Source organism: Ideonella lacteola, assembly GCF_038066555.1.
GTDB classification, from domain to species: Bacteria; Pseudomonadota; Gammaproteobacteria; order Burkholderiales; family Burkholderiaceae_C; genus Ideonella; species Ideonella lacteola.
Map to the genome: position 1 here is coordinate 55141 of NZ_JBBUTG010000010.1, position 54248 is coordinate 109388.

A 54248-nucleotide genomic window follows, 5' to 3' on the forward strand; every position below is an offset into this window, starting at 1 on the left:
ATTCGGTCTGGCCCGTAACAAGATCCGCGAACTCGCCTTCAAGGGCGACATTCCTGGCGTGATCAAGGCCAGCTGGTAATCAAGGCGACAAGGAGAAAACACCATGAGCATGAGTGATCCTATCGCCGACATGCTGACCCGCATCCGCAACGCTCAGGCCGTTGAGAAGGCGACCGTGGCGATGCCCGCGTCGAAGCTCAAGGTCGCGATCGCGCAGGTGCTGAAGGACGAGGGTTACATCGATACCTTCGCGGTCAAGAATGAAGGCGGCAAGAGCGAGCTGGAAATCGGCTTGAAGTACTACGCGGGTCGTCCGGTGATCGAGCGCATCGAGCGCGTCAGCCGCCCTGGCCTGCGCATCTACCGCGGCCGTGACGCCATTCCTCAGGTCATGAACGGCCTGGGTGTGGCCATCGTCACCACGCCGAAGGGCGTGATGACCGACCGCAAGGCGCGTGCCGCCGGCGTCGGTGGCGAAGTGCTGTGCTACGTCGCTTAAAGGAAGGAATCGAGCAATGTCCCGCGTTGGAAAAATGCCGATCGCCGTCCCGCAGGGCGTGGACGTGAAGATCACCGCCGACCAGATCACGGTCAAGGGCGCCAACGGAACGCTGGTGCGTCCCGTGAATGCCCTGGTGACGGTCAAGAACGAAGCTGGTTCGCTCCAGTTCGCGCCGGCCAACGACTCCGCTGAGGCGAACGCCATGAGCGGCACGATGCGCGCCCTGGTGGCGAACATGGTCAACGGCGTGTCGAAGGGCTTCGAGAAGAAGCTGACGTTGGTGGGTGTGGGCTTCCGGGCCCAGGCTCAGGGCCAGAAGCTGAATCTGCAGATCGGCTTCTCGCACCCGGTCGTCAAAGACATGCCCACAGGCATCACGGTGACGACGGCCACCCCGACGGAAATTCTGATCAAGGGTGCCGACCGCCAGGTCGTCGGCCAGATCGCCGCTGAAGTCCGCGCCATTCGGCCGCCTGAGCCTTACAAGGGCAAGGGCATCCGCTACGCCGACGAGCGCGTGGTCCTCAAAGAGACCAAGAAGAAGTAAGGAGCGACACCATGCTGAACAAGAAAGAACAGCGTCTGCGTCGCTCGCGTCAAACGCGCGAGCGTATTGCAAAGCAAGGCGTCGCTCGTCTGACGGTCTTCCGTTCGAACCTGCACATCTACGCCAGCGTCATTTCGGAAGACGGAGCGCGCGTTGTCGCGACTGCTTCAACCGCCGAGAAAGATCTTCGTACCGAGCTGTCGGGCAAGGGTGGCAACGCTGCCGCCGCGGCCCTGGTCGGCAAGCGGATCGCCGAGAAGGCGAAAGCCGCTGGCGTCGAGAAGGTGGCTTTCGACCGCGCTGGTTTCGCCTACCACGGCCGAGTGAAGGCGCTGGCCGAAGCCGCGCGCGAAGCCGGCCTCCAGTTCTGACCCGAAGCGGCGAAGGAATCACAACATGGCAAAGTTTCAACCCCGCGTTCAGGACGAAGGCCGGGACGATGGCCTGAAGGAAAAGATGATCGCGGTCAACCGCGTCACCAAGGTCGTCAAGGGTGGTCGCACGCTGAGTTTCGCGGCGCTGACGGTTGTCGGCGACGGCGATGGCCGCATCGGGATGGGCAAGGGCAAGGCCAAGGAAGTGCCGGTGTCGGTGCAGAAGGCCATGGAATCGGCTCGCCGTAACATGGTCAAGGTCAACTTGAAGAACGGCACCATTCACCATGTGGTGGAAGGCGAACACGGCGCGGCGAAGGTGCTGATGGCCCCGGCTCCTGCCGGTACCGGCATCATCGCAGGCGGCCCGATGCGCGCCGTTTTCGAAGTGATGGGCGTGACCGACATCGTGGCCAAGAGCCACGGTTCGACCAACCCGTACAACATGGTTCGTGCCACGCTGGACGCGCTCAAGCGCTCAACCACGCCGGCCGAGGTCGCCGCCAAGCGCGGCAAGACGGTTGAAGAAATCTTCAACTGATCGGCCGCAACAGGAGTATTCCGATGACGACCGAAGCCAAGAAGACCTTGCGGGTCAAGCTGGTTCGCAGCCCGATCGGCTGCAAAGTGTCGCACCGCGACACGGTGCGTGGCCTGGGCCTGCGCAAGTTGAACAGCGAGCGCGTGCTGGAAGACACCCCTGCGGTGCGCGGCATGATCAACAAGATTGCCTACCTGGTGCAGGTGCTTTAAGCGCCGACCGACGAGGAACAGCAACATGCAACTCAATTCGATCAAGCCGGCGGGCGGCGCGAAGCACGCCAAGCGGCGTGTGGGCCGTGGCATCGGCTCCGGCCTGGGCAAGACTTGCGGCCGCGGCCACAAGGGCCAGAAGTCTCGCGCTGGCGGCTTCCACAAGGTAGGTTTCGAGGGCGGCCAAATGCCGCTGCATCGTCGCCTGCCCAAGCGCGGCTTCAAGTCTGCGCTGTTGAAGTTCAATGCCGAAGTGACCCTGAACGAACTGCAATCGTTGGGCGCCGATGAAGTTGACCTGCTGACCCTGAAGCAGGCTGGCCTGGTCGGCGACCTGGTGAAGAACGTCAAGGTGATCAAGTCCGGTGAGTTGACCAAGAAGGTTGTGCTCAAGGGCATTGGAGCCACCGCGGGCGCGAAGGCTGCCATCGAAGCCGCTGGCGGCTCGTTGGCCTGACCGTCGACTGACGCGTAAAGACTCGAAGGACACCCACCCTCGTGGCAACCTCCCCGAATCAGCTGGCCAAGACAGGCAAGTTCGGCGACCTCCGTCGCCGTCTGATCTTCTTGGTGCTGGCGCTCGTGGTCTATCGCATCGGTGCACACATTCCTGTGCCGGGCATCAACCCGCAGCAGCTGCAGGCTTTGTTTCAAGGCCAGCAGGGTGGCATCCTGAACCTGTTCAACATGTTCTCGGGTGGTGCCCTGTCGCGGTTCACGGTGTTCGCGCTGGGGATCATGCCGTACATCTCGGCGTCGATCATCATGCAGCTCATGAGCTACGTGGTGCCGACCCTTGAAGCGCTGAAGAAGGAAGGCGAGTCGGGCCGTCGCAAGATCACCCAGTACACGCGCTACGGCACATTGCTGCTGGCGATCTTTCAGTCGCTGGGCATTGCCTTGGCGTTGGAAGGTTCCGCTGGGTTGGTGTTGTCTCCGGGCTTCGGCTTCCGCATGACGACGGTGGTCAGCCTGGTGGCCGGCACGATGTTCTTGATGTGGCTGGGCGAACAGATCACGGAGCGGGGACTGGGTAACGGCATCTCCATCCTGATCTTCGGTGGCATTGCGGCTGGCTTGCCCAATGCGATCGGTGGGCTATTCGAGCTGGTTCGCACCGGTGCCATGGGCTACTTTGCCTGCCTGTTCATCCTGGCCATCGTCGTGGGTGTGACGTTTGCGGTGGTGTTCGTTGAGCGTGGACAGCGGAAGATTTTGGTCAACTATGCCAAGCGGCAAGTCGGCAACAAGGTCTACCAAGGGCAATCGTCGCATTTGCCGTTGAAGCTGAACATGTCGGGCGTGATTCCGCCGATCTTCGCGTCGTCGATCATTCTGTTGCCCGCGACCATCGTCGGATGGTTCGCTACCGGCGAAGGAATGCGCTGGCTGAAGGACATTTCGTCGGCCTTGTCGCCCGGTCAACCGATCTACGTGCTGCTGTATTCGGCCATGATCGTGTTCTTCTGCTTCTTCTACACCGCACTCGTCTTCAACAGCCGTGAAACGGCGGACAACCTGAAGAAGAGCGGCGCGTTCATCCCGGGCATTCGGCCGGGGGAGCAGACTGCGAAGCATATCGACAAGATCCTGTCGCGGCTGACGCTGGCGGGTGCTGTCTACATCACGCTGGTTTGCCTGCTGCCCGAATTCCTACAGCTGAAGTACAACGTGCCGTTCTATTTCGGTGGTACGTCGCTGTTGATTCTCGTGGTGGTGACGATGGATTTTTGGGCTCAGGTGCAGTCGTACGTGATGAGCCAGCAGTACGAGTCACTGCTGAAGAAAGCGAATTTCAAGGCCAGCTGACCAGACTCGGGGCAGCTGCCACAGACAACCCCCATGGCGAAAGACGACGTCATCCAGATGCAGGGCGAGATTCTCGAGAACCTGCCCAACGCCACCTTCCGTGTGAAGTTGGAGAACGGGCATGTGGTACTCGGGCACATCTCGGGCAAGATGCGCATGCACTACATCCGCATCCTTCCCGGCGACCGGGTGACTGTCGAATTGACCCCGTACGATTTGAGTCGCGCTCGGATCGTTTTCCGCGCAAAGTGAACGTCCCAGAGCGTTTGGACCCCTCCAGGAGAAGACCATGAAAGTCTCGGCCTCGGTCAAGAAGATGTGCCGCAATTGCAAGATCATCCGCCGTAACGGCGTGGTTCGCGTGATCTGCACCGACCCCCGCCACAAGCAGCGGCAGGGTTGAGTCTCTACGGCTGACAGCGAATCCAAGGAAGCAACATGGCACGTATTGCTGGTATCAACATTCCGCCGCACAAGCACGCGGAAATTGGCCTGACGCACATCTACGGCATTGGCCGCACGACAGCTCAGAAGATCTGCGATTCGGTGGGGATCTCCTACTCGAAGAAGATCAAGGACTTGACCGATTCTGATCTGGAAAAGATCCGGGAAGAAGTAGGCAAGCTGACGATCGAGGGTGACCTGCGTCGCGAGATCTCGATCAACATCAAGCGCTTGATGGACTTGGGCTGCTACCGCGGCTTCCGTCATCGCCGTGGCCTGCCGATGCGCGGCCAGCGCACTCGCACCAACGCCCGCACCCGCAAGGGTCCGCGCAAGGGTGCTGCTGCGCTGAAGAAGTAAGCGTCGTCGCCACGGACTAGGAAAGAGAACACAACATGGCCAAAGCACCTGCCAACACCGCCGCGCGGCGTGTGAGCAAGAAGATCCGCAAGAACGTCGCGGATGGCATTGCCCACGTGCATGCCTCGTTCAACAACACGATCATCACGATCACCGACCGCCAAGGCGGTGCGTTGTCGTGGGCGTCTTCGGGCGGTCAGGGCTTCAAGGGCTCGCGCAAGTCGACACCGTTCGCTGCGCAGGTCGCGGCTGAAGTCGCCGGCCGCGCCGCGCAAGAGCAGGGCATCAAGAACCTGGACGTTCGCATCAAGGGCCCGGGCCCTGGCCGCGAGTCGTCGGTTCGTGCATTGGCATCGTTGGGCATCCGTATCAATTCGATTTCGGACATCACCCCGATCCCGCACAACGGCTGCCGCCCCCAAAAGCGCCGCCGCATCTGAGTTGTGGCGGGCGTGACGACGCCCGACGCAGTGCCTTTGTGCAGGGCTGTGACAGTCCTGCTACAATCGAGAGTTTCCCGAATGCCGACCGCAGAGAGATCTGCGGTCGGCTTCCTTACTCAGAAGCCCACCGTCTGAGCGCTTAAGTCAATTCTCGCCAGACTCGCGCACCGGCGCGGTCCGCCCCCATGTGGCGGCCTTGCCAATGGGTGCGTCAGCAACACACCTAAGAAAAGGAAGCAACGTGGCACGTTACCTTGGACCCAAGGCCAAGCTGGCCCGCCGTGAAGGCACCGACCTGTTCCTGAAGAGCGCCCGCCGCGCGATCAGCGACAAGGCGAAGTTTGACTCCAAGCCTGGTCAGCATGGCCGGACTTCGGGTTCGCGTACGTCCGACTTCGGTCTGCAATTGCGTGAGAAGCAAAAGGTCAAGCGGATGTATGGCGTGCTGGAGCGTCAGTTCCGCCGCTATTTCGCGGAGGCCGATCGCCGCAAGGGCAATACCGGCGCGAACCTGCTGTTCTTGCTGGAGTCGCGTCTGGACAACGTCGTGTATCGCATGGGGTTTGGTTCGACCCGCGCCGAAGCGCGCCAGCTGGTGTCGCACAAGGCGCTCACCGTGAATGGTGAAGTCGTCAACATCCCGTCGTACCAGGTGAAAGCCGGTGACGTGATCGCGATCCGCGAAAAGGCGAAGAAGCAGCTGCGCGTGACCGAGTCGCTGAAGCTGGCCGAGTCGATCGGCTTGCCGGCCTGGGTGCAGGTCGATGCGACCAAGCTCGAAGGCGTGTTCAAGAAGGTCCCGGACCGCGACGAGTTCGGCGCCGAGATCAACGAATCGCTGATCGTCGAGTTGTATTCGCGTTGATGTGGTCTCTGGCGCATGCGCGCTTTGGCGCGCATGGGGCCCACCCCGCTGTGGCAAGCCGGTCCTGCAGTGGGTTTTACGTGCTCCGGTGTGGTCCGCCAGCCTTATCGGTGTAACGAGCCGAGGGTATTGAGAGGAACAGGACTTACATGCAAACCAATCTGCTGAAACCCAAAGCCATCGTTGCGGAGCCGCTGGGCGGCCACCGCGCCAAGGTCACGCTCGAACCGTTCGAGCGTGGTTATGGTCATACGCTCGGCAATGCGCTGCGTCGCGTGCTGCTGTCGTCGATGGTGGGTTACGCGCCGACGGAGGTCACGATCGCCGGCGTGCTGCATGAGTACTCGACAGTCGACGGCGTGGCCGAAGACGTTGTGCACATCATGCTGAATCTGAAGGGCGTGGTTTTCCGCCTTCATAACCGCGATGAAGTGACGCTGGTGTTGCGCAAGGAAGGCGAAGGCCCGGTGACGGCCGCCGACATCCAGACGCCCCACGATGTCGAGATCGTGAATCCCGAGCACGTCATTGCCAATCTCGCGCAAGGCGGCAAGCTCGACATGCAGATCAAGGTCGAAAAGGGCCGTGGCTATGTGCCCGGCAATCTGCGGCGCTACGGCGACGAGCCGACCAAGTCAATCGGTCGCATCGTTCTGGATGCGTCGTTCTCGCCGGTCAAGCGGGTGAGCTACGCGGTCGAAAACGCCCGTGTGGAACAGCGCACCGACCTCGACAAGCTGGTCATGGAGATCGAAACCAATGGTGCGATCTCTCCCGAAGAGGCGATCCGTGCTTCGGCCAAGATTCTGGTTGAACAGTTGGCCGTCTTCGCGCAGTTGGATGTCGGCGACATTGCCACGTTCGATCAGCCGCCGAAGAGCTCTGCGGTGTTCGATCCGATCCTGCTCCGTCCTGTGGACGAGTTGGAGCTGACGGTACGTTCGGCGAACTGCCTGAAGGCCGAGAACATCTACTACATCGGTGATCTGATCCAGCGCACCGAAACCGAGCTGCTGAAGACGCCTAACCTGGGCCGCAAGTCGCTGAACGAAATCAAGGAAGTCCTTGCTTCGCGTGGCTTGACGCTGGGCGCTCGTCTCGAAAACTGGCCGCCTCAAGGCCTGGACAAGCGTTGAAGTTGACTGGTGGCGCCGACGGCGCCGCCTTGAAGAGCTGGCTGCCCGCTCGGGCGGCCCTGTGCACCCCCCAGTACCTGATACGGCTGGGGGTTTGATAAAGAAAGGAAAGCACCATGCGCCACCGTAATGGCCTTCGCAAACTGAACCGCACCAGCGAACATCGCGCCGCGATGCTCCGCAACATGTCGGTTTCGCTGCTTCAGCACGAAGCGATCAAGACCACCTTGCCCAAGGCCAAGGAACTGCGCCGCGTCGTCGAGCCGCTGATCACGCTGGCCAAGGTTGACTCTGTCGCCAACCGTCGCCTGGCTTTTGCGCGTCTGCGTGATCGCGATGTGGTCACCAAGCTGTTCAACGACCTGGGCAAGCGCTACAACACCCGTCCGGGTGGCTACACCCGGATTCTGAAGATGGGCTTCCGTGTCGGCGATAACGCACCGATGGCTTTCGTCGAGCTGGTGGATCGCCCTGAAGTGGCGACCGAAGCCGCTGAAGGCGCTGCCGAATAAGTCAAGAATCCTCGTCGAGAGGATCTCGCTGCAAAAGGGCCGGCTATGCTGGCCCTTTTTGCATCTGCCAGGCCCACCAGGCCTTGGCTGCGGGCGCCCTGGAACCTGTGGGAGCCTGATGTCTCAAAGATCGCCATGAACCGACAGCAGACTTGGCTCCAGCGCCTGACTGGCCTTGGGGTCGTGATCCTTCTGGCCGCAGGTGCGCTGCTGGCCCCGACCTTCGCACGGGCGGCTGATGACTTCCTGGAGCCGGAACAGGCCTTTCCACTTGATGCGGCGGCAGGCGCGGCGAAGGAAGTCGTTCTCACGTTCAGAACGGTTCCCGGCTACTACCTGTACCGCGACAAATTCCATTTCAAGGCGGAGGGCGCCCAACTGGGCGAACCCGCGTTGCCGCCTGGCCAGGTGAAGTTCGACGAGAACTTCCAGAAGAACGTCGAGACCTATCACGGCACGCTGGAAGTGCGGCTGCCGGTCGACAAGGCCGACGGCACCTTCGTGCTGGACGTGGTGTCGCAGGGGTGCGCCGATGCAGGACTGTGCTATCCGCCACTGACCCGCCAGGTTCAGGTGTCGTTGGCGGCCATGGGTGGCGACGGCAGCGTCAAACTGCTCGGTGGTCCTGAGGCCAGTGAAACCAAGTCAGCGGCGGGTGGAGGGGGGCTGCTGAAGGGGCTCAACGCCACCTCCGCCGCCGATGCGCAGGCAGCGACAGCCTCCGGGGGCGTCGAAGGCGACAACGACCGTGTCCGCCAAGTGCTGCAGAGCGGATCGTGGTGGGCGGCGGTGGGGGCGTTCTGGCTGATGGGGCTGCTGCTCGCCTTCACGCCCTGCGTGTTGCCCATGTTGCCGATCCTGTCTTCGATTCTGACCGGCGGCGCTGAGGTGTCCAGACAGCGCGGGTTTGTGCTGGCGGCGTCCTATTCGCTGGGCATGGCGATGGTCTATACCGCCTTGGGTGTGGCCGCGGGCCTGGCGGGCGAAGGCCTGGCGGCGGCTCTCCAGAAGCCGCTCGTCTTGGCTGCATTCGCGCTGATGCTGGTGGTGTTCTCCTTGTCGATGTTCGACGTCTACGAACTGCGATTGCCCGCCGCATTGGCGACGCGCCTCGATGGCGCGTCGCGCCGATTGCCGGGCGGCCAGCTGGCGGGGGTCTTTCTGATGGGAGGCTTGTCGGCGCTGATCGTGAGCCCGTGCGTCACCGCGCCTTTGGCCGGCGCGCTGCTGTTCCTCAGCCAGACGAGGGACGTGGTGCTGTCGGCGAGCGCGCTGTTCGCTCTCGCGATCGGCATGAGCACGCCGTTGCTCCTGTTGGGCGCCTCAGCCGGAGCGTGGTTGCCCAAGTCCGGCAGTTGGATGAACGTCGTGAAGCGCTTCTTCGGCCTGGTGCTGATTGCGGTGGCGCTGTGGGTGGTTCAACCCGTACTTCCGCCTGCGCTCGCCTTGGCGTTGTGGGGAGGGTTGCTGCTGGTCAGCGGATTCATGTTGCGGCCTTTCGATGCCAGCCCCCACAGCGCCTCGCCGCGTGTCTGGTTCCAGCGCGCCGGCGGCGTGGCGGCGCTGGCCTGGGGGGTGATGATGCTGGGAGGCGCCGCTTCAGGCGGACGTGACCCTCTCCAGCCTTTGCTCCACCTGAATGGCGCCCCAGCGGGTGCTGGCCTGGCGAGTGCCGCCGAGGGGCTGACCTTCGTGAAGGTCAAGAACGTCGCCGAGCTGGATCGACACATCCAGCAAGCTGGCCGCCCGGTGATGCTGGACTTCTACGCTGACTGGTGCGTGTCGTGCAAGGAGATGGAGCGCTTCACCTTCAGCGATCCGATGATCCAGGCCCGGTTGTCGAAGGCATTGCTGCTGAAGGCCGATGTCACCGCCAACAGCGAAGACGATCGCGCCTTGCTCAAGCGGTTCCAACTGTTCGGCCCACCGGGCACCATCTTCTTCGACGCCAGTGGACGGGAATCCGCTGGCGTGCGCGTTGTCGGCTTCCAAAACGCAGAGCGCTTTGCAAAAACTCTCGCAGCCGCTGGCCTCTAACGAAAAAGCGTGCTATAGTCCGTCTTTCTGTCGCGGGGTGGAGCAGTCTGGTAGCTCGTTGGGCTCATAACCCAAAGGTCGCAGGTTCAAATCCTGCCCCCGCAACCAAGTTTGACAGCCGCACCAACGGTTGACCGCAAGCCCTCCCTACTCCGATGTAGCGAGGGCTTGTTTGTTTTCCGGGTCGAGCGCCCGGCCCCTAATTGCCCGCGCAGCGCCGCCGCCTCGCGGGTTTGTCCCAGGGCGTCGGAGGGGCACCAAGCCTTGATTCGGCCCGCTGACGCCACAACTACAATGCCGCGCCCGCCCAAGGCGGACGTCTACGAAGAAGGATCCTCCGTGTTCATTTCCTCTGCCTACGCTCAGAGCACCACTGCAGCACCGACGGGCGCCGGTGGCGTCATCCAGTTCATTCCGATCATCCTGCTCTTTGCGGCGATGTACTTCATCATGATCCGGCCCCAGATGAAGCGGCAGAAGGAGCTGCGGGCCATGATCGACGCCCTGGCCAAGGGCGACGAGGTGGTCGTCGGCGGCGGCATCATCGGCAAGGTCGCCAAGCTCGGCGACAGCGTCTTGCACATCGAGGTCGCCAAAGACGTGGAGATCCAGGTTCAGCGCACGGCCGTGGTTCAAGTGCTGCCCAAAGGCACCTACAAATAAATTGGTCGTCAGGGCGGTGAACGCCGCCTGAGACCGGCCCGGCGGCCATGGCCCCGGCGCTTCACGGCACGAAAGTCCGTCATGAATCGATACCCTCTCTGGAAGTACCTGCTGTTGGCCTTTGCGCTGGTGGTGGGTCTGGTCTACACCCTGCCCAACTTCTTCGGCGAAGCGCCGGCGGTGCAAGTCTCCAGTGCCAAGCCGACGCTCAAGATCGATTCGTCGATGGTCGGGCGTGTCGAGCAGGCGCTGAAGGCGGCTGGCATCCAGGCCGACTTCGTCCAGTTCGAGGGCAATTCGGTCAAGGCTCGGCTACCCGACACCGACACGCAGATCAAGGCCAAGGACGCGATCAGCAAGGCGCTGAACGTCGACCCCAACGACTCGGGGTACATCGTGGCACTGAACCTGGTGTCCCGGTCACCGCAGTGGCTGAAGAGCCTGCACGCGTTGCCGATGTACCTGGGCCTGGACCTGCGTGGTGGCGTGCACTTCTTGATGCAGGTCGACATGAAGGCCGCGCTCACGAAGAAGGCGGAATCGCTCACCGGCGACATCCGCACCTCGCTGCGCGACAAGAACATCCGCCACGCGGGCATCACGCGTGACGGCAATTCCGTGGAAGTGCGCTTCCGCGACGCAGAAACCCGCACCGCCGCACTCAAACTGTTGACCGACACCCAGGGCGATGTCACCTGGGCCCAGGGCTCGGCGGCCAACGGCGACCTCCTGCTGACCGGCACGCTGAAGCCCGAGTCGATGCGCAAGGTGCAGGAAGCAGCCTTGAAGCAGAACATCACCACGCTGCACAATCGGGTCAACGAACTTGGCGTGGCCGAGCCGGTGATCCAGCAGCAGGGGCTGGACCGCGTGGTCGTGCAGCTGCCCGGGGTGCAGGACACCGCCAAGGCGAAGGACATCATCGGTCGCACTGCGACGCTGGAGGTGCGCATGGTGGACGACTCCGCCGAGGCGGCCGCAGCGGCTGCTGGCGGCGCGGTGCCGTTCGGAACCGAGCGGTACGTGGAGCGTGGCGGTGGCCCCTTGATCGTCAAGCGCCAAGTGGTGCTGACGGGTGAGAACCTGACCGACGCTCAGCCTGGCTTTGACGACCACCAACAGCCCGCGGTTCACCTCACGCTTGACGCCAAGGGCGCACGCATCTTCCGCGATGTGACCCGCGAGAACGTGAACAAGCGAATGGCGATCTTGTTGTTCGAAAAGGGCAAGGGAGAGGTGGTGACGGCACCGGTGATCCGCGCCGAGATTGGGGGCGGCCGTGTCCAGATCTCTGGCCGGATGACCACCCAGGAAGCCAATGACACGGCGCTGCTGCTGCGCGCTGGATCGTTGGCTGCGCCGATGGAGATCATTGAAGAGCGCACCATCGGTCCCAGCCAGGGCGCCGACAACATCGCCAAAGGCTTTGCCAGCGTCACCTATGGCTTCGCCGCCATCGCGGCCTTCATGTGCATGTACTACATGCTGTTCGGCGTGTTCTCGACCCTGGCCCTCGCATTCAACCTGCTGATGCTGATTGCCGTGCTGTCGCTGATGCAAGCGACGCTGTCACTGCCCGGCATCGCGGCCATCGCACTCACGCTGGGCATGGCCATCGACTCGAACGTGCTGATCAACGAACGGGTGCGCGAAGAGCTGCGCGGCGGGGCGTCGCCTCAGGCGGCCATTTCCGCCGGCTACGAGCGTGCCTGGGCGACCATCCTCGACTCCAACATCACCACCTTGATCGCGGGCCTCGCGCTGCTGGCGTTCGGCTCCGGCCCAATCCGCGGCTTTGCCGTGGTCCACTGCCTGGGCATCCTCACCTCGATGTTCTCGGCGGTCATGTTCTCTCGCGGCCTGGTGAACCTCTGGTACGGCCGGCAGAAAAAGTTGAAGTCGGTGTCGATCGGTCAGGTATGGCGTCCGGACGGCGGCACACCCCCTGTGGCCGGTCCCCAAGCCTGACCCCGTCTGAGCCGACTCACTGACAAAGGCCCATCATGGAATTTTTCCGTATCCGGCGCGACATCCCGTTCATGCGGCATGCGCTGGTGTTCAACATCATCTCGGCCGTCACCTTTTTTGCGGCGGTCTTCTTCCTTGCCACCCGCGGCTTGCACTTCTCTATCGAATTCACCGGCGGCACGGTGCTGGAGGTCGAGTACGCACAGACCGCGGATCTGGCCAAGACCCGTGGTGTCGTCGATGCCATGGGCTTCGGCGAAGTGCAGGTGCAAAACTTCGGCACCTCCCACGATGTGATGATCCGCCTGCCAGCACGACGCGGCGAAAAGCAGGCCGAGCAATCGAAGGTGGCCGAGCAGGTCTTCGTCGCGCTCTGCCAGGCCGAGAAGGGCACGGTCACCAAGCGGGAATACACCTCAGACAAGGGTGAGCAGATCAGCCGCTCGGCCTGTGATGTCAACGGCACCGAGCCGTTGAAGCTTTCCCGCACCGAGTTCGTCGGCCCGTCCGTCGGAGAGGAGCTCGCCGCAGATGGCGCGAAGGCACTGGCCTTCGTGGTCATCGGCATCATGATCTACCTGGCCTTCCGCTTCGAGTGGAAGTTCTCGGTGGCGGCCATCGTCGCCAACCTGCACGACGTGGTCATCATCCTGGGCTTCTTCGCTTTCTTCCAGTGGGAGTTCTCGCTGTCGGTGCTGGCGGCGGTTCTGGCGGTGCTGGGCTACTCGGTCAACGAATCGGTGGTGATCTTCGACCGGATCCGCGAAGCGTTCCGCAAGTACCGGAAGATGAGCACCCACGAGGTGATCGACCACGCCATCACCTCGACGATGAGCCGCACGATCATCACGCACGGTTCGACGCAGATGATGGTGCTGTCGATGCTGCTCTTCGGCGGCCCGACGCTGCACTACTTTGCGGTCGCGTTGACGATCGGCATCCTGTTCGGCATCTATTCGTCGGTTTTCGTCGCGGCGGCCATCGCCATGTGGCTGGGCGTCACCCGGGAAGACCTGATCAAGGCGGGCCCCGTCAAAGAAGGCGGCGACCCGAACGATCCCAACGCCGGAGCGGTGGTGTAGAGTCGGGCGCCTAAACTCTGCCCGCTTCTCCGACCCACATGCCAGCATCCTCGGCCCAGACGAGCCTGCTCGATCAAGCGCGACTGTTCTACGCTGAACGTTTGGTCAAGGAGTTCCAAGCCTGGGCGGATGCCGCCTTGGCTGGTGCCCAGGTCCTGAACGAAAAACCTGCCGAGCGTACCGTTGCGCAGCAGCGCCGGGACATGCTGCAGGACGTGATGCGCCACGGCGCCAAGTGGCCCGGCCAGTTGGCCGCCCGCATCCGGCAGCACGTGTCCACCGCCGCGGCGGTCACTACGGCGGCGCCACCGCCGCCCGCGTCCCTCGCTGGCCTCGACCTGAAACTGGTCGACGACGACACCATCCAGCACGAGATCCTGGTGTCTCGCCTCGCGCAGGGTGTCATGGACAAGGGCGTCTGGGAATACAACGACCTGCGCGCGCGACTGCTCGCGCTGGCCCGCCAGCCCGAACTCAACGACAACGACCTGTTCCGCACTTCGGTACTGGCGCAGCTGGTGATCGAGGCCTGGACCGATTCGGGGCTGGCGCTGGAGACCTGGCGAGGCCTGGAAGAGTTTTTGGTCAAGGCGTGCGCCAAGCCCATCGAAGGTGTCTGGAAAGAGGTCAACAAGTGGCTGGTTGAGCACGGCGTGATGCCCGAAGTCGACCTGCGCGGCGCCATTCGGAAGTCTGACGGCACGTCAACGTCGCCGGGGCGGCTGGACGAAGTGCCGCCAACGCGCGGCAGCGCCGCCAGCACCCGCTTCGCCGACACGGCCAATTCGCCGCCTTCCATGCCCATGCCTGCTGCCACAGGCCGATCCAGCGCTTACGGGCCCACCAGCTTCAGTGGTGGCGGAATGGTGCGCGGGGCTCAAGGTGGGGGCACGCCGACGGGCCTGGGCGGGGCGGCCGGCGCTGGCGGCCCGGGCGGCAGCGACCCCTTCGGCAGCGGGCCCAGGCCGCCGCAGAGCATCCTGCACGGCCACAGCATCGAAGACGAAACCCGCATGATGACCCGGCAGGCCGCCGCGGGCGGATCGGCGCGGGCCGACATCGTGCTGGAACACTTTTCCGAGGTGATGGAGCGTCACCTGCCTGGATTCCGTGACACCGGCAATGCCCGGCCCGCTTCGGCCAAGCTGTCCGACGCCATGAACCAGGCCCAGCAGCGGCTGGTCCAGCAGGCGGGCGGGCCGGCGGGAGACGGTGCGGTGGCCGCCGGCGGGCCGACGCCCGAGGTGCTGCTGCAGGAGCTGCGAGAGCGGCAGGTCGCGCTCAAGGCGGCCGCCAGCACCCCGGCCGAACGAGCGACCGTCGAACTGGTGGCGCTGCTGTTCCAGTCGATCTTGACGGAAGAGCGGATTCCGGCCCAGTTGCGGGTGTGGTTCGCGCGGCTGCAGATGCCCACGCTGCGCGTGGCAATCGCGGAGCCCGACTTTTTTTCGACGGCAGACCACCCGGCGCGGCGCCTGATCGACCGCATGGGCGCCTGTGTCATGGGCTTCGAGGGCGGCGGCGCCGAGGTGTTGGGAACGCCACTCGAGGCCGAGATCAAGCGGGTCGTTCAGGTTGTCGAGGCCTTCCCGGACACCGGGCGGCGCGTGTTTCAGACGGTGCTCAACGAGTTCGAGAAGTTCCTTGAAGGGTATTTTCGCGAACAGAACGAGAAGAGCCGGGCCGGCATCTCGCTGGCACAGCAGGTGGAACAGCGCGAAACGCTGGCGATTCAGTACACGATCGAGCTGCGCAAGCTGCTGGGTGACGTGCCCGTCCACGACGGCATTCGCGAGTTCATGTTCCATGTCTGGGCCGATGTGTTGGCCACCGCGGCAGTGCGGCACGGCCCACAGAGTGCAGAGGTCAAGACGGTACGCGCTGCCGCCAGTGAACTGCTGTGGACGGCCAGCGCCAAGACCACCCGTGAAGACCGAGCCGAAGTCATTCGGCGCCTGCCGCCCTTGTTGACCACCTTGCGCCAGGGCATGGCGTCGGTCGGCCTGGCGGCAGAAAAGCAGGACAACGCCATCAAATCACTGAATCTGGCGTTGACGGCGGCCTTCAGCGCGCGTGCGCAGTTGATCAGCCCGCAGCAATTGGAAGAGTTGAAAGAGCGCCTTGAAATGATCGAGGAGCTCTTGCCCGACGAAGACGTCGAGATCGACGAAAGCTGGGTGCTCGACAGCAGCAGCCATCAGCAAGAGGGGCTCGAGATCGTGGCAGACGGGGGCTCGATGCCTGGCCCGGCCATGCTTCAGTGGGCAGCCGAACTTCAGTTGGGGGCGGCCTTCATGCTTGAGTACCGGGGCCGTCATCAGTCGGTGCGGCTCGTGTGGCAGGGCATGAATCGACAGCTGTCGCTGTTCTCGGCCCCCGATGGGCGTTGCGTGCTGTTCCAGAAGGCGCGATTGGCCGCCTTCCTGCAAGCAGGTTTGCTGGTGCCGCTGCAGGATGAGTCGTTGACGGTGGCCGCAACCCGCACCGCCATCGAGAAGATCAAGGCCGATCCCGCACGTCTGCTGGGCTGACCGCGGGGGGCGGCCCGAGACTCCACGACTCTATCTGGCCGTCGCGACGCCAACGAAAAACGGCAGCGAGTGGCTGCCGTTTTCTTCTTGGGCCGGTGGCTGGTCAGTGAATCAGTCGGTCTTCCGGGGCCACGAAGAGCTCGTCGAGAATCAGCGCATCGGGCTCTTCGCCCAAGCTCCAGAAGACCATCAACACGATGATCTTCAGGTCATCCAAGCTCAAAGGGCCCGAGCCCACCGCGGTGGCACGGTCGATCACCATCTCGCGCAGCGGTGGCGTGAGCACACCTGCTGCTTCCAGGAAGCTGATGAAGCCAATCGACTCGTCACCGAGCAGCTCCTGTTCTTCCTTCAGGAACACCCGAACGCCCACCGCGGACTGAGCCAGCGGCGGCGGCAATGTGGGGTCTTGCGCGCTGAGTTCACCCGTGCGCAGCGCCAATCCGTCGAGCCAGTGCAAGGCCTCCTGGATCTCGTCCGATTCGAAACCCACGGCCGAAAGCTTGCGACTCAATTGCGCATGATCCGGGCAGGCGTCGGGCCGCCAGTAGTTTTCGTACAGGTAGACCAGGACGTCGAACATGGATTGACTATAACCGAGTGACTCGGCGGCCGTCGGCGGCATTTGGCGGGACTCCCCCGGGGTCATCGGGCGGTTGTCCAGAGGGGAGGCGACGCGGACCTTGGCGGGCGCCCTGGGGCTCAACTTTCGGCGCGCCGCTGGAACAACCCGCCGGGCAGCCGCACCAAACGGCCGTCGAGTTCCAGCTCCAGCAGGCGTGCTTGAAGCTCGGGCGTGGGCCAGCCGAGGCGCGCCGACAAGGCATCCAGCGTCACGGGGTCATGGCCCAGTGCCGACATCAGCGGGTCGCCATCCCCCTTCCATGCCTCACCGGCGTCACCCAGAGAGGAGGGCTTCAGCGCCGCGCCGGCGGCGGGCAGCCGAAGCTCGAGCAGGATGTCGTCCGCTGTCTCGACCAGTTTGGCGCCATCCTTGATCAGCCGGTGGCAACCCCGCGCCTGCGGGCTGTGAATCGAGCCAGGAATGGCAAACACTTCGCGCCCGCATTCCACCGCCAACCGTGCGGTGATCAGCGATCCGGATTGCACCGCGGCCTCCACGACCAACGTGCCCAGCGTCATGCCCGCAATGATGCGGTTTCGACGCGGGAAATGGCTCTTCAGAGGCAAGGTGCCGAGTGCGAACTCACTCAGCATCAGTCCCGTCCCCGCGGCGATGCGATGTGCCAACGTGTGATGGCTCCGCGGGTAGACCCGGTCCAGCCCGGTGCCCACCACGGCGATCGTGCCGCCACCGGATCCGGTGGCGCCCTCCAGTGCGCCTTCGTGGGCCGCTCCGTCTATCCCTTGCGCGAGCCCCGAGACCACCACGATGCCGGATGCGCTCAGGTGCCGGGCGAAAGCGCGTGCGTTGTCCAGGCCGCCTGGGGTGGCGTGCCGGCTCCCCACGATCGCCAGTGACGGGCGAGCCAGAAGCTCCGGCCGTCCATGTGCGTACACCAACAGCGGCGGATCGGCGGTCTCGAGCAGCGCCGGCGGGTAGGCGGCGTCGCCCACGGTGATGACATGCCGAAGGGCGCGGTCGGCCGAGAGCCAGGCCGATGTGGTCTCGGCCACGGCGTCATGGTCAATTCGTGGCTGTTGAAGTGCCGCCGCAGCTTCTGCGCCGCCGACCTCGCGCCAGCCGCCTGGCCCAGCAGCCAACGCGCGTTCGGGGGAGCCGTAGGCCGCGAGCAGACGTCGAGCGGCGCTGGGTGACAGCCCGGGCGAATGAACCAAGCGCAGCCATGCCCGCAACTCATCGGCGGACAGGGCTTCAGGGGTCGGCATCGTCGTGCGCCCCGGCACATCGGGCCGAAGCGCCGAAAAAGATCAGGGCTGGGTGAACAGATCGCCCGCGCCGACAGGATCCTTCACGTTCAGGATCAGTGCGTACGAGACTTTCTCGAACACACGGAACACGAACAGCATCCCGTGACGCTCATCTGGCAGGCGGATGACTTCGCGCTTGCCTTCGGTGTTGTCGACGCGCGAGGTGCCGGCGCGCCACAACGCCAGAACATGGCCGCGCTCAATGCCGTCGCGCGCCCCCTTGTTCAGCGACACGATCTGGTTCTGGCCCGCGTTCAAGCCATCGCCGTAGACCGCAATGATCCGGCCGGACATCGCCGCGCCGGGTGCATGCGGCGCAAATGCCTCGACATCACGGGCGGGCGTGGGGGACAGACGGTCGCCGACGGCGGCCTCTTCGCGCAAGCTCGTGATCGTGATCGTGGAAGGAACGATTTCGTTCGTGCCGTCCGGCAGCGTGCGCGTCTCACCAGCGCGGGTGAACTCGGCGGCGCCGACAAAGCGGGCCTCGAAGCCGAGCACCTCGCCGGAGGTCGGGTCGACCAGGGGCTTGGGCTCGCGGAACAGCTGCCAATTGCGTGCCGCCGACAAATCGCCGCGGACATAGGCGTTCTCGCCCTTCGAGACGATCACCCGGCCTTCTTGGGTGGCGACGACGCGCGGCGCAGTGGCCAGCGTATTGCTGTCCAGGACCACCGCGTCGTTCAGGAACGGGCCGATCAGGTGCATCGGGACGGACGCGATGGCGTCATCCGGCAGCGGTTCTGCACGAACGCGGGGCGACAGCTTGTCATCGCCAATCGGCTTGGCGGTGCGCAGCCGCGCCCGGTCGCCGGATTTGTCCAGGTAGAGGATCTGCCCCGGGTAGATCAGGTGAGGGTTGCGGATGTCCTCCATGTTCATGCCCCACAGCTCGGGCCAACGCCACGGGCTCTTGAGGAACAACTTGGAGATATCCCACAGGGTGTCACCGCGCTTGACGGTGTAGCTGTCCGGCGCATTCGGCGACAACTCAGACAGCGGGACGCCGTTCTGGGCGACCTGCTGGGCCGTGGACCGTTGGCCCGGCGTGATGGGGTAGTTGGTGGCCCAGGCCGACGCCGCAGCGCCCAACCCCAAGGACACGGCCACGAACCACGTGGAAGTCGGCACAAGGGGCAGACGCGCGAAACGGCTCATGAATGGACTCTCCCGGGCAACGAGCCGGACATCAAAGGCGGTGCAACAATTCCGGTTGTTCTCACAACGGTGGCCAAACCCTCGCGGGTTGGGCTGAAGACCGTCGTCCAGCCGAAACCAAAAGCTAATAAAGCTCCGCAAATTCTGCCCCTAAAGCCTTGATATCGCAAACAAACCGGCCGGCACGGTGCAACCCTTTGTCACCGCCGCGGGCCACAAACGTTGCGTGTCGTTGACAACCTGGGGCAAGCCCCAAGGCCTCTGCAGCCCACCGAACCCATGGCTCTGCTTCCCATCCTGCGTTACCCCGACCCCCGCTTGCACACCGTGGCCGAACCGGTCGCCCAAGTCGATGACAAAGTGCGCGAACTCGTCGACAACATGTTCGAGACCATGTACGAAGCCGAGGGCGTGGGCCTGGCTGCGACCCAGGTCGACGTCCACCAGCGGGTGATCGTGATGGACACCTCCGAGCAGCGCGACCAGCCGCGCGTGCTGATCAACCCCGAATTGATCCGGGTGAGCGACGAAATGATGGTGGGCGACGAGGGCTGCCTGTCGGTGCCTACCGTCTACGACGCCGTTCCTCGGCATGCGCGGGTCACCGTGCGGGCCTTGGGCCGCGACGGTCAGCCGTATGAGTTTGATGCCGAAGGGTTGACGGCGGTCTGCGTTCAGCACGAAATGGATCATCTGCTGGGCAAGGTGTTCGTCGAATACCTGAGCCCGCTCAAGCGCGAGCGCATCAAGACCAAGATGCTGAAGAAGACCCGCGACCAGCAAAAACGCCGATGAGCGGAGCCCATCCGCTGCGCGTCGCCTTCGCCGGCACGCCCGAGTTCGCCGCCGCCGCCTTGGCGGCCATCCACGCCGCGGGGCACCACGTGTCGTTGGTGCTCACTCAGCCGGATCGGCCGGCCGGCCGGGGCATGAAACTCACGCCGTCACCGGTGAAGCAACTGGCACTCCAGATCGGGGCGCCTGTCGCGCAGCCGCAGGGGCTGAAGCTCGATGGCAAATACTCCGACGATGCCCAGGCCGCCCGCGAGGCGCTGCTGCAAGCCGCACCGGATGTCATGGTGGTCGCGGCATACGGGCTGATACTGCCGCAGTGGGTGCTCACGTTGCCCCGCCTGGGCTGCCTCAACATCCACGGTTCGCTGCTGCCTCGCTGGCGCGGCGCCGCGCCCATCCACCGGGCCATCGAGGCGGGCGATGCCGAGACCGGCATCACCATCATGCAGATGGACGAGGGCTTGGACACGGGCGACATGCTGCTGATCGAGCGCGAACCAGTTCGTCCCGATGACACCACCGGCGCGCTGCACGATCGGCTGGCCGCGCTGGGCGCGCGTCTCGTGGTGCAAGCCCTCGCCGATGCGTCGGCCGGACGACTGGTCGCCACGCAGCAGCCGGAGCAGGGCGTCACCTACGCCCACAAGATCGTCAAGAGCGAAGCCGCGATCGACTGGACGCAGCCGGCTGATGCCATCGAGCGCCGCGTCCGCGCGTTCGACCCCTTTCCCGGTGCCACGTTCGAATGTGGTGGCGAGACCGTCAAGCTCTGGCAGGCAAGGGTGAGGCCCGACGTGCAGGGCCCGCCCGGCCGAGTGCTTCAGGCCGATGGCGCGCATCTGGTGGTGGCTTGCGGTGAGGGGGCGCTGGAGTTGCTTCAGCTGCAGCGGCCCGGGGGCAAGCGGATGGCCGCCCAGTCCTTCCTTCAAGGTCGACCGGGCTTGGCGGGGCTCGACCTCGGCCATTGAACTCCGGCGCGCGGACCGCATCTATCGCGTGTCGCCACAGCATGCGCCCACCCTGCCGGGCGCAAGGATGTCACTGACATGTTCAATCTGCTGAAGACCGCCGTTCTGATGGCGGCGATCACCGCCCTGTTCATGACCATCGGTCGCCTGCTCGGCGGCCAGGCCGGCATGTGGCTGGCCCTGGTCGTGGCGCTGGGGATGAACTTCTTCAGCTACTGGTTCTCGGACAAGCTGGTCCTGCGCATGTACAACGCGCAGGAAGTCGACGCCCAGTCCGCGCCCCAGTTCTACCGCATGGTGCAGGAGCTGGCCCAGCGCGCGCAGCTGCCCATGCCGCGCGTCTACCTGATTCAAGAAGATGCGCCGAACGCGTTCGCGACCGGCCGCAACCCGAACCACGCCGCCGTCGCCGCTACCACAGGCATTCTGCGCACGCTTTCCGAGCGCGAGCTGCGCGGCGTGATGGCGCACGAGCTGGCGCACGTGAAGCACAGGGACATCCTGATCTCCACCATCAGCGCGACGATGGCCGGCGCGATCTCGATGCTGGCCAATTTCGCCATGCTCTTCAGCGGCCGCGACAGCGAAGGCCGCTCGGTGAACCCCATCGTCGGGCTGCTCGTCATGATCCTGGCGCCGATCGCGGCCAGCCTGATCCAGATGGCGATCAGCCGCGCTCGAGAGTTCGAGGCCGACCGCGGGGGTGCCGAGATTTCGGGCGACCCGCAGGCCCTGGCGTCAGCGCTGCAGAAGGTCCATCGCATGGCCCAGGGCATGCCGCTGGAGACCGCCGAGCGACACCCTGAAACGGCCCAGATGATGATCATGAATCCGCTGTCCGGCGGCGGCATCGCGGGCCTGTTCTCGACCCACCCGAGCACCGAAGAGCGGGTCGAGCGCCTGCTGGAGATGGCGCGTTCCGGGATGACCGCGCGCTGATCTGGTGGCGGCACGGTCGAGTGCCTCAAGTTGCGGCGGCCCGGGCCGATAAACCCGGCAGTCCCTTGCCCAACGACTGCACCGACCCATGCGCTGCGCACTGCTTGCCCTCGTCACCCCACTCTGCATGGGGTTGGCCGGCTGCGACCTGCTCGGCATCGAGGGCGCCACCGTGGTGGCTGAGCGCAAGGCGGCTGAGGGCAAAGCCATCGGCGCCGCCTGCCGCCATGCGGGCCGGGCGATCGAAGACTGCTACGTCCTGAACAAGAAAGCCGAGAAGGCCTCCATTTACGCCGGCTGGCGCGAGATGGACGACTACATGCGCGAGAACAAGCTCGAGCCGGTGCCGCCGCAGATCAAGGCGGAGACGCCCAAGTCCAAATCGGGCGGAGACGGCGAGGAAGAGGCAGAACCGTCGGCCAAGGTCGCGGATGCCGAGGCCAAACCCAAAGACGGCAAAGAAGGCAAAGACGGCAAGGGCAAGAAGGTGGCTTCGGCCCATTGAGCTTTCACGGCGCAGCCGATCAAGCCGCACTGCGCGTGTGCAAGCGCGCACAAGCCGAGGGCATCCACGCACGGCCGCGGCCATGCGCGTGCGTGTAAACCCTAGAGCACAATGTTCGGATGCCCGATGCTGCCCCGGCCACGACGGCCGCCCCCTCACACGCCCGCGTGTGGCAACACCCTGAATTCCGACGCGGTGCCCGCGAAATGACCGGCATTGCACTGGGCCTGGCGGCCTGGGGCCTGGTGACTGGTGTGGCGATGGTGAAGAGCGGGCTGCCGATTCCGCTGGCGCTGCTGATGACCTTCGTGGTGTTCGCCGGCAGTGCGCAGCTGGCTTCGCTGCCGTTGATCGCGAGCGACGCGCCGATCTGGGTCGTCTGGGCCACCGCGGCCTGCGTGAACCTGCGGTTCGTGATTTTCAGTGCGGGCTGGCGCCCGTACTTCGGCCACCTGCCCCTGCGCCAGCGGCTGATGCATGGCTACTTCACAGCCGACCTGAACTATGTGATGTTCATGCGGCGCTTTCCGGAGCCCCGGCCGACCGACGAGCAGGGGCCGTACTTCTGGGGCGGGGTGGCGATCAACTGGGTGACCTGGCAGGGCATGTCACTGCTGGGCATCGCCCTGGCGGACCGGATCCCCACCGCCTGGGGGTTGGGCTTTGCGGGCACGCTGGCGCTGATCGGTCTGACCGGCTCGCTGCTGGTGGACAAAGCCACCTGGATCGCCGCGGCGGTGGCCGCCTGCGCTGCGGTGGCGGCGTTCGCGCTGCCCTTCAAGCTGAACATCGTCGTGGCCATCGCGGCCGCGGTGGCCATCGGCGTGCTGCTGGACCACTTCAACCCCTCGGCCCCGCAGGCCGGCAAGGCAGCATCATGAGCACCTGGGAGGCCGTCGTCTCGATCCTGGGGCTGGGGTTGATCACCGTGCTGACCCGCTCCTTCTTCCTGCTGCCGCAGCGCGAGGTGCCCATTCCCGTCTGGCTGCGCGAAGCCTTGCGCTACGCGCCGCTGGCGGCTCTGGTGGCGGTGATCGCCCCGGAAGTGATCATGACGAACGGGAACCTGATCCAGACGTGGCAGGATGCGCGGTTGTACGCCGCCGCCGCCGGGGCGCTGTGGTACTGGTGGCGCCGTGGCATCCTCGGCACCATCGTCTGCGGCACCACGGTGTTGCTGGCGCTGCGTTTCGGCCTGGGCTGGTGAGCGCCCGGCGCCTGAACGCAGGTTCTGGCGCGAACCGCTTTTCCACCCATCCGAGAACGACCATGATGAAAGTCCTCCGTTTTTCCGACCTCGCGGCCCAGGGCCAGGTGCAAGGCAAGCGCGTGTTCATTCGCGCCGACCTGAACGTGCCGCAGGACGATGCCGGCCGCATCACCGAAGACACGCGCATCCGTGCCTCGGTGCCATGCATCAAGATGGCGCTGGACGCCGGCGCCGCCGTGATGGTCACCAGCCACCTGGGCCGCCCGACCGAGGGTGAATTCAAGCCGGAAGACTCGCTCAAGCCGGTGGCCGAACGTCTGGGCGAATTGCTCGGCCGCGAGGTGCCGCTGGTGTCGAACTGGGTCGATGGCGTGAGCGTTCAGCCAGGCCAGGTGGTGCTGCTGGAGAACTGCCGCCTGAACAAGGGCGAAAAGAAGAACAACGAAGAGCTGGCGAAGAAGATGGCGGCCTTGTGCGACGTCTTCGTGCACGACGCCTTCGGGACGGCCCACCGTGCCGAGGCCTCGACCTACGGCATCGCGCAGTTCGCGCCCGTCGCCTGCGCCGGCCCCTTGCTGGCTGCGGAAATCGATGCGATCGGCAAGGCGCTGGCCAACCCGAAGCGGCCACTGGTCGCCATCGTGGCCGGCTCCAAGGTGTCGACCAAGCTGACCATCCTTCAATCGCTGGCCAAGAACGTCGACGGCCTGATCGTCGGCGGCGGCATCGCCAACACCTTCATGCTGGCCGCCGGCCTGAAGATCGGCAAGAGCCTGGCCGAGCCCGATCTGCTCGGCGAAGCCAAGGCGGTCATCGAGGCGATGAAGGCCCGTGGCGCCGAGGTGCCGATCCCTGAGGACGTGGTCACCGCCAAGGCGTTCGCAGCCGATGCGGCCGCCACAGTGAAGGCCGCGGCCGACGTGGCCGACGACGATCTCATCCTCGACATCGGCCCGAAGACGGCCGCCAGGCTGGCCGAGCAGCTCAAGGCGGCGGGCACCATCGTCTGGAATGGCCCGGTGGGCGTGTTCGAGTTCGATGCCTTCGCCAAGGGCACCGAGACCATCGCCCGCGCCATCGCTGCATCGGATGCGTTCAGCATCGCGGGCGGCGGCGATACCTTGGCCGCCATCGCCAAATACGGCATCGAGAAAGACGTGGGCTACATCTCCACCGGCGGCGGCGCCTTCCTGGAAGTGCTGGAAGGCAAGACCCTGCCGGCCTTCGAGATCCTGGCCAAGCGCGCCGCGTGAAGCCGGTGCGCCGCCCGGGCCGGTGGCTGCTCGCCGCTGCCCTGGTGGCGTGGACGGCGGGGGGCCTCGCCGCCCCGTTGGTGGCGGAGCCACGCGCCTCGGATGCACCCGCCACCGCTGGTGCGCCGGCGAGGTTGCCCGGTGGGCAACCCGGCGGCACCGGTCTGCTTGGTGTACAGCCCGGCGGCATCGGCGTGCTTGGTGTGCAGCCCGGTGGCACCGGTCTGCTGCGCGACTGCAAGCCCTGGGTGCCGCGGGGCCTGTCGTTCTTCGGGCGCTTGCTGCCCGCCGAGCGCGTGGCGGACCCGAGCACGGGTGCCGCGCGTGAGCGCTACCAGGCCATGGCGCTGCCCCTGGCCCGCGCGATCGGTGCCGATGTGGTGCGTTTGCAGATCGGACAGCCGTTTCTCGACCCTCAATCGCCTGAATACGACAAGGGCTACCTCGACCAGGTGAGAGAGGCCGTGTCACAGGCCCGCCGCGCCGGGTTCAGCGTCATCCTTTCTTTGCAGTGGGAGGGGCGAACCGGCGTCAAACCGGTCGAGATGCTGCCCAAGGCCTCGGCGTTGCGCGCCTGGGCCGCCACCGCACCCGCTTTCGCCGACGACCTCGGTGTCGCCTTCGAGCTGTTCAACGAGCCGGCCAGCCCACCCAATCCCGGCCCCGGTGTGTGGGAGGCCTGGCGGGCAGGGCACCAAGCCTTGATCGACATGCTGCGCCAGCGTGGGCTGCGCCAACTGCTGATCGTCGACGGTCTGCGCGGCGCGCAACGGCTCGATGGCGCGCCACCGCTGCGCGATCCGTTGGGCCAACTGGCCTATGGCGTGCACCCGTACTTCGGCGAGGAAGACAACAGCCCCGCCGGCTGGGACCAGCGTTTCGGGCGTTTTGCCGCCCAGCACCCGGTCATCGTCACCGAATGGGGCCACGCGGCGCGCCATTGCGAGCGGGGTGGTGCCGATACCGCGGCGCAGCTGCTGGACTACCTGGCCGAGCGCCGCATCGGCGTCGTGGCCTATGGCGCCGACGAGATCCACAGCCGCATCCTGCGCTGGGAGGGCGAGCGGCCAGTCTGGTCGAGCTACCGGGGGCGCCCGTGCCAGGGCGGCGCGGCCGGCCCGGGTGAGCTGATCCATGACTGGTTCACACAGCGAGCGCGTGACTCGGACAAGGCGCCGGCCCTCTCGGCGGCCGCTTGCGAGCGGCCCGCCCTGGCGCGCTGAACCCTGTCGACAGACGGGGCTTGCCCCAGGCATGAAGGCATGCCAATGGTGCATGCTGTGGGCATCACGGACGCGGCGCGCGCGGATCACCGTTACGCTGCGCGACCCCTGGAGGAGACCGCATGAGCCAGCCCCTGACCCCTGCCGAACAAGCCCTGCGCGATGCCGCGCTCGAGTACCACCGCAGCCCCACTCGCGGCAAGATCGCTGTCACGCCGACCAAGCCGCTGTCGAACCAGCGCGACCTGTCGCTGGCCTATTCGCCCGGTGTGGCCTATGCCTGTCTGGCCATCGAGGAAGAGCCTGCCCGCGCGGCCGACTTCACCTCGCGGGCCAATTTGGTGGGCGTGGTGACCAACGGCACCGCGGTGCTGGGCCTGGGCAACATCGGGCCCCTGGCGGGCAAGCCGGTGATGGAGGGCAAGGGCTGTCTGTTCAAGAAGTTTGCCGGCATCGACGTGTTCGACATCGAGCTGGCCGAGAACGACCCGGACAAGCTGGTCGAGATCATCGCCGCGCTGGAGCCGACGCTCGGCGGCATCAACCTCGAAGACATCAAGGCACCGGAGTGCTTCTATGTCGAGCGCAAGCTGCGCGACCGGCTGAACATCCCCGTCTTCCACGACGACCAGCACGGGACGGCCATCATCTCCAGCGCCGCGTTGATCAACGGGCTGGAGCTGGTCGGAAAGCGCATCGGCGAGGTCAAGCTGGCCGTGTCGGGCGCGGGCGCGGCCGCCATCGCCTGCCTGGATCTCATGGTCAGCCTGGGCGTGAACCGCCAGAACGTGTTCGTCTGTGACTCCAAGGGCGTGGTGCGTGAGGGGCGCGGCGACAAACTGGACGAATCCAAGCAGCGCTACTGCCAGAACACGTCGGCCACGACGCTGGCCGACGTGGTGGCGGGCGCGGATGTCTTCCTGGGCTGCTCGGCCGCCGGCGTGCTCACCGCCGAGATGGTGAAGACCATGGCGGACAAGCCGATCATCCTGGCATTGGCCAATCCCGAGCCGGAGATCCGACCCGAGGTGGCCAAGGCTGCGCGACCGGATTGCATCATCGCGACCGGCCGCTCGGACTACCCGAACCAGGTCAACAACGTCCTGTGCTTCCCGTACATCTTCCGCGGCGCGTTGGACTGCGGCGCCACGCGGATCACCGAGGCGATGAAGCTCGCCTGCGTGCACGAGATCGCGGCGCTGGCCAAGGCCGAAACCAGCGATGAAGTGGCCGCCGCGTACGCCGGCAAAGAGCTGAAGTTCGGGCCGGACTACCTGATCCCGACGCCGTTCGACGCCCGCCTGATCTTGCGCATTGCGCCGGCGGTGGCGCTGGCCGCGGCCGAGTCCGGCGTGGCCACACGCCCGATCACCGACGCGCAGGCCTACCGCGAGCAACTGGCGACCTATGTCTACCAGACCGGCATGTTCATGCGGCCAGTGTTCCTGGCGGCCAAGGCCAAGCCGGCCCGCGTCGTCTACGCCGAGGGTGAAGACGAGCGGGTGCTGCGGGCCGTGCAGGTGGTGAAGGACGAAGGGCTGGCCCAGCCCATCCTCGTCGGCCGCCCGAGCGTGATCGAGATGCGCATCGAGCGTGCCGGCCTGCGGCTGAAGCCGGGCGTTGATTTCGAGCTGGTCGATCCGGAAGACGACCCGCGCTACCGCGCCTGCTGGGAGGACTATCACCGCATGATGGGCCGCGATGGCATCTCGCCCGAGGCGGCCAAGGCGGCGCTGCGCCGGTCCAACACGCTGATTTCCGCGATGCTGGTTCGCCGCGGCGACGCGGATGCGATGCTGTGCGGCCTGGTGGGCCGGTTCGACCACCACTTCGACCATGTCAAGAACGTGCTCGGCGCCCGCCCCGGCTCCGGGACGATGGCCACGATGAACGCGCTGATGCTCGATCAGCACACCCTTTTCATCGCCGACACCTTCGTCAATGAAGAGCCGACGGCGGAGCAGCTCGCCGAGATCGCGGAGATGGCCGCCGATGAGGTGCGCCGGTTCGGCGTGCCGCCCAAGGTGGCGTTCCTGTCGCACTCCATGTACGGTTCTTCGACCCGCGCCTCGGCGCGGCGCATGCGGGCCGCGCGTGATCTGTTCGTGCGGCGCTGCCCGGGCATCGAGTGCGACGGTGAGATGCAGGGCGATGCGGCGTTGTCCGAAACCATCCGCCGAGCGGTGCTGCCCGATTCCACCTTGAGCGGTGCGGCCAACCTGCTGGTGCTGCCCAACATCGATGCCGCGAACATCCTGTTCAACGTGCTGAAGGTCACCGGCGGGCAGGGCGTCACCGTCGGGCCCATCTTGCTGGGCTCGGCGGCCACCGCCCACATCCTGACGCCCTCGTCGACCATGCGCCGGGTGGTCAACATGACCGCCCTGGCCGTGACGGATGTGCAGGCGGCCCGCGCATCCACTTGATGTTTCGTAATCGTGTCGTAACCTGAAAGCATCCGGCCTGTTGATAATCCGGACGTGAAACAAAAGTACACCCCGACCGGAGAAGCTCCCATGTCCCGCGCCACCAAGATCGTTGCGACCCTCGGCCCGGCCTCCAGCGATCCCGCGGTGCTGGAGCGGCTGCTCCGAGCCGGGGTGGACGTGGTGCGGCTGAATTTCAGCCACGGCAAGGCGCAGGACCACATCGATCGAGCCAATCTGGTGCGCCAGTGCGCGGCACGGGTGGGCAAGCCGATCGCGTTGATGGCTGACCTGCAGGGCCCGAAGATCCGCGTCGGCAAGTTCGCCGAAGGCAAGGTGATGCTCGAAAACGGCGCGCGCTTCGTGCTGGACGCGGCGCGCACCGAGCCCGGCGACATCGACGGTGTCGGTCTGGACTACAAGGAACTGCCGCGCGATGTGAAGCCGGGCGACACGCTGCTGTTGAACGACGGCCTGATCGTGCTCACCGTCGACCGGGTGGCGGGCGACCAGGTGCACACGCTGGTCAAAATCGGTGGCGAGCTGTCCAACAACAAGGGCATCAACAAGCAAGGTGGTGGCCTGACCGCGCCGGCGTTGACCGCCAAGGACATGGAAGACATCAAGACGGCGATGAGCTTCCAGTGCGACTACCTGGCGGTGAGCTTCCCGAAGAACGCCACCGACATGGAAATGGCGCGCCAACTGGCCAACGTGGCCGGTGAGCCGTGGCGCCACAAGCCCGCGATGATCGCGAAGATCGAGCGCAGCGAGGCCATCCCGCACCTCGACGCGATCCTGCGCGCCAGCGACGGCATCATGGTCGCCCGCGGCGATCTGGCGGTCGAGGTCGGCAACGCGACGGTGCCGGCGCTGCAGAAGAAGATGATTCGCATGGCGCGCGAGCTGGACAAGATCGCGATCACCGCCACGCAGATGATGGAATCGATGATCCTGGCGCCGGTGCCCACCCGCGCCGAGGTGTCGGACGTGGCGAACGCGGTGCTGGACGGCACGGACGCCGTGATGCTCAGCGCCGAAACGGCGGCCGGCAAGTACCCGGTCGAGACGGTGGAGCAAATGGCGGCGATCGCGCTCGAGGCCGAGCGCGCCGACGAGGTTCGCCTCGACGCCGACTTCTCCAACAAGCAGTTCGGCCGCATCGACCAGTCGATCGCCATGGGCGCACTCTTCACCGCGCACCACCTGGGCTGCAAGGCCATCATCGCGCTGACGGAGTCCGGCTCCACCGCGCTGTGGATGAGCCGCCACAACATCAAGGTGCCCATCTACGGCCTGACGAGCCAGGAGCGTTCGCAGTCGCGCATGGCGCTGTACCGCAACGTCCGCCCGATCCTCATGGCCAACCACTCCGACCGCGACCAGGCCCTGGCCGAAGCCGAGCGCCTGCTCGTCGCGCGCAATGTGCTGAAACCCGGCGACACCTACGCCATCACCTGCGGCGAGCCGATGGGCTACCCCGGCGGCACGAACATGCTGAAGGTCTGCCGAGTCGGCTGACCCCCACGGCACTCCCGGGCGGCGCCGCGCGCGCCCGGAACGACGTCAGGCGGCCCGCGCGAGGTCGATCATGGCCGTGACCCGCGGGGCAGCGTTCTTGACGAGCAGCTGCACCTGGGTCTGGTTGCGGCCGAAGACGCGGAACAGTTCGTCGGCGAAGCCTTGGCCGATGTGGTCGATGCCGGTGAAATCCAGTTCGGCCTGCTTGAATTCGGTGAGCCGAGCGGCCACGCGCCGGGCTTGTGCGCGCGATTCGAGCCCGGTTTCCTCATTGACGATCAGGCGCAACGGCAGCGTGGTGCGCTCGATCGAGTAGTTCTGGGTGTCCAGGCTGGCCGATCGCATCACCTCGTCGAGCGTGCGGTTCGTGTCCAGCGAAATCGCGAGATAGATCGCGCTGCCTTGCTGCTGCTTCACGGCGCGGGTCTGCTTCCAGCTGCGGGGGTCCCACTCGCGATGCTGGAACGCGACCGCGTTGGCGTGCAGGTCGAAGACGTCTGCCAGGCGTGAAGTGAAGTACAGGCCCCGACCGGTGTGGCGATCGGGTGCGCTGGTCAGCTTGCCCTTGGACAGCTCCAGCATCGCCATCGCGGGGTCTTCGATTTCGAAACCCTCGCGAATCTTGTCGAACAGGCCGCGACCGTCATCCGAGACCAGCAGCTGCAGGTGCGCCGGTGTCTGCCGCATCGAAATCGTGACGAACTGTCCTTCGCTGTGGTCGATCGCGTTGTTGAGCAGCTCGGTGAAGGCGTGCTGCATCATCTGCCGCACGTTCTTGGGCATCTCGAAGTGCGGCGCGAAGTCGCGTGACCAGGGCAGATCTTCGTTCAAGGCGACCAAGGGGTAGCGCTGCACGATCTGCCGCAACCGGCCCGGCGAATAGCGGGCGCGTCGTCCTTCGCCCTGAATCTGCAGCCAGCCCAGGCTCTCGAGCTGCTTGACGAGCGAGCGGGCCTTGCCGATGCCGCACCCGGCCCGTTCGGCAACGGCCTTGGGCAGGTCGGCCGGGCGTTCTTCGGCCAGGCGGGTGATCCAGGTGGTGACTTGTGCGAGTTCGATACGGGCCATGATGGGCTTCCTGTCACGGACTGTCGGAGGGCTGCGGGGTGCGCCGGCGGCCTCGGGGTTTCCTGGCTCACAGTGTTCGCCGAAGCGGCGCAAACTGGAGCCGGAAAAGCGGCGGCTTTCCGGCCCAGTTCCCCGCCGAAGGGACGCGCCGGCGCCTGGCACGTGTGCTGCTTGTCACGCCTTCAGTGGGGGAGGGCGGATGGGGGCGCTCGGTAGAATCCGACGAGTTACGGCGCGATTACATCGGCCCGGCCCCACGTTCAGCACGACGTTGGCGGCCCCGCCCGCCCGGCGCCGGGGCCCGTTTTTCAACTGCAGCGAGGAAGACCATGCCTCTCGTTTCCATGCGCCAACTGCTGGACCATGCCGCCGAAAACGGCTATGGCATCCCGGCTTTCAACGTCAACAACCTGGAGCAGGTCCAGGCCGTGATGACCGCCGCGGCGGAAGTCGGCGCGCCGGTGATCCTGCAGGCCAGCGCCGGGGCTCGAAAGTACGCCGGTGAAGCCTTCATCAAGCACCTGATCCAGGCGGCCGTCGAGGCCTGGCCACAGATTCCGCTGGTGATGCACCAGGACCATGGCCAAAGCCCGGATGTGTGCCGAGGTGCGATGGCACTGGGCTTCGGCTCGGTGATGATGGACGGTTCGCTCGAGGCCGACGGCAAGACGATCGCCAGCTACGAATACAACGTCGACGTGACCCGCAAGGTGGTCGACATGGCCCACGCCCAGGGCGTGACGGTCGAAGGCGAGCTTGGCTGCCTGGGCTCGCTCGAGACCATGCAAGGCGACAAGGAAGATGGCCACGGCACCGACGCCGTGATGACCCACGACCAGCTCCTCACCGACCCGGAGCAGGCGGCCGACTTCGTCAAGCGCACCCAGCTGGACGCCCTGGCCATCGCCATCGGCACCAGCCACGGCGCCTACAAGTTCACCCGCAAGCCCACCGGTGACATCTTGGCGATCGGCCGCGTGAAGGAAATCCACAAGCGCATCCCGAACACCCACCTGGTGATGCACGGCTCCTCGTCGGTGCCGCAGGATTTGCTGGCGATCATCAACCAGTACGGCGGCAAGATGAAGGAGACCTACGGCGTCCCGGTCGAGGAGATCCAGGAAGCCATCAAGCATGGCGTGCGCAAGATCAACATCGACACCGACATCCGCCTGGCGATGACTGGCGCGGTGCGCAAGTTCATGGCCGAGAACCCCGACAAGTTCGACGCCCGCGAGTGGCTCAAGCCCGCTCGCGAAGCTGCGATGAAGATCTGCAAGCAGCGCTACCTCGAATTCGGGTGTGAAGGCCAGGCTGGCAAGATCAAGGCGGTGTCGATGGAGGACATGGCCAAGCGCTATGCTGGCGGCGAGTTGGCCCAGACGGTGGTCTGAGCGCCCGGCACTCTGACTCATCAGCAAGTATCAAGCGGCCCTTCGAGGGCCGCTTTTGCTTGGGCATCCAAATCTGGCCACCTACAATCCAAGGCTCATTTCACCGTCCGCGCCATGACCTCGACGCTGCTTCAGAGTTCGCTGCACTCCCTTCCCCTCCTGGCGCGCGGCAAGGTGCGTGACAACTACGCGGTCGGCAACGACCGCATCCTGATGATCGCGAGCGACCGCTTGTCGGCGTTCGATGTCGTCATGGGCGAGCCCATCCCGGGCAAGGGCGAGTTGCTGACCCAGATGGCGCTGTTCTGGTTCGAGCGCCTGAATCATGTGGTGCCGAACCATCTCACCGGCGATGCGCCGGAATCGGTGGTGGCGGCTGACGAGGTGGCGCAGGTGCGGGGCCGCTCGATGCTGGTCAAGCGCCTGAAGCCCATCCCCATCGAGGCGGTGGTGCGCGGCTACCTGGCGGGCTCGGGTTGGCAAGAGTACCAGCAATCCCAGTCGGTCTGCGGCGTGGCGTTGCCGGCCGGTCTGACGAATGCCGCCAAGCTGCCGGAGCCCATCTTCACCCCCGCCACCAAAGCCGAGATGGGTGAACACGACGAGAACATTTCCTTCGAGCAGGCGGCCGACCAGATTGGCCGCCCCCTGGCCGAACAGGTGCGGGCCGTGGCCATCCGCCTGTACACCGAAGCGGCGGCGTTCGCGCTGACCAAGGGCATCATCATCGCGGACACCAAGTTCGAATTCGGCTTGGATGCAGACGGCACGCTCACGCTGATGGATGAGGTGCTGACACCGGATTCATCGCGCTACTGGCCGGTCGAGGGTTACGCAGACGCCGTCAAGGAGGGCGCCAACCCGCCCAGCTACGACAAGCAGTTCGTGCGTGACTGGCTGCTGCAGGCCACCGTGAACGGCCAACCGTGGGGCAAGACGCCGCCGGCGCCGCCGCTGCCGGCGGAGGTCGTCGAGCGCACGGCCGCGAAGTACCGCGAAGCGTTCGAGCGGCTGAGCGCTCGCTGAACCGGGAGCCGCGCGATGGTCGCCTCCCGCCTGATCGAACGTCTGGATGGCGCGATCGGCGCCGCCGCCGATCCCCTGCAGCGCGAGTACCTTAAGGCCGAGCGGGCCGGCGCGATTGCGCGGCTGGGCCTGCTGTCGGATGCGCGCTTCGCCCTGGGTGGGCTGCGCACCCAGAACCAGCGCCACAAGGACACGCTGCTGTCCGCGTGGATCAGCCTGGTCGAGGGCCAGATCGACCACTTCGATTCGATCGCCCCCAAGGCGGTGGAGAAGTTCCAGCGCGCCTTCGACCTGGCCGAGAGCATCGGCCATGCGCCGATGCAGGCGCTCGCGGCGTCATGGCTGGCCAACTGCGCCTTCAACGCTTCCGACACACCAGCACTGATCGGCCATGTGACCACCGCCTTGCGCCTGGCCGAGCCGGATCAGCATCCGGCCCATGCGCGAGTGGGCCTGGTCTTGGCCGACACCTACCGCTGCAGCGGTGACGATGCCAAGTCGCAGACCTGGTACCTGCGGGCGCGAGCCCATGCCAGCGCCGACGGTGACAGCTCGATGATCAGCGTCTTGCTGCACAACATCTCGGCCATGCGTTCGGGCCAGATCGCGCTGGACGATGCCTTCGGCCGGGCCGATCCCGAGCAAGCCCGCAAGGCGCTGCTGGAGGCGGAATCGACCGCCAACTACGACTGGGGTACCGGTGTGGCGTCGTTGTCGGCGATGGTGCCGGTGACGCGCGCTCAGTTGCTGGTGGCACTGGGGCGCTTCGACGAAGCCGCAAGGCTGTTCGATGAGCACCTGGACCGTGCGCGGCTGGAAGGCATGGCCCACCGCGAGGCCCGCCTGCTGGCCGATCGGGCCTGGTGCCACGTCCGTCTCGGTCATGTGTCACAGGCGTTGGCGGATGCGCGCGCGGCCGAGGCGGCGGTGGGTGCCCAGCGCGATGCCGACGACCGTGCTGCCGCGTATGCCCGTCTGGCCCGTATCCACCGCCATGGTGGGCGCGACAGCATCGCCGAGGCGCTGCAAGCTGAGGCGGACAAGGCGTTCGCCGAGTACGACGCCTATCGGCGCACCACATGCCAGGCTTTGGACGACATGCTCGAGCGACTGGTGCCCGCCGACAAGTAGGTTAGGGCTCGTCCGGCCGGACATCGCTGGCGTGGCGCCATTCCCGCGGCAGCGACGCGGTGGCGGTGTTTCTTCGGCCCCCCCAGGGCTCCGTGTGCCCATCGTTTGAGGGCGGGGACGGATGGGCGGGAAAGGCCGCAGGCGAGATCAGAACAAGGCCATGCTCAGCTTGCGGCGGTACTGATCGACCACCGGGTCTGACACCGGCGTCGCGGCCGCCTTGCCGGTGAGCTCCAACGTGCCCTTGGCGGCGCCGCTGGCTGCGTCGGCCTTGGGCGCGGGCCGGGTCATCAGCTCCAGGATCGCGACGTAAGTCTTGCGCGCCAGCTCCTGGTTCCAGGCTTTGTCGCGCATCAGGATCTCGAGCAACTCGTCCATCGCGTCGGTCGGCTGGCCATGGGCCCACAGGACCTGGGCCCGCTCGAACCGGGCCTCGAAGTCACGTCGATTGGCCTGGATGGCAGCGTCGAGCGTGTCCATCGGCCGAGCGCGGCTGGCCGCCTCCGAGGCTTTCAGTGCATGCTCGATGGCCGCAAAGCGGCTGTCTGAAAGCACCTTGGGCGCCACCGGCTCAAACGCCTGGCGGGCCTGCGCCAGCCGAGCGGGCTGCGCGGCGGCCTGGGCGATCAACAGCTTCAGGTAGTCATAGCGGGCGGTGTCGTTGGCCGGATCGATGGCCACTGCCTCTTGCAAGCGCGCGATGGCTTCGTCGACATCGCCCCCTTCGGCCAGCAACTGCTCGGCTTCGGCCACGTCGGCATCGGCCTCGAGTTCGTCGGCACTGGGCACATGCTTGTCGAGAAACTTGCGCACCTCCGATTCCGGCAGGGCACCCACGAAGCCGTCGATCGGCTGCCCCTGCGAGAACAGCACGCAGAAGGGAATCGATCGGACGCCGAACGCCTGGCTCAGTTGGCTGGCGATCTCCGGTTGTTCGTCGCTGTTGAGCTTGGCGAGCAGAAAACGGCCGCCATAGTCGTTCTCCAGCTTTTCCAGCACCGGACCGAGGCTTTTGCAGGGGCCGCACCACGGCGCCCAGATGTCCAGCAGCACCGGCTGGCGCATGGACGCGCCGATCAGCTCAGCCTCAAAGTTCTGAATGGTGATGTCGATCATGTCGGAATGTGAACTGGGGACGAACGGGTGCGAAACAAGCGCAGCCTAAAATCGCGGTTTTCCCGTGACCCGGAGCCGCAGCTTGGAGTCTGCCCTGCCCGTGGTCGGCATCGTGATGGGGTCGTCCAGTGACTGGGACACCATGCAGATCGCCGCCCAGATTCTCGCCGAGTTCGGCATCCCTTACGAAGCCCGTGTCGTCTCGGCCCATCGAATGCCCGACGACATGTTCGCCTACGCCGATGCCGCGGCGGGGCGAGGCCTGCGAGCGATCATTGCCGGCGCCGGCGGTGCCGCCCACCTGCCGGGCATGTTGGCTGCCAAGACCGTGGTGCCGGTGCTGGGCGTGCCGGTGGCCAGCCGCCACCTGCAGGGCGTCGACTCGCTGCATTCGATCGTGCAGATGCCCAAAGGCATTCCGGTGGCGACATTCGCCATTGGCACGGCGGGTGCGGCCAACGCGGCGCTGTTCGCAGTGGCGATGCTGGCCCACGGTGATGCCGCGCTGGGCCAGCAACTGGCCGACTATCGCTCTCGCCAGACGGAGGCGGCGCGTGCGATGAGCGCCGACCTGAAATGAGCGCGCCGGTCAAAACACTGTTGCCGGGCGCCACGCTGGGGGTGATGGGCGGCGGCCAGTTGGGGCGCATGTTCGTGCATGCCGCCCAATCGATGGGCTACGCCACCGCCGTGCTCGATGCCGACCCCACCAGCCCCGCAGGATTGGTGTCGCATCACCATTTGGCGGCCGCCTACACCGACACCGCCGCCTTGGCCGAACTGGCGCGCGTGGCGGATGCGGTGACCACCGAGTTCGAGAACGTGCCCGCGCCCGCCTTGCGCGTGCTGGCTCAGTCGCGTCCGGTCGCGCCCGGCGCCGATGCGGTGGCCATCTGCCAGGACCGCGCCGCCGAGAAAGCGCATTTCCAGCGGGCGGGGGTGCCCTGCGCGCCGTATGCGGTGGTCGATTCCGACGCAGCGCTGGCATCGGTCGACGCAGCGCTCTTGCCGGGCATCCTCAAGACCGCGACCTTGGGTTACGACGGCAAAGGCCAGGTGCGCGTGGCGACCCGCGATGAATTGACGCAAGCCTGGCAGAAGCTGGGCAAGGCGCGTTGCGTGCTCGAGCAGATGCTGCCGTTGCAAAACGAGCTGTCGGTGATCGTGGCCCGTGGTGGCGATGGTGATGCGGTGACGTTCCCCGTGCAGCAGAACCTTCACCGGGATGGCATCCTCGCCGTGACGCAAGTGCCAGCGCCCCAGGTTTCTGCCGAGTTGGCCGAAGACGCTGCGCGCTGCGCGAAGGCCATCGCCGCATCGATGGGCTACGTCGGGGTGTTGTGCGTTGAATTCTTCGTGGTCGCCGGGGCCGACGATTCGCCGCGCCTGGTGGCCAACGAAATGGCGCCGCGGCCTCACAACTCGGGCCACTACACGATCGACGCCTGCGACGTGTCGCAGTTCGACTTGCAAGTGCGCTGCATGGCGGGCCTGCCTCTTATCGCGCCTCGGTTGCATTCGCCGGCGGTGATGCTCAACCTGCTGGGCGATCTGTGGTTCGCGGCCGATGCCCACGTCGCTCACACGCCGCGCTGGGCCGAGGTGTTGGCATTGCCGGGCGCGCATCTGCATCTCTATGGCAAGGCAGATGCTCGACCTGGCCGCAAGATGGGCCACCTGACGATCACTGGCGCCACCGCCTCCGAGGCGCTTGAGCGCGCCCTGCAGGCCTGTGCCATCCTGGGCCTGCCGGCCTTCTGACATGCCGGTGTTGAACGGGTCCGACGCGATGGTGCTGGGCGACGCCGCGCAGCGCTTGGCCGATGGCCAACTCGTTGCCTTCCCGACGGAGACCGTCTACGGCTTGGGAGCGCGGGCGGACGACGATGCCGCCGTGGCCCGCATCTACGCTGCCAAGGGGCGGCCGGCCGATCATCCCTTGATCGTGCACGTGGCCCATGCCGAAGCTGCGCGAGCGTTCGCCGCCCAGTGGCCCGAGCGCGCGCAGCGGCTGACCGCCGCCTTCTGGCCGGGACCCTTGACCGTCATCGTGCCGCGCGCGCCGGGCATCGCGGCCGCCGCCGCGGGCGGGCAGGACACCATCGGTCTGCGTTGCCCGGCGCATCCGGTCGCGCATGCTTTGCTGTTGGAAGCGGCTCGGCGTGGCGTGCCCGGCGTGGCGGCGCCCAGCGCCAACCGTTTCGGCAAGGTGAGCCCGACCCGGGCCGACCATGTCGCAGGTGAATTCGATGCAGCGCTGTGGGTGCTCGACGGGGGTGCTTGCGACGTGGGCATCGAGTCGGCGATCGTGGACTGCAGCCGTGATCGGGCGGTGCTCTTGCGCCCGGGTACGCTGACGCGCGAACGCATCGAGGCGGCGCTGGGTGGCGAGCCGTTGGCCGAGCGCGATCGACAAGCGCCGCGGGCTTCGGGCACGCTCGACGCGCACTACGCCCCGCGTGCCCGGGTGCGGCTGATGGAAGGTGCCGCGCTGAAGGCGGCGTTGTCCGTGCTGGGCCCGGTCGCCTCCGGGTCAGCCGCGCCCGTGGCGGTATATTCCCGAACCGTGGGCCCGCTGCCTGCGGGCATCCCGGGCCGAGCGATGCCGGCGGACGCCGCTGCCGCCGCACGGGCCTTGTTCGGTGTGCTGCGCGAGCTCGACGCTTTCGGCACACCCTTGATCTGGATCGAGACCCCGCCTGCCGACTCGGCCTGGGACGGCGTTCGGGATCGACTTCAACGCGCTGCGGCAGCCGGCTGAAGGCTGCGCGTGGCCACTGCAATCACCGTATTGGAATGAGCATGATTTCGACTTCGTGGGCCCGCCGGGCCTCTCGTGCCTGGCGCCTCGCGGCGGGCACTGCGCTGGTGGCAGGCGTTCTGGCCGGTTGCGGCGGCAGCACCAGCCAGGTCGACGTGTTCGAGCCGGGGCGCCTGCTGGTTTTCGGCGACGAGCTGAGCCTGCTGACCAACGATGGCTACAAGTACACGGTCAACTCGGTGGACGACAACGACGCCCTTCAGTGTGGCGGCAGCTTGATTTGGGTGCAGATCCTGGCAGCGCAGTACGGCATGGTCTTCGCGGAGTGCAACCCCAATTCGGTGGCCAATCCCAAAGCGAAGATGCTGGCCACCGAGGGCGCGATGGTTGACGACATCGAGACCCAGATCCGGACCTTCACGTCGAGCGACAGCATTCGCGGCGATGACCTCGCGACGGTGCTGGTTGGCATGAACGATGTGCTGCAGGCTTACGCCAGCTTTCCGGCAGACGACGAAGATATTCTGGTGGCTCGCATGAAGAGTGCGGGCGAACGCGCGGCCGCTCGCGTGAATGAGCTGGCTTCCGACGGTGCGCGAGTGTTGGTGAGCACCATGCCCGACATGGGGCAGACGCCCTTCGCCAAGGCCGAAGACTTGGAGCATGGCGACACCCGTTCGCGGCTTTTGACGAGGCTCAGCCGCGAGTTCAACACCGCCATGCGGCTGAAGTTGATCAATGACGGCAGCAAGCTGGGCTTGCTGTTGATGGACGACCTGCAGCACAGCATGGTGCGGGTGCCGGGTGCATTCAGTCTGTCGAACACGGACACCGCGGTGTGCGACGAAAGCGCACCGTTGCCGACCTGCACGTCCAACACGCTCATCTCGACCGATTCGTCAACGCCGAACCCGGAGGCCTACCTTTGGGCGGATGCCACCCGCCCGTCGTTGTCGCTCCATCGCTACCTGGGCTCGCAGGCCGCGAACCGCGCCCGCAACAATCCGTTCTGACGGGCGCCCTGGGTTGCCAGGCGTGACACCGGTCACGCCAAACCCCTTTTGACGACACGGGCGGCGTCCTGTCAGGCCGCCGCCACACAGAGGGTTTGCCCCGGCGGCGAGCCCGAAAACCGCCTCTTATAGTTTTTCCGTTAAATCGAACGGTCGTTCGATTTTGGGCAAACGAGCGCCCCCTGGGGCTCGGTCAGCCGAGCCCGTGCCGGTGCAGCCGGTGCCGGGAGCGGCCCTTCGTTTCTTGAGAGGTGGGCATGAAGAAATTTCATCTGTCATGGTTGGCGGCCGCAGCGACCGCCATGCTGGTGGCTTGCAGCGGCGGTGGTGAAGGCGACCAGTCACCGCGCGTCGAGTACGGCAAGATGGTCACGTTCGGCGACAGCCTGAGCGATGTCGGCAGCTACAACGTGGGCGTGGTTCAGTCGTTTGGCGGCGGCCGCTACACGATCAACACGGGCGATGCGGTCAACTGGACCGAGTTGCTCTCCACGACCTTGGGCCTGGAGGCCTTGTGCGCGGCCCAGACGGGGTTGAATTCCGTGGCTGAGCTCGGTGGCCCGGTGGCCACGGTGAACCACGAAGGTTGCTACAGCTACGCCCAAGGCGGTGCTCGCGTCACCAACCCCGTCGGCCCGGGCAACGCCGCGCTGCTGGCGCTTGGTGATGAAGGTGGCGCTCTCGGCCAACTGACGAAGCCCATCGTCGAGCAGATCGGGCGTCACCTGGCGGCTGTCGGTGGCAGCTTCGCGGCCGACGATCTCGTCACGGTGATGGCCGGCGGCAACGACCTGTTCATGCAGCTGGCGGCCTTCGAGGCCATGGTGGGGGCTGGCATGCCTGCCGACCAGGCGTCCGAAGCGGTCGTCACGGCCATGGGCCAGGCCGGCGGTGAACTCGCGGCCTATGTCAAAACGATGATCGTGGCCAACGGTGCGAAGCGCGTCGTGGTGGTCAACGTGCCCGATGCGGCCAAGGCACCGGCCTTCCTGTCCAGCAGCGACACCCAGGCCCTGGTGACGGCCATGCTGACCACCTTCAACGGCCAGTTGGCCGCCGGCTTGGCAGGCACTGAAGACAACGTGTTGTTGGTGGACTCGTACACCGTCAGCCAGGATCAGGCGGCCCATCCGGCGCAGTACGGCCTGACCAACGTCACCACGCCGGCCTGCGACCTGACGGGCGCGCTGGCGTCGCTGCCGACCTCGCTGGTCTGCACCACCGACACCCTGGTGGCCGGCGTCACCGAAACCTGGCAATACGCCGACACCGTGCACCCGACGCCTTACGGCTACAAGCTGTTGGCCCAGTTGGTCACGGCCGAGATGTCGAAGAAGGGCTGGCTGTGAGCCGGCGGCGTTCGCGCAGCAACAAGGACCTCCGAACCATGAAGAAGACACTCACCTCCGCGCTGGTGCTGACGGCCCTCTCGTTCGCATCGCAGTCGGTGTTGGCCCAGGAGGCCGGCACCATGTCGGTGAAGCTCGGCTACAACCAGATCATTCCGCAAGTCAGCAGCGGTGATCTGTCGGCGCCCAGCATCCCGGGTACGAAGATCGACGTGAAGGAAGCCGGCGCGCTGATCTTCACGCTGAACTACGCCTACAGCTCGGACATCTCGTTCGAGTTCTACGCCGGCCTGCCCTACGAGCATGACATCGTCGGTGACGGCGCCATCAAGGGCGTGGGCAAGATCTCGTCGGTCAAGCAGGTGTCGCCGACGCTGTTCGCGCAGTACCGCTTCCTGGACAAGGAATCGATGATCCGCCCGTACGTCGGGCTGGGCCTGACCTACGCCTACTTCTATGGTGAAGAAGGCACGGCCAACCTGACGGCGCTGACCAACCCGGGCGGCGAGGCGACGCTGCTTGAAGTGGACGATGCCTGGGGCTTGTCGCCGCAGATTGGCGCCACCGTCAAGATCGACCGCAACTGGTTCGTCGACATGTCAGTCATCAAGTCGTTCGTGAAGACCACGTCGCACCTGTCCACCGGTCAGTCGATCGATACCAAGCTCGATCCGCTCGCGATCAACATCGGGGTCGGTTACCGCTTCTGAGCGGCCTCAGGGCTGATACACGCCACGGCGGCCCCGGCAACGGGGCCGCCGTTTTTCGTGGTGCGCGCCGGGCGCTGTCGCCGCCCGCGCATGGCGGGGCTCAATGCGGCCGGCGTTCGCGATGCGAGCGCCGCGCCCGGGCGTCTTCGCGCAGTTTGGTCCACAGGATGCTGGCGGCGAGCGGCAGCGTGATGGTGTTGGCGGCGATCAGCGCCCAGTCGCGCTCGTGCCAGCCGTAGGCCAGCCACAGCACGACGCCCAGCGTGAAGGCGGCATACGTCAGCGCAGAAATGCCGCTGACATTGCGGGTTCGCAAGGTCAGCCAAGCCTGCGGGATGAAGGCGAAGGTGGTGAGGCAGGCGGCGGGATAGCCGAGCCAGTGAAGCAGCTGGTCTGTGGTCATGGGGTGGGTCGGCGCATGGGGCACGAGGGACAACGGGCGCCGGGCGACACGGCGTCATGGATCGCCCACTGCACCAGCGCGTCGAGGGCGGCACGGGATGCGCCGGCGTTGGGATGGTTGACGATGGCCACCAGCACATAGCGTCGGCCGCTGTCGCCCAGCACATAACCGGCGACGGCGGCCACGTCGCGCAGCGAGCCTGTCTTGAGGTGGGCGCGGCCGGCGGTCGCGGTGGAGCGCTTCAGCGTGCCGTCGGTGCCGGTGACGGGCAATGAGCTGATCAGCTCCGGCATCACCGGGCTCGCCCAGGCCGATTGCAGCAGGCGGGCCAACCACTGCGCGCTCACTCGGGCGTCTCGCGAGAGCCCGGAGCCGTTGTCGACCACCACCTGCTGCAAGGCGGCCTCGCCCAGCCGGCCCGCCACCCAGCGGCGCAGGTGTTCGCGGGCGTCTTCAGGGCGGATGGGCGACATCGCCACGGGCGCGCCCTTCGCCAGGCTGCCTGCCGCGCCGCGTGCCTCCGAGCGTGCGTCGGCTGCCGTCGCGGGAGCCGAGGCTGGCGCAGAGGCCGCCATCGAGTTGCCGGATGCGAGTGAGGTCGTGGCAGACGGTGGCGGCAGCAGGCTGGCGGTGGGCAAGCTCAGGAAGAGCTGTTCCGCCATCAGGTTGTTGCTGAACTTGTTGATGTCGCGGATCACATCGGCCAGCGCGGGCGACGGGAACTCAAACGCCAGCCGCGCGCCTTGGGGCACGCTGCCTTCCCGCACCGTGCCGTCGAGCCGGCCCCCGAGCTCACGCCACATCGCCTCGATCAGGCGCGCCGCGTAGCCGGCCGGGTCGGCGGATGCGAGGGGCCAGACGCGCTCACCGCAGGCGCCAGGGTAGCTGCCGACGAACCGCACCTTCGCCGGCTCTGCCAGCTGGGCCTTCAGACCGGTGCGCCAGTCGTCGCAAGGGCCGGCGGCCAAGGGCACGGTCGCGTCCACCTGCACGCCCGCCAGTGCCGGCTCGGCGCTGATGCGGGCCACGCCGGCCACGGGGTCGGGCGTGAAGGTGTAGTTCACCGCCTTGAAGTTCAGCATCAAGGCATCGGGCTGCACGTTCTGCGGCTTGAACGGTTCGTTGTCAAAGTCCCCGGGCTGCCGCTCAGGCGGCGCGAAGGCCGAGCGGTCGAGCAGGATGTCGCCGCGAATCGCCTTCACGCCCGCCTGTTGCTGCAGCCGCTTGAGCAGCAACCACACCCGTTCCAACACCAGCTTCGGGTCCCCGCGGCCCTGGATCACCACCGAACCGTCGAGCACGCCTTCGCGCAAGGTGCCGGTGAGGTACACCGGTGTGCTCCACGTCCACGCTGGGCCGAGCTGGTCCAGCGCTGCATAGGTGGTGACGAGCTTGAACAGGGAGGCCGGATTGACCAGCGGCTGATCGTTCCAGGCCAGCAACGTGCTACCGGGCCCCACTTCCTGAACGACGGCCGACAACGCATTCGCCGGCACCTTGCCGCGCTGCAGCGCCGCCTCCACCTCGGCCGGCAGGCTTTGTGCCATGGCGCCAGGGGTGACGAGCGTCATGAGCCATGCCGCGCCGCACATGGCCTGCCGCCAGGCCTTGGCCTTCACCCGAGATCCGCTTCCCATGGCGGCATGTTCGCACGGCTACACTTCGCCGATGCCAGTCAGCGAGCCGCCCGCCGTCCTTCTCCGCCGCGATCGGCCGGCGCGGCCACGCGCATGAGGCTGCTGGCACTGGACACCGCCACCGAAGCGATGGCGGTGGGGCTCGTCGATGGCGACTCGCAGGTGGCCGTGAACACCGAAGGCGGGGCCCAGGCCTCCGACCGGCTCATTCCCGTGGCGCTCGAATTACTGGCCCAGCGTGGCCTCGCACCGGCCGCCCTGAACGCCGTGGCGTTCGGGCAGGGGCCGGGCGCCTTCACCGGTTTGCGCACCGCGGTGTCGGTGGCGCAAGGGCTGGCGTTCGGCATCGGCTGCCCGGTGCTGCCCATCGACAGCCTGCTCATCGTGGCAGAAGACGCGCGTGCCCAGGCCCTCGGCGCGGACACCGATGAACCCTTTTCAGTGTGGGTGGCCATGGACGCGCGCATGGACGAGTCCTACGCCGCGTCCTACCGCCACGATGGCCGCAGCTGGACCGTCATCGATGCGCCCGCCCTGTATGACCTGCCGTCGCTCGCTGCCAGGTGGTCGTTGCAGGGCAGCCTGTCGCACCTCGCGGGCACCGCCGTCGGTGCCTTCACCGGGCGGCTGCCGTGGGGCAACGCGCGTTTGTGGCCCCAGGCCGCCGATCGGGCCGCGGCGCTGCTGCGCCTGGCGCGGGCGGCCTGGTTGGCCGGTCGGGGCGTGCCCGCCCGGCAGGCGCTGCCGATCTACCTGCGCGACAAGGTGGCCTTGACCACCGCCGAGCGACTGGCCGCCAAGGCGGCCGCCGCCCAGGGCGATGGAGGCACGCGGTGAATGCGCTGGGCCGCCGCGCACCGTCGGTCATCGCGCACCGCCCGATGACCGTCAGCGACCTGGACCAGGTCATGGCCATCGAAACCGCGGCCTACCCGTTTCCGTGGTCTCGAGGCCACTTCACCGACTCTTTGGCAGCCGGCTACCTGGCCGAGCTGCGCGTCTTCGGGCGTGAGCTGTTGGGCTACAGCGTGGCCATGGCCGGCGTCGAAGAGCTGCACCTGCTGAACATCACTGTCGCCCCGGCGCACCAGGGCCAGGGGCATGCGCGCGCCTTGCTGGCGCGGCTGGGCGAGGTCGGCCGGGCTCAAAACGCGGCCCAGATCTGGCTCGAAGTCCGAGAAAGCAATGCCCGCGCTCGCCGCCTGTACGAGCAATGGGGCTTCGAAGCGGTGGGATTGCGCAAGGGCTACTACCCCGCACCGCACGGTGAGCGCGAGCACGCGGTGGTGATGCGCTGGGCGCTCGATGGCGGCGGCATCGCGGGCTCGGGGGCCGGACATGACGTGGACTGACCGCCAGCGCACCATGTTGCGCGCGATGGGGCTGAACGTGTGGGCGCCCGTCGCGCGGCCCCAGCCTGTCGAGCCGGCGTTGGTCGAGGTGGCCGAGCCCACGCCCCTGGCGCTGGCCGAAGCCGAGTCGGTGCCTGCCGCGCCGGCCGCGGCATCGCCCCAGCCGGCGCCCGCAAGGCCTGTGCCCCGTGGGCCGGCACCGGCCGTGCCCATGGCCGTTCACCCGGCGCCCCCCGAGGCGCTGCCGCCTTTGGCCGACGACATCGCTGCGCTCGACTGGCCGGCCCTGCGCGAGGCCGTGGCCGCGTGCCGCGCCTGCGCGCTGTGCGACAGCCGCACCCAGACCGTGTTCGGCGTGGGCCACCCCCAGGCCGACTGGATGATCGTGGGCGAAGCGCCGGGCGAACAGGAAGACCTCAAGGGCGAGCCCTTCGTGGGGCCCGCCGGCCAGTTGCTCGACCAGATGCTGAAGGCGCTGGGCCTGACCCGCAGCGAGGCCCCGCCCGAGCAGCAGGTCTACATCGCCAACACCTTGAAGTGCCGCCCGCCTCGCAACCGCAACCCTGAGCCGGCCGAGCTGGCGCGCTGCGAACCGTTCCTGCGGCGTCAGCTCGCCCTGGTGCAGCCCAAGGTCATCCTGGCCATGGGCCGTTTTGCGGTGCAGACCCTGCTGCGCTCGAACGATGCCATTGGCCGCCTGCGCGGCCGTGTCCATGAGTACGACGGCGTGCCGCTGGTGGTCACCTACCACCCGGCCTATCTGCTGCGCCAGCCTGCGGACAAGGCCAAGGCCTGGGAAGACCTGTGCCTCGCGGCCAGCCTGCTGCAACGTTGAGCCGAGCCGCCTGACCGCTGCCGCGATGTCAGGTCACCAGTGGGTGCCGCTCTTCAGGTCGGCCTTCAGGTAGTGCGCGCCCGGAATCGGGTTGTAGTAGTAGGGCGGGATGGTCTCGAAGCCGAGCGAGGCATACAGCTCACGCGCGGCCTCCATGTCGTCCAGCGTGTCCAGCAGCATCGCTGAATAGCCGGCCCGCACGGCAGCGTCCATCAGGGCCTCGGCGATCAGCCGGCCGAGGCCGAAGCGGCGGAACGCGCGTCGCACATACAACCGCTTCATCTCGCAAGCGTTGGCGTAGTCCGCGTCTGCCAGCGGCCGGAACGCGCCGCAGCCGGCCAATTCGCCATCGACGTGGGCCAGCAGCAGGCCACCGCCCGGCTCGTCGTACTCGCCCGGCAGGCTCGCCAGCTCTTCCTCGAAGCGCTGGAACTGCAGGTCGATGCCGAGCGAATCGGCGTACTCGCGCATGATCTCGCGGGTGGCCTCGATCGCTTCGGGGGTGTCCGGCGTGAACAGCCGTATCTCGGGTGTGGACATGCCGGGGGGCGGCAGAGCTGAAAGCGGGAAGTTTAGTGGCCGATCACGGCCGGGGGGATGAAGACGCGCCACCGCGGGGCTCGTGCCGTGAGAAGCGAGGCAGGCTGCGCAGGGCCTGACGACGTGGCGCAGTGGCGGCGCGCATCAACCCAACCGGTACACCCAGACGCCCGCCGCACCGCAGGCCGCCAACAGCACGGTCGCCAGCAGCCTCGAGCGGAGGTGGTCGGCGCTGGCGGGGGTGCCGGGCGGCAGCAGCTTGTTGCCATGCCACATCGGCCGCAGCAGATCCTGCTTTTTGCGTGTCACGTAAAAGACGATCGCGGCCACGTGCAGGCCGACCAGGGCGTAGATCAGCCACTGGCCATAGCCTTTGTGCCAACCGGTGGCCAGGCTGGCGGTGGCGCCGCTGACGAAGCGGTTGAGCGGGCCCGTGGTGGCAATCTCGTCGTCCGCCACCAGGCCGGTTGCCACCTGCAGCGCCAGCACCGCGAGCAGGCCGAACACCGACAGGCTGCCCAGCGGGTTGTGGCCGACATCGAAACGATCGGTCGGCCGCGGCTGGCCGCGCAGGTAGCGCCCCACGGCAGCGGGGGCGTACACAAAGCTAGTGAAGCGCGACCAGCGCCCGCCCAGCAACCCCCAGAGGATGCGGAACACCAGCAGGGCCCCCACGGCCACGCCCAGACGCATGTGCCATTCGATCGCATTGCCGCCAGTCACCCCGGTGATCACCAGCCCGATCACCGCGGCGGCGAGCAGCCCGTGAAACAAGCGGGTGGGCAGATCCCAGACGCGGGTGGGAACCAGGTGGCGGCAGTCTTCTGCTGGCATCGTGGGCAAAGGGGGCAGTGCGCAACGGGGCGCGGGGCTGACACCTTAACCCTGCGCTGCAGCGGTGCCAACCCCGGCGTCGGTCGAGGGCTTTCCCCAGCAACCCGGTCGCCATCGCGAGGCACTCACCGCCAAGGTCGGTGCGTACACTGGCCCGATCGACCTGATCCCAGGCCTAGGGCGTTGTGAAGACCGCCATCGGCCGAGCAGGCCGATGCTGTCCAACGACCTTTCCCAATACCCCTGGAGGATCCGCATGAAACGTCTTGTCCTGGCCGTCGCCACGCTCGCCGGCCTGGTCGCCGCAGGCCCCGCTGCGGCACAGTTTCAGAAGCCTGAAGACGCGATCAAGTACCGCAAGGCGGCGTTCACGGTGATGGCGTCCCATTTCGGTCGCGTTGCGGCCATGGCCAACGGCAAGGTGCCGTTCGATGCCGCCGCAGCTCAGGCCAACGCCGACATCGTCGCCACACTGTCCAAGCTGCCGTTCACCGCGTTCATCGATGGCACCAGCAGCGGTGACACCAAGGCCAAGCCGGAAATCTGGACCGAGCAGGACAAGTTCAAGGCCGCCGCCGCCAAGATGAACGACGAAGTCGCCAAGCTCAACGTGGCAGCCAAGAGCGGCAACATCGACCAGATCAAGGCCGCCGTGGGCGACGTGGGCAAGAGCTGCAAAGCCTGCCACGACAGCTACCGCAAGGAGTAGCGCTCGCTCTTGCTGGCTGCGACGCCGGGGCGGGTGCGCGTCTCGGCGGGGGGGCAGCCAGCGGCCGTCGTCCAGGCGCGTCCGCCGGCCGTCAGCGGGCGGCCGCCCGAGGCGTCGGTCACCACGAACACCGCGCGGCCGGCGTGGCCTACTTCCGCCTCAGGCGGCGCGGGCCAGCGCCATTGCTGGGCCTGCTGCGCCGGCCACACGCCCACCGGCCGATAGCGCCGCACCACATGGTCGTGCTGCAGCGCCCGGCCGGCGTTCTCGCCCGCGGTCACCCGGCTGCGGTGGCCGTCTTCCAGCAGCGCCCAGTAGCCGGCGTATTGCCGCTCCGAAGCCCCAGGGGCCGGCGTGATCTCGGCCACCCATTGCGGGCCCTCTCGGCGGACCGCCACGGCGGGAACCGGCCCTGAGGAACGCGGCCCGATCGCGCGCTGCAGCTCCGTCGGCGTCGATTGCCGCCACGAGGGGAAGTCGCGGCCGTTGACCAAGATCTGAGGCGTGTAGACGAAGCGCGCCCCGTCACTGGCCTGAAGCTGGCGTTGGCGGGCCGAGTGGCTGGCATCGGCGAATCGGTCCGCCCAGCCCGGGCTGTCCCAGTAGTCCACGTGAAAGGCCAGGGCCAGCACCGCGCCATCACGCGGCACCGCCGAGAGCCAAAGGTCTGCGGGCGGGCAGGAGCTGCAACCCTCCGAGGTGTAGAGCTCGACGATCGCTGTGGGCGTGGCGATGGGCGTGCTCGCGGGGGTACCCGCACAGCCGGCGACGTCTTGCGCCAAAGCCCGTGGCGCCGCGATGCCCGCGGCGAGCGAAGCAACCCACCAGACGAGCTTCTGGCGGCACATCCAGGCAGCCATCGATTCTTGACCCATGCGCGACACTCCGATCGAGGGTTGTTCCATTGGGGCGTGTTCACACGACGCATCGGGGCTCCGTAGTGTGAACGCGCCCTGAGGCGGCCCAGTTCGCTCGGCGGGCCATCTCGTTGGAACTGAGTCGCGCGCAGCCCCCGGGCCTTACATCGCCGTTCGCAGCCAGTGCAGCGAGAACCAGCGCCGCGCGTCGACCCACACGGCTTCCGGCACAAACCCGGCCCGCCGGGCCAGCCTTTGGAAGCCGGCGACGGTGTACTTGTACGAACTCTCGGTGTGCAGGCTTTCGCCCTCGGCCATCGTGATGGCCTGCCCGCACAAGTGAATCACTTGATCGCATCGGCTGATCAGGTGCATCTCCACCCGCTGGTGGGGCGGGTGGTAGAAGGCGCTGTGCGCCCAGCGGTTGAGATCGAAGTCGGCACCGAGTTCGGCATTGGCCCGGGCCAGCAGGTTTCGATTGAAACGTGCCGTGGTGCCCTGCGCATCGTTGTAGGCCGCGTGCAGCAGATCGGGGTCTTTGATCAGGTCCACGCCGATCAGCAAACCGCCGTCGAGCCAGCAGGCCATGCGTTGCAGCAGATGGGCCGCCTCGTCCGGCTCGAAGTTGCCGATGGAGCTGCCGGGGAAGAACCCCACGCGGCGGCCCCGCGCGGGCGGCAAGGGCAACGCCTGGGTGAAGTCGGCCGCGATGGGTTGCACCGACAGACCCGGCCGGTCACGCCGAAGTTGCGCCGCGCTGGCCTGCAGGTGGTCGGCCGAGATGTCGATCGGCAGCAGCGACGCCGGCCGTTCCAGCGCATCGAGCAACAGCCGCACCTTGCGCAGGCTGCCGGCGCCGAACTCGATCAGCTCGACCTCCGGCCCGATGCGCCGACCGATGTCACCGGCATGCCGATCCAGCAGCGCCAGCTCGGTGCGGGTGGGGTAGTACTCGGGCAACTCGCAGATGGCGTCGAACAGCCGAGAGCCTTCGGCGTCGTAGAACCACTTGGGCGAGATGTGGTGCGGTGATTGCGTCAGCGCCGAGTGCAGGGCGTGGGCAAAGTCGCTGGCGCAGGTGTCGGGAGTGGGCTTCATGCGTCGTCCAGGTCTCGGGCCAGGCGCACGCCACTGAACTGCCAGCGGGCCGACGGCGGAAAGAAATTGCGGTAGCTCAGGCGGGCGTGTCCGGGGGGTGTGGCGCAGCTGCTGCCGCGCAGCACCAGTTGGCCCACCATGAACTTGCCGTTGTATTCAGACGCCGTGCCGGCGAACGGCCGGAAGCGTGGATAGGGGTCGTAGGACGAGCGCGTCCACTGCCACACCGTGCCGAAGGATTGAAGGTCGGCGCCGCTGCGGCGCGGCATCGGCCGCAGCGCGCTAACACCGTGGGAGGGCTCGGCGCCCCAGGCTTGCACGGCCGTCTCCCATTCGAATTCGGTCGGCAACCGGGCGCCGGCCCAGGCGGCGAGGGCGGAGGCTTCGTAGAAGCTCAGGTGGCAGGCCGGCGCATCCGGCTGCAGCGGTTGCTCGCCGTAGAGCGTGAATTCGCGATCGGCGTCGCGCCAGTACAGCGGCGCTTGCCAGCCCTGCGCCTGCACCACGGCCCATCCATCGGACAACCAGAACTCCGGCCGCCGGTAGCCACCGTCGGCGATGAAGGATTGAACCTCGCGATTGGTCACCAACTGGCGGGCCAGTGCAAAGGGCTCGACGCGGGCGATGTGCCGGGGCCCCTCGTTGTCGAAACCGAAGCCATCGCGCGGGTCGTGCCCGATCTCGACATCGCCGCCGCCCCATTCCCACCAACTTGCATCGTCACCCAGGGCCGCCGCGGCGCGCGGTGGCACGGGGGCATACGCGGGCGCCAGCGGGTTCAGCGAGAGCAGGTGCAGCACATCGGTGAGCACCAGCTCCTGGTGCTGCTGCTCGTGCTGCAGCCCCAGCTCGATCAAAGGTTCGATGGTGGCCCAGGTGTCGGCATCGGCACCGTCGATCAGCGACAGCAGCGCCGCGTCGACGTGACGCCGGTAAGCGTGCACCTCGGCCAAGGCCGGCCGCGTGAGCAGGCCGCGCTGCGGACGAGGGTGCCGGCCCCCCAGACTTTCGTAGTACGAGTTGAACAGCAGTCCATAGCGCGCATCGAAGGGCTGGTAGCCCCAGGCGTGAGCGGTGAGCACCAGGGTTTCGAAAAACCAGGTGGTGTGGGCGAGGTGCCACTTGGTGGGGCTCGCGTCCGGCATCGACTGGGCCCCCTGGTCTTCGGGTGAGAGGGGCTCTGCCAGGGCCGTGCTGTGCGCACGCACGGCCTTCAGCCGAGTCGACAGCGCGGTTCTGGAAGTGAGGCGGCGGTCTTCGGCGGGCGTCATGGGCATGGCAGGCGATGCGGGACGACGGAAGGCGCAATGTAAGGCGCACCGTTCACGCCGTCGACCGCAGGGGTGTTTCGACACGTCACGCCCGCCAGTCGGCAAGGCATGTGCCCGCTGGAACTTGCCAGCGCTGGAAGTTTTCGCTCTCAGCGGGCGGAAATCAGGCGGTCTGCGCGTCGTCGTGACGCCACAGAGGGCCGGCGCTCGACAGCGTCAGCTGCCGAATCCGAGCACCACGCGCCGGGTGTTGGCGCTCTTCTTTTCAATCTTCGTGACCACCACCGCGCCGATGTCGGCGGTGTTGCTCACGTGGGTGCCCCCGCAAGGCTGCATGTCGACGCCTTGAACATCCACCAGGCGCACCAGCCCGTTGCCACGCGGGGGCTGCACACGCATGCTGCGCACCCATTGCGGGTTCGCGTCGAGGTCGGCGTCTGTCACCCAGCGGGTGGTGACGGGGTGGGATTCGGCCACCAGGCGGGCCAGGCCGGCCGTCAGCTCCTCCTTGTCGAGGGGCTCGGTCATGTGGAAATCCAGCCGGGCATAGGCCGCGGTGATCGAGCAGCCATCGACGGGGTGCGGCACCAGTGCGCAAAGCAGGTGGGTGCTGGTGTGAAAGCGCCGGTGGGCTTCGCGGCGAGCCACATCGATGCGAGCCGACACCGTCTGCCCTGCGGCGAGTGTGGCCGCCTCGGTGGCATCGGCCAGCAGGTGCAGGATCTGTCCGGGCTCGGCCCCCTTGCGGGTGTCGATCACCCGCAGCGCCCGGCCCTCTGCAGTCAGCAGCACGCCCGCGTCGCCGGCTTGGCCACCGCCCTGGGGGTAGAAGACGGTGCGATCGAGCTGGACCGCAAGGCCATCAACCGCCGTCACGATGGCGTCACAGGCGTTCAGGTCGGCATCGTCACGAAACAGCTCGATCGTCGGGGGCATGGGCGGGTCAGCAGGTCAAGCCGGCATCAGGGGCTGGCGATCACGCCGCAGGCCAGGCGTGCGCCGGAATTGCCGGTGGGTTGGGTGGTGAAGTCGTCCGGGCCGGCGTGCACGATGACCGCGCGGCCGACGATGCTGGTGGCGCCAGCGCTCACGGTCGGGCCGCTCAGGGTGAACTTCTGGTCGGCCACACCGTTGGCGTCGGCCTTCAGCGCCGGCATGTCGCCTGCGTGGTGGGCGCCGTCCTGCGGGCCATGCGGCTTGCCATCGGGGTTGAAGTGGCCGCCAGCGCTGGTGCCGTCGGTGCTGGCGCAGTCGCCCTTCTCGTGGATGTGCACGCCATGCTCGGCATTGGGTTTCAGGCCGGTGACGCGGGCATGCACCATCAGGTGGTCGCCCATCTGGTGGAACATGAACAGCCCGCGGACATTGTTGTTCTGCGTGGGCGTGAGGGTGGCCACGGCGGCGCGGCCCTTCATGGCATCCATGTGCTCAGCCATGTGGTCGCCCATGCCGCCCCCCTGGCCGTGGCCATGCGAGGACGGGGTGCTGCAACCGGCCAATACGAGGGCCGCCGCGGCGGCAGTGAGCAAAGCAAGACGGGACATTCAGGTCTCCAGATCGTTCAGGATGGCCTGCAATGTAGGCGCGATCCGCACGGCGCGGAAGGGTTGGCACAGCGGCTTACACGCTGGGGTGCGGCGATGCCACGGTGGCCCGCGCTACAGCAGCACTGTTCCGCTGATGCACGCGGCCACATCGCCGCCGATCCACAGCATGCCGGTGTCGGCCTCGCGCATCACGTGCACACGACCTGCGCGGCCCATGGCCGTGCCTTGTGCGGCCACGTACTCCGGCGGGGCGACACCTTCGCCGATCAACCACTGCGCCAGGCTGGCGTTCAGGCTGCCGGTGACGGGGTCTTCGGGCACGTCGTTCGGTGCGGCGAAGCCGCGCACTTCAAACTGGGTGCCGTTGGCGCCCTCGGCGTCCTGTTCGGCGACCACGCCGACCTTGGCGAGGCCCTTGAGCCGGCCGTGGTCGGGCTGCAGGGCGCGCAGCCGTTTCGCACTGGCCACCCGCATGCCGACCCAGCGGATGCCGTTGTCGAGCCAGCAGGCTGCCAGCAGGTCGCTCGCACGCACGCCCAGGGCATCGACCAGTTGCGTGAGCAACTCATCATCGATCGGCTCGCGCCGCAGGGGCGGGGCGGCGAAGGCCAGCCGCTGGCCATCTCGCCGTACCGGCACCAGGCCGATGCCGCACTGCTGCACCACCTGCCCGGCCTCGCGGGGCGTGCCGCCCGCCGCGAGCCAGGCGTGGCAACTGCCCAGCGTGGGATGGCCCGCGAACCGGAACTCACCCTTGGGCGTGAAGATGCGGACCCGGTAATCGGCCCGCTCGTCGGTGGGCCGCAACAGGAAGGTTGTCTCGCTCAGATTCGTCCAGGTGGCAAAGGCCTGCATCTGCGCGTCCGACAGCCCGTCAGCGTCGTGCACGACGGCCAACGGGTTGCCCTTCAACGGCGTGGTGGTGAAGACGTCCAGCTGGCTGAATCGGCGAGGGGTGCTCATCAGGGGGTGGCCTCTTCCAGTTCTTCGTTGAGATGGCGCTTGAGCACCCGGCCCAGTGCCGACACGGCGGTGCGGATGTCCTCGGGCGCCAGCGTGACGAACGACAGGCGCATCGTGCGGACGTCGGGCGAGTGAGCGTAGAAGGCCTCACCCGGCACATAGGCGACCCCGGCCTTCACGGCCTGTTCGAGCAAGGCCATCGCGTGGCAGCCTTCGGGCAGACGCACCCAGAAGAACATGCCGCCGTGCGGGGCCGACCACTCGCTGCCTGCGGGCAGGTGCTCGGTCAGCGCCGCGGCCATGGCGTCGCGCTGGGCTTTGTAACGAGCACGGATCGTCGGGATGTGCTGGCCCAGGAAGCCGCCCTTGATCACTTCGTGCACGACGCGCTGGTTGAAGCCGGGGGTGTGCAAGTCGGCGGCCTGCTTGGCCTGCAGCAGCTTCGGGCACAGCTCGGCCGGCGCCACCACATAGCCCAGGCGCAGCCCGGGCGCCAACACTTTCGAGAACGAGCCGAGGTAGATCACACCCTCGTGCCAGCGCGAGGCCAGCGGCGCTGGGGGCTCGTCGTCGAACCAGAGGTCGCCGTACGGGTTGTCTTCGATCAGGGGCACGCCGGCAGCCTGCGCGGCCTTCACGATCGCCTGGCGACGGGCCTCCGGAATGACGCGGCCCGTCGGGTTCTGGAAGTTCGGCAGCACGTAGGCGAAGCGGGTG

The 54248-nt window shown here is 66.7% G+C and carries 59 protein-coding genes and 1 tRNA gene (2 of these 60 only partly in view); 44 read left to right on the top strand and 16 right to left on the bottom strand.

The annotated features are described in order from the left end of the window. The 21 genes from rpsN to AACH06_RS16210 all read left to right on the top strand — a co-directional run. Positions 1-79, top strand: partial view of a 30S ribosomal protein S14 gene (rpsN, locus tag AACH06_RS16110; protein WP_341426767.1) — the 3' end only. The gene continues 227 nt to the left of window position 1, outside the view; the window shows 79 of its 306 coding nt (coding positions 228-306); the start codon falls outside the window, past its left edge; its stop codon occupies positions 77-79. Between the two features lie 24 nt (positions 80-103). Next, entirely contained in the window at positions 104-499 is a 396-nt protein-coding gene (gene rpsH / locus AACH06_RS16115) for a 30S ribosomal protein S8 (protein ID WP_341426768.1), read from the top strand. A 16-nt stretch (positions 500-515) separates the two neighbouring features. Beyond that, positions 516-1049, top strand: coding sequence for a 50S ribosomal protein L6 (gene rplF / locus AACH06_RS16120; protein ID WP_341426769.1), 534 nt, complete (start codon positions 516-518; stop codon positions 1047-1049). An 11-nt stretch (positions 1050-1060) separates the two neighbouring features. Next, entirely contained in the window at positions 1061-1420 is a 360-nt protein-coding gene (gene rplR / locus AACH06_RS16125; RefSeq protein ID WP_341426770.1) for a 50S ribosomal protein L18, read from the top strand. Between the two features lie 25 nt (positions 1421-1445). After that, positions 1446-1964, top strand: a complete 519-nt coding sequence (rpsE, locus tag AACH06_RS16130) for a 30S ribosomal protein S5 (protein WP_341426771.1) — start codon at positions 1446-1448, stop codon at positions 1962-1964. Positions 1965-1987: 23 nt separating this feature from the next. Continuing rightward, a complete protein-coding gene (rpmD, locus tag AACH06_RS16135; RefSeq protein ID WP_341426772.1) occupies positions 1988-2176 on the top strand; it encodes a 50S ribosomal protein L30 in 189 nt (62 codons plus the stop codon). Positions 2177-2201: 25 nt separating this feature from the next. Beyond that, on the top strand, positions 2202-2633 hold the full coding sequence (gene rplO / locus AACH06_RS16140; RefSeq protein ID WP_341426773.1) for a 50S ribosomal protein L15: 432 nt from the start codon (positions 2202-2204) through the stop codon (positions 2631-2633). A gap of 41 nt (positions 2634-2674) precedes the next feature. Beyond that, on the top strand, positions 2675-3985 hold the full coding sequence (gene secY / locus AACH06_RS16145; RefSeq protein WP_341426774.1) for a preprotein translocase subunit SecY: 1311 nt from the start codon (positions 2675-2677) through the stop codon (positions 3983-3985). Between the two features lie 33 nt (positions 3986-4018). Continuing rightward, positions 4019-4237, top strand: coding sequence for a translation initiation factor IF-1 (infA, locus tag AACH06_RS16150; RefSeq protein ID WP_089416251.1), 219 nt, complete (start codon positions 4019-4021; stop codon positions 4235-4237). Positions 4238-4274: 37 nt separating this feature from the next. Beyond that, positions 4275-4388: a 50S ribosomal protein L36 gene (gene rpmJ, locus AACH06_RS16155; protein ID WP_058933616.1), complete on the top strand. Its 114-nt coding sequence runs from the start codon at positions 4275-4277 to the stop codon at positions 4386-4388. Between the two features lie 35 nt (positions 4389-4423). After that, the gene (rpsM, locus tag AACH06_RS16160) at positions 4424-4789 is read left to right on the top strand and encodes a 30S ribosomal protein S13 (RefSeq protein ID WP_341426775.1); all 366 of its coding nucleotides are present in this window, start codon (positions 4424-4426) and stop codon (positions 4787-4789) included. A 35-nt stretch (positions 4790-4824) separates the two neighbouring features. Further along, positions 4825-5229 (top strand): 30S ribosomal protein S11, encoded by a 405-nt coding sequence (rpsK, locus tag AACH06_RS16165; protein WP_341426776.1) that lies wholly within the window; start codon positions 4825-4827, stop codon positions 5227-5229. Positions 5230-5473: 244 nt separating this feature from the next. After that, the gene (gene rpsD / locus AACH06_RS16170) at positions 5474-6097 is read left to right on the top strand and encodes a 30S ribosomal protein S4 (RefSeq protein WP_341426777.1); all 624 of its coding nucleotides are present in this window, start codon (positions 5474-5476) and stop codon (positions 6095-6097) included. 149 nt (positions 6098-6246) lie between these two features. After that, entirely contained in the window at positions 6247-7233 is a 987-nt protein-coding gene (locus AACH06_RS16175) for a DNA-directed RNA polymerase subunit alpha (protein WP_341426778.1), read from the top strand. A gap of 116 nt (positions 7234-7349) precedes the next feature. Then, positions 7350-7745: a 50S ribosomal protein L17 gene (gene rplQ / locus AACH06_RS16180; RefSeq protein ID WP_341426779.1), complete on the top strand. Its 396-nt coding sequence runs from the start codon at positions 7350-7352 to the stop codon at positions 7743-7745. 135 nt (positions 7746-7880) lie between these two features. After that, the gene (gene dsbD / locus AACH06_RS16185) at positions 7881-9782 is read left to right on the top strand and encodes a protein-disulfide reductase DsbD (protein ID WP_341426780.1); all 1902 of its coding nucleotides are present in this window, start codon (positions 7881-7883) and stop codon (positions 9780-9782) included. 31 nt (positions 9783-9813) lie between these two features. Further along, a tRNA-Met gene (locus AACH06_RS16190) sits at positions 9814-9890 on the top strand. 231 nt (positions 9891-10121) lie between these two features. Then, the gene (yajC, locus tag AACH06_RS16195; RefSeq protein ID WP_341426781.1) at positions 10122-10445 is read left to right on the top strand and encodes a preprotein translocase subunit YajC; all 324 of its coding nucleotides are present in this window, start codon (positions 10122-10124) and stop codon (positions 10443-10445) included. A gap of 81 nt (positions 10446-10526) precedes the next feature. Beyond that, on the top strand, positions 10527-12413 hold the full coding sequence (gene secD / locus AACH06_RS16200; RefSeq protein ID WP_341426782.1) for a protein translocase subunit SecD: 1887 nt from the start codon (positions 10527-10529) through the stop codon (positions 12411-12413). 35 nt (positions 12414-12448) lie between these two features. Then, complete coding sequence (gene secF, locus AACH06_RS16205; protein WP_341426783.1) at positions 12449-13495, top strand: protein translocase subunit SecF; 1047 nt, start codon at positions 12449-12451, stop codon at positions 13493-13495. Positions 13496-13533: 38 nt separating this feature from the next. After that, positions 13534-16026 carry a DUF1631 family protein gene (locus tag AACH06_RS16210; RefSeq protein WP_341426784.1) on the top strand — a complete coding sequence of 831 codons (2493 nt, stop codon included), beginning with the start codon at positions 13534-13536 and terminating at the stop codon, positions 16024-16026. 103 nt (positions 16027-16129) lie between these two features. Here the strand turns inward: AACH06_RS16210 and AACH06_RS16215 are convergent, their stop codons facing one another. From AACH06_RS16215 to AACH06_RS16225, 3 genes are all read right to left on the bottom strand, one after another. Beyond that, the gene (locus AACH06_RS16215) at positions 16130-16609 is read right to left on the bottom strand and encodes a Smg family protein (RefSeq protein ID WP_341426785.1); all 480 of its coding nucleotides are present in this window, start codon (positions 16607-16609) and stop codon (positions 16130-16132) included. Between the two features lie 119 nt (positions 16610-16728). After that, a complete protein-coding gene (gene dprA, locus AACH06_RS16220; protein WP_341426786.1) occupies positions 16729-17877 on the bottom strand; it encodes a DNA-processing protein DprA in 1149 nt (382 codons plus the stop codon). Between the two features lie 42 nt (positions 17878-17919). Further along, positions 17920-19077, bottom strand: a complete 1158-nt coding sequence (locus AACH06_RS16225) for a LysM peptidoglycan-binding domain-containing protein (protein ID WP_341426787.1) — start codon at positions 19075-19077, stop codon at positions 17920-17922. 279 nt (positions 19078-19356) lie between these two features. Here AACH06_RS16225 and def point away from each other — a divergent pair, with 279 nt between their 5' ends. From def to pyk, 10 genes are all read left to right on the top strand, one after another. Further along, positions 19357-19872: a peptide deformylase gene (def, locus tag AACH06_RS16230; protein ID WP_341426788.1), complete on the top strand. Its 516-nt coding sequence runs from the start codon at positions 19357-19359 to the stop codon at positions 19870-19872. A gap of 14 nt (positions 19873-19886) precedes the next feature. Further along, the gene (gene fmt / locus AACH06_RS16235; RefSeq protein ID WP_341426941.1) at positions 19887-20840 is read left to right on the top strand and encodes a methionyl-tRNA formyltransferase; all 954 of its coding nucleotides are present in this window, start codon (positions 19887-19889) and stop codon (positions 20838-20840) included. 78 nt (positions 20841-20918) lie between these two features. Next, positions 20919-21779, top strand: a complete 861-nt coding sequence (gene htpX / locus AACH06_RS16240) for a zinc metalloprotease HtpX (RefSeq protein WP_341426789.1) — start codon at positions 20919-20921, stop codon at positions 21777-21779. Between the two features lie 88 nt (positions 21780-21867). Next, the gene (locus AACH06_RS16245; RefSeq protein WP_341426790.1) at positions 21868-22284 is read left to right on the top strand and encodes a hypothetical protein; all 417 of its coding nucleotides are present in this window, start codon (positions 21868-21870) and stop codon (positions 22282-22284) included. Between the two features lie 119 nt (positions 22285-22403). After that, positions 22404-23165: an AzlC family ABC transporter permease gene (locus tag AACH06_RS16250; protein WP_341426791.1), complete on the top strand. Its 762-nt coding sequence runs from the start codon at positions 22404-22406 to the stop codon at positions 23163-23165. Next, a complete protein-coding gene (locus AACH06_RS16255) occupies positions 23162-23491 on the top strand; it encodes an AzlD domain-containing protein (protein WP_341426793.1) in 330 nt (109 codons plus the stop codon). The genes AACH06_RS16250 and AACH06_RS16255 overlap by 4 nt, the downstream gene beginning before the upstream one ends. Before the next feature lie 65 nt (positions 23492-23556). Next, positions 23557-24747, top strand: coding sequence for a phosphoglycerate kinase (locus AACH06_RS16260; RefSeq protein ID WP_341426942.1), 1191 nt, complete (start codon positions 23557-23559; stop codon positions 24745-24747). Continuing rightward, positions 24744-25970: a glycoside hydrolase family 5 protein gene (locus AACH06_RS16265; RefSeq protein WP_341426794.1), complete on the top strand. Its 1227-nt coding sequence runs from the start codon at positions 24744-24746 to the stop codon at positions 25968-25970. Before AACH06_RS16260 ends, AACH06_RS16265 begins: the two co-directional genes overlap by 4 nt. A gap of 122 nt (positions 25971-26092) precedes the next feature. Next, positions 26093-28396: an NADP-dependent malic enzyme gene (locus tag AACH06_RS16270; protein ID WP_341426795.1), complete on the top strand. Its 2304-nt coding sequence runs from the start codon at positions 26093-26095 to the stop codon at positions 28394-28396. A 90-nt stretch (positions 28397-28486) separates the two neighbouring features. Then, positions 28487-29917, top strand: a complete 1431-nt coding sequence (pyk, locus tag AACH06_RS16275; RefSeq protein ID WP_341426796.1) for a pyruvate kinase — start codon at positions 28487-28489, stop codon at positions 29915-29917. A gap of 45 nt (positions 29918-29962) precedes the next feature. On the opposite strand, the gene AACH06_RS16280 is transcribed toward pyk, so the two are convergent. After that, a complete protein-coding gene (locus AACH06_RS16280; RefSeq protein ID WP_341426797.1) occupies positions 29963-30985 on the bottom strand; it encodes an STAS-like domain-containing protein in 1023 nt (340 codons plus the stop codon). A gap of 329 nt (positions 30986-31314) precedes the next feature. Here AACH06_RS16280 and fba point away from each other — a divergent pair, with 329 nt between their 5' ends. The 3 genes from fba to AACH06_RS16295 all read left to right on the top strand — a co-directional run bounded on the left by fba (position 31315) and on the right by AACH06_RS16295 (position 34536). Then, positions 31315-32379: a class II fructose-bisphosphate aldolase gene (fba, locus tag AACH06_RS16285; RefSeq protein ID WP_341426798.1), complete on the top strand. Its 1065-nt coding sequence runs from the start codon at positions 31315-31317 to the stop codon at positions 32377-32379. 114 nt (positions 32380-32493) lie between these two features. Continuing rightward, positions 32494-33405: a phosphoribosylaminoimidazolesuccinocarboxamide synthase gene (locus tag AACH06_RS16290; RefSeq protein WP_341426799.1), complete on the top strand. Its 912-nt coding sequence runs from the start codon at positions 32494-32496 to the stop codon at positions 33403-33405. Positions 33406-33420: 15 nt separating this feature from the next. Beyond that, the gene (locus tag AACH06_RS16295) at positions 33421-34536 is read left to right on the top strand and encodes a hypothetical protein (protein WP_341426800.1); all 1116 of its coding nucleotides are present in this window, start codon (positions 33421-33423) and stop codon (positions 34534-34536) included. Between the two features lie 147 nt (positions 34537-34683). Here the strand turns inward: AACH06_RS16295 and AACH06_RS16300 are convergent, their stop codons facing one another. Then, the gene (locus tag AACH06_RS16300; protein WP_341426801.1) at positions 34684-35652 is read right to left on the bottom strand and encodes a tetratricopeptide repeat protein; all 969 of its coding nucleotides are present in this window, start codon (positions 35650-35652) and stop codon (positions 34684-34686) included. A gap of 115 nt (positions 35653-35767) precedes the next feature. Here AACH06_RS16300 and purE point away from each other — a divergent pair, with 115 nt between their 5' ends. The 6 genes from purE to AACH06_RS16330 all read left to right on the top strand — a co-directional run bounded on the left by purE (position 35768) and on the right by AACH06_RS16330 (position 41485). Beyond that, a complete protein-coding gene (purE, locus tag AACH06_RS16305; protein ID WP_341426943.1) occupies positions 35768-36232 on the top strand; it encodes a 5-(carboxyamino)imidazole ribonucleotide mutase in 465 nt (154 codons plus the stop codon). Beyond that, positions 36229-37413, top strand: a complete 1185-nt coding sequence (locus AACH06_RS16310) for a 5-(carboxyamino)imidazole ribonucleotide synthase (RefSeq protein ID WP_341426802.1) — start codon at positions 36229-36231, stop codon at positions 37411-37413. The genes purE and AACH06_RS16310 overlap by 4 nt, the downstream gene beginning before the upstream one ends. A gap of 1 nt (position 37414) precedes the next feature. Continuing rightward, the gene (locus tag AACH06_RS16315; protein WP_341426803.1) at positions 37415-38413 is read left to right on the top strand and encodes an L-threonylcarbamoyladenylate synthase; all 999 of its coding nucleotides are present in this window, start codon (positions 37415-37417) and stop codon (positions 38411-38413) included. Positions 38414-38454: 41 nt separating this feature from the next. Continuing rightward, on the top strand, positions 38455-39426 hold the full coding sequence (locus tag AACH06_RS16320) for an SGNH/GDSL hydrolase family protein (RefSeq protein ID WP_341426804.1): 972 nt from the start codon (positions 38455-38457) through the stop codon (positions 39424-39426). A gap of 257 nt (positions 39427-39683) precedes the next feature. Further along, the gene (locus AACH06_RS16325; RefSeq protein ID WP_341426805.1) at positions 39684-40775 is read left to right on the top strand and encodes an SGNH/GDSL hydrolase family protein; all 1092 of its coding nucleotides are present in this window, start codon (positions 39684-39686) and stop codon (positions 40773-40775) included. A 38-nt stretch (positions 40776-40813) separates the two neighbouring features. Then, a complete protein-coding gene (locus tag AACH06_RS16330) occupies positions 40814-41485 on the top strand; it encodes an OmpW/AlkL family protein (RefSeq protein WP_341426806.1) in 672 nt (223 codons plus the stop codon). A 100-nt stretch (positions 41486-41585) separates the two neighbouring features. Here the strand turns inward: AACH06_RS16330 and AACH06_RS16335 are convergent, their stop codons facing one another. Together AACH06_RS16335 and dacB are read right to left on the bottom strand one after the other, a co-directional pair. After that, positions 41586-41888 carry a SemiSWEET family sugar transporter gene (locus AACH06_RS16335; RefSeq protein ID WP_341426807.1) on the bottom strand — a complete coding sequence of 101 codons (303 nt, stop codon included), beginning with the start codon at positions 41886-41888 and terminating at the stop codon, positions 41586-41588. Continuing rightward, on the bottom strand, positions 41885-43525 hold the full coding sequence (dacB, locus tag AACH06_RS16340; RefSeq protein WP_341426808.1) for a D-alanyl-D-alanine carboxypeptidase/D-alanyl-D-alanine endopeptidase: 1641 nt from the start codon (positions 43523-43525) through the stop codon (positions 41885-41887). The genes AACH06_RS16335 and dacB overlap by 4 nt, the downstream gene beginning before the upstream one ends. Before the next feature lie 93 nt (positions 43526-43618). Between dacB and tsaB the strand changes: the two genes are divergently transcribed. The 3 genes from tsaB to AACH06_RS16355 are packed head-to-tail and all read left to right on the top strand — an operon-like array spanning position 43619 to position 45712. Beyond that, positions 43619-44362, top strand: a complete 744-nt coding sequence (tsaB, locus tag AACH06_RS16345; protein ID WP_341426809.1) for a tRNA (adenosine(37)-N6)-threonylcarbamoyltransferase complex dimerization subunit type 1 TsaB — start codon at positions 43619-43621, stop codon at positions 44360-44362. Continuing rightward, positions 44359-44877 (top strand): ribosomal protein S18-alanine N-acetyltransferase, encoded by a 519-nt coding sequence (gene rimI / locus AACH06_RS16350; RefSeq protein WP_341426810.1) that lies wholly within the window; start codon positions 44359-44361, stop codon positions 44875-44877. Before tsaB ends, rimI begins: the two co-directional genes overlap by 4 nt. Further along, positions 44864-45712: a uracil-DNA glycosylase gene (locus tag AACH06_RS16355; RefSeq protein WP_341426811.1), complete on the top strand. Its 849-nt coding sequence runs from the start codon at positions 44864-44866 to the stop codon at positions 45710-45712. The genes rimI and AACH06_RS16355 overlap by 14 nt, the downstream gene beginning before the upstream one ends. A gap of 33 nt (positions 45713-45745) precedes the next feature. Here AACH06_RS16355 and AACH06_RS16360 read toward each other — a convergent pair whose 3' ends face one another. Beyond that, complete coding sequence (locus tag AACH06_RS16360) at positions 45746-46252, bottom strand: GNAT family N-acetyltransferase (RefSeq protein WP_341426812.1); 507 nt, start codon at positions 46250-46252, stop codon at positions 45746-45748. Between the two features lie 144 nt (positions 46253-46396). Further along, complete coding sequence (locus tag AACH06_RS16365) at positions 46397-47086, bottom strand: cytochrome b/b6 domain-containing protein (RefSeq protein WP_341426813.1); 690 nt, start codon at positions 47084-47086, stop codon at positions 46397-46399. A gap of 256 nt (positions 47087-47342) precedes the next feature. On the opposite strand from AACH06_RS16365, the gene AACH06_RS16370 reads away from it, so the two are divergent. Then, positions 47343-47795: a c-type cytochrome gene (locus AACH06_RS16370; protein ID WP_341426814.1), complete on the top strand. Its 453-nt coding sequence runs from the start codon at positions 47343-47345 to the stop codon at positions 47793-47795. On the opposite strand, the gene AACH06_RS16375 is transcribed toward AACH06_RS16370, so the two are convergent. The 7 genes from AACH06_RS16375 to AACH06_RS16405 form a co-directional block, all read right to left on the bottom strand. Beyond that, positions 47780-48670 (bottom strand): DUF1223 domain-containing protein, encoded by an 891-nt coding sequence (locus AACH06_RS16375; RefSeq protein WP_341426815.1) that lies wholly within the window; start codon positions 48668-48670, stop codon positions 47780-47782. The genes AACH06_RS16370 and AACH06_RS16375 overlap by 16 nt on opposite strands. Positions 48671-48814: 144 nt before the next feature. Beyond that, positions 48815-49750: an L-histidine N(alpha)-methyltransferase gene (gene egtD / locus AACH06_RS16380; RefSeq protein WP_341426816.1), complete on the bottom strand. Its 936-nt coding sequence runs from the start codon at positions 49748-49750 to the stop codon at positions 48815-48817. Beyond that, a complete protein-coding gene (egtB, locus tag AACH06_RS16385) occupies positions 49747-51021 on the bottom strand; it encodes an ergothioneine biosynthesis protein EgtB (protein WP_341426944.1) in 1275 nt (424 codons plus the stop codon). Before egtB ends, egtD begins: the two co-directional genes overlap by 4 nt. Before the next feature lie 216 nt (positions 51022-51237). Then, positions 51238-51957: an alanyl-tRNA editing protein gene (locus AACH06_RS16390; protein ID WP_341426817.1), complete on the bottom strand. Its 720-nt coding sequence runs from the start codon at positions 51955-51957 to the stop codon at positions 51238-51240. A gap of 26 nt (positions 51958-51983) precedes the next feature. Continuing rightward, positions 51984-52565: a superoxide dismutase family protein gene (locus AACH06_RS16395; RefSeq protein ID WP_341426818.1), complete on the bottom strand. Its 582-nt coding sequence runs from the start codon at positions 52563-52565 to the stop codon at positions 51984-51986. 114 nt (positions 52566-52679) lie between these two features. After that, the gene (locus tag AACH06_RS16400; RefSeq protein ID WP_341426819.1) at positions 52680-53531 is read right to left on the bottom strand and encodes a PhzF family phenazine biosynthesis protein; all 852 of its coding nucleotides are present in this window, start codon (positions 53529-53531) and stop codon (positions 52680-52682) included. Continuing rightward, positions 53531-54248 carry the 3' portion of an aminotransferase-like domain-containing protein gene (locus AACH06_RS16405; RefSeq protein WP_341426820.1) on the bottom strand. 509 nt of this gene lie beyond the right edge of the window, so 718 of the gene's 1227 nt are visible here — the last part of the coding sequence; its start codon lies off the right edge, out of view; the stop codon is at positions 53531-53533. The genes AACH06_RS16400 and AACH06_RS16405 overlap by 1 nt, the downstream gene beginning before the upstream one ends.

What these genes read in the sequence shown, in the direction of transcription:
- egtD (WP_341426816.1), bottom strand. Translation starts at nt 49,750, where the DNA reads ATGAAGCCCACTCCCGACACCTGCGCCAGCGACTTTGCCCACGCCCTG.
- AACH06_RS16295 (WP_341426800.1), top strand. Translation starts at nt 33,421, where the DNA reads ATGGTCGCCTCCCGCCTGATCGAACGTCTGGATGGCGCGATCGGCGCC.
- AACH06_RS16290 (WP_341426799.1), top strand. Translation starts at nt 32,494, where the DNA reads ATGACCTCGACGCTGCTTCAGAGTTCGCTGCACTCCCTTCCCCTCCTG.
- AACH06_RS16375 (WP_341426815.1), bottom strand. Translation starts at nt 48,670, where the DNA reads ATGGGTCAAGAATCGATGGCTGCCTGGATGTGCCGCCAGAAGCTCGTC.
- rplR (WP_341426770.1), top strand. Translation starts at nt 1,061, where the DNA reads ATGCTGAACAAGAAAGAACAGCGTCTGCGTCGCTCGCGTCAAACGCGC.
- infA (WP_089416251.1), top strand. Translation starts at nt 4,019, where the DNA reads ATGGCGAAAGACGACGTCATCCAGATGCAGGGCGAGATTCTCGAGAAC.
- dprA (WP_341426786.1), bottom strand. Translation starts at nt 17,877, where the DNA reads ATGCCGACCCCTGAAGCCCTGTCCGCCGATGAGTTGCGGGCATGGCTG.
- secF (WP_341426783.1), top strand. Translation starts at nt 12,449, where the DNA reads ATGGAATTTTTCCGTATCCGGCGCGACATCCCGTTCATGCGGCATGCG.
- secD (WP_341426782.1), top strand. Translation starts at nt 10,527, where the DNA reads ATGAATCGATACCCTCTCTGGAAGTACCTGCTGTTGGCCTTTGCGCTG.
- AACH06_RS16210 (WP_341426784.1), top strand. Translation starts at nt 13,534, where the DNA reads ATGCCAGCATCCTCGGCCCAGACGAGCCTGCTCGATCAAGCGCGACTG.
- AACH06_RS16270 (WP_341426795.1), top strand. Translation starts at nt 26,093, where the DNA reads ATGAGCCAGCCCCTGACCCCTGCCGAACAAGCCCTGCGCGATGCCGCG.
- AACH06_RS16335 (WP_341426807.1), bottom strand. Translation starts at nt 41,888, where the DNA reads ATGACCACAGACCAGCTGCTTCACTGGCTCGGCTATCCCGCCGCCTGC.
- AACH06_RS16245 (WP_341426790.1), top strand. Translation starts at nt 21,868, where the DNA reads ATGCGCTGCGCACTGCTTGCCCTCGTCACCCCACTCTGCATGGGGTTG.
- htpX (WP_341426789.1), top strand. Translation starts at nt 20,919, where the DNA reads ATGTTCAATCTGCTGAAGACCGCCGTTCTGATGGCGGCGATCACCGCC.
- AACH06_RS16370 (WP_341426814.1), top strand. Translation starts at nt 47,343, where the DNA reads ATGAAACGTCTTGTCCTGGCCGTCGCCACGCTCGCCGGCCTGGTCGCC.
- AACH06_RS16395 (WP_341426818.1), bottom strand. Translation starts at nt 52,565, where the DNA reads ATGTCCCGTCTTGCTTTGCTCACTGCCGCCGCGGCGGCCCTCGTATTG.
- AACH06_RS16315 (WP_341426803.1), top strand. Translation starts at nt 37,415, where the DNA reads ATGCCGGTGTTGAACGGGTCCGACGCGATGGTGCTGGGCGACGCCGCG.
- rplF (WP_341426769.1), top strand. Translation starts at nt 516, where the DNA reads ATGTCCCGCGTTGGAAAAATGCCGATCGCCGTCCCGCAGGGCGTGGAC.
- dacB (WP_341426808.1), bottom strand. Translation starts at nt 43,525, where the DNA reads ATGGGAAGCGGATCTCGGGTGAAGGCCAAGGCCTGGCGGCAGGCCATG.
- rpsK (WP_341426776.1), top strand. Translation starts at nt 4,825, where the DNA reads ATGGCCAAAGCACCTGCCAACACCGCCGCGCGGCGTGTGAGCAAGAAG.
- AACH06_RS16225 (WP_341426787.1), bottom strand. Translation starts at nt 19,077, where the DNA reads ATGAGCCGTTTCGCGCGTCTGCCCCTTGTGCCGACTTCCACGTGGTTC.
- AACH06_RS16330 (WP_341426806.1), top strand. Translation starts at nt 40,814, where the DNA reads ATGAAGAAGACACTCACCTCCGCGCTGGTGCTGACGGCCCTCTCGTTC.
- def (WP_341426788.1), top strand. Translation starts at nt 19,357, where the DNA reads ATGGCTCTGCTTCCCATCCTGCGTTACCCCGACCCCCGCTTGCACACC.
- AACH06_RS16255 (WP_341426793.1), top strand. Translation starts at nt 23,162, where the DNA reads ATGAGCACCTGGGAGGCCGTCGTCTCGATCCTGGGGCTGGGGTTGATC.
- pyk (WP_341426796.1), top strand. Translation starts at nt 28,487, where the DNA reads ATGTCCCGCGCCACCAAGATCGTTGCGACCCTCGGCCCGGCCTCCAGC.
- rpmD (WP_341426772.1), top strand. Translation starts at nt 1,988, where the DNA reads ATGACGACCGAAGCCAAGAAGACCTTGCGGGTCAAGCTGGTTCGCAGC.
- AACH06_RS16280 (WP_341426797.1), bottom strand. Translation starts at nt 30,985, where the DNA reads ATGGCCCGTATCGAACTCGCACAAGTCACCACCTGGATCACCCGCCTG.
- AACH06_RS16320 (WP_341426804.1), top strand. Translation starts at nt 38,455, where the DNA reads ATGATTTCGACTTCGTGGGCCCGCCGGGCCTCTCGTGCCTGGCGCCTC.
- AACH06_RS16250 (WP_341426791.1), top strand. Translation starts at nt 22,404, where the DNA reads ATGCCCGATGCTGCCCCGGCCACGACGGCCGCCCCCTCACACGCCCGC.
- AACH06_RS16365 (WP_341426813.1), bottom strand. Translation starts at nt 47,086, where the DNA reads ATGCCAGCAGAAGACTGCCGCCACCTGGTTCCCACCCGCGTCTGGGAT.
- egtB (WP_341426944.1), bottom strand. Translation starts at nt 51,021, where the DNA reads ATGACGCCCGCCGAAGACCGCCGCCTCACTTCCAGAACCGCGCTGTCG.
- rpsH (WP_341426768.1), top strand. Translation starts at nt 104, where the DNA reads ATGAGCATGAGTGATCCTATCGCCGACATGCTGACCCGCATCCGCAAC.
- AACH06_RS16260 (WP_341426942.1), top strand. Translation starts at nt 23,557, where the DNA reads ATGAAAGTCCTCCGTTTTTCCGACCTCGCGGCCCAGGGCCAGGTGCAA.
- AACH06_RS16360 (WP_341426812.1), bottom strand. Translation starts at nt 46,252, where the DNA reads ATGTCCACACCCGAGATACGGCTGTTCACGCCGGACACCCCCGAAGCG.
- AACH06_RS16215 (WP_341426785.1), bottom strand. Translation starts at nt 16,609, where the DNA reads ATGTTCGACGTCCTGGTCTACCTGTACGAAAACTACTGGCGGCCCGAC.
- dsbD (WP_341426780.1), top strand. Translation starts at nt 7,881, where the DNA reads ATGAACCGACAGCAGACTTGGCTCCAGCGCCTGACTGGCCTTGGGGTC.
- AACH06_RS16400 (WP_341426819.1), bottom strand. Translation starts at nt 53,531, where the DNA reads ATGAGCACCCCTCGCCGATTCAGCCAGCTGGACGTCTTCACCACCACG.
- purE (WP_341426943.1), top strand. Translation starts at nt 35,768, where the DNA reads ATGGGGTCGTCCAGTGACTGGGACACCATGCAGATCGCCGCCCAGATT.
- AACH06_RS16355 (WP_341426811.1), top strand. Translation starts at nt 44,864, where the DNA reads ATGACGTGGACTGACCGCCAGCGCACCATGTTGCGCGCGATGGGGCTG.
- rplO (WP_341426773.1), top strand. Translation starts at nt 2,202, where the DNA reads ATGCAACTCAATTCGATCAAGCCGGCGGGCGGCGCGAAGCACGCCAAG.
- fba (WP_341426798.1), top strand. Translation starts at nt 31,315, where the DNA reads ATGCCTCTCGTTTCCATGCGCCAACTGCTGGACCATGCCGCCGAAAAC.
- AACH06_RS16310 (WP_341426802.1), top strand. Translation starts at nt 36,229, where the DNA reads ATGAGCGCGCCGGTCAAAACACTGTTGCCGGGCGCCACGCTGGGGGTG.
- rpsM (WP_341426775.1), top strand. Translation starts at nt 4,424, where the DNA reads ATGGCACGTATTGCTGGTATCAACATTCCGCCGCACAAGCACGCGGAA.
- tsaB (WP_341426809.1), top strand. Translation starts at nt 43,619, where the DNA reads ATGAGGCTGCTGGCACTGGACACCGCCACCGAAGCGATGGCGGTGGGG.
- AACH06_RS16325 (WP_341426805.1), top strand. Translation starts at nt 39,684, where the DNA reads ATGAAGAAATTTCATCTGTCATGGTTGGCGGCCGCAGCGACCGCCATG.
- AACH06_RS16175 (WP_341426778.1), top strand. Translation starts at nt 6,247, where the DNA reads ATGCAAACCAATCTGCTGAAACCCAAAGCCATCGTTGCGGAGCCGCTG.
- rpsE (WP_341426771.1), top strand. Translation starts at nt 1,446, where the DNA reads ATGGCAAAGTTTCAACCCCGCGTTCAGGACGAAGGCCGGGACGATGGC.
- rplQ (WP_341426779.1), top strand. Translation starts at nt 7,350, where the DNA reads ATGCGCCACCGTAATGGCCTTCGCAAACTGAACCGCACCAGCGAACAT.
- AACH06_RS16300 (WP_341426801.1), bottom strand. Translation starts at nt 35,652, where the DNA reads ATGATCGACATCACCATTCAGAACTTTGAGGCTGAGCTGATCGGCGCG.
- AACH06_RS16390 (WP_341426817.1), bottom strand. Translation starts at nt 51,957, where the DNA reads ATGCCCCCGACGATCGAGCTGTTTCGTGACGATGCCGACCTGAACGCC.
- rpmJ (WP_058933616.1), top strand. Translation starts at nt 4,275, where the DNA reads ATGAAAGTCTCGGCCTCGGTCAAGAAGATGTGCCGCAATTGCAAGATC.